Annotated in this window: 48 protein-coding genes, 1 tRNA gene and 1 riboswitch (1 of these 50 running past the window's edge); of the genes, 26 read left to right on the top strand and 23 right to left on the bottom strand. The window is 34.6% G+C overall.

From position 1 onward, the window contains the following. The 10 genes from AC3Y25_RS00245 to AC3Y25_RS00200 form a co-directional block, all read right to left on the bottom strand. A protein-coding gene (locus tag AC3Y25_RS00245) for a thiazole synthase (protein ID WP_489901343.1) crosses the window boundary here: on the bottom strand, positions 1-225 show its 5' portion. 552 nt of this gene lie to the left of the window's left edge; 225 of the gene's 777 nt are visible here — the first part of the coding sequence; its start codon is at positions 223-225; the stop codon falls past the left edge of the window. After that, complete coding sequence (locus AC3Y25_RS00240) at positions 206-844, bottom strand: thiamine phosphate synthase (RefSeq protein ID WP_489901342.1); 639 nt, start codon at positions 842-844, stop codon at positions 206-208. The genes AC3Y25_RS00245 and AC3Y25_RS00240 overlap by 20 nt, the downstream gene beginning before the upstream one ends. Further along, the gene (locus AC3Y25_RS00235; protein WP_489901341.1) at positions 837-1,577 is read right to left on the bottom strand and encodes a hydroxymethylpyrimidine/phosphomethylpyrimidine kinase; all 741 of its coding nucleotides are present in this window, start codon (positions 1,575-1,577) and stop codon (positions 837-839) included. The genes AC3Y25_RS00240 and AC3Y25_RS00235 overlap by 8 nt, the downstream gene beginning before the upstream one ends. Further along, entirely contained in the window at positions 1,544-2,149 is a 606-nt protein-coding gene (locus tag AC3Y25_RS00230) for a thiamine phosphate synthase (RefSeq protein ID WP_489901340.1), read from the bottom strand. The genes AC3Y25_RS00235 and AC3Y25_RS00230 overlap by 34 nt, the downstream gene beginning before the upstream one ends. A 118-nt stretch (positions 2,150-2,267) precedes the next feature. Next, on the bottom strand, positions 2,268-4,091 hold the full coding sequence (thiC, locus tag AC3Y25_RS00225) for a phosphomethylpyrimidine synthase ThiC (protein ID WP_489901339.1): 1,824 nt from the start codon (positions 4,089-4,091) through the stop codon (positions 2,268-2,270). Between the two features lie 115 nt (positions 4,092-4,206). Next, positions 4,207-4,413 (bottom strand): sulfur carrier protein ThiS, encoded by a 207-nt coding sequence (thiS, locus tag AC3Y25_RS00220; RefSeq protein ID WP_489901338.1) that lies wholly within the window; start codon positions 4,411-4,413, stop codon positions 4,207-4,209. Between the two features lie 66 nt (positions 4,414-4,479). Further along, a riboswitch (TPP riboswitch) is annotated at positions 4,480-4,577 on the bottom strand. 85 nt (positions 4,578-4,662) lie between these two features. Beyond that, positions 4,663-5,226: a DNA-3-methyladenine glycosylase I gene (locus tag AC3Y25_RS00215; RefSeq protein WP_489901337.1), complete on the bottom strand. Its 564-nt coding sequence runs from the start codon at positions 5,224-5,226 to the stop codon at positions 4,663-4,665. A gap of 75 nt (positions 5,227-5,301) precedes the next feature. Beyond that, the gene (locus AC3Y25_RS00210; protein ID WP_489901336.1) at positions 5,302-5,733 is read right to left on the bottom strand and encodes a lipocalin-like domain-containing protein; all 432 of its coding nucleotides are present in this window, start codon (positions 5,731-5,733) and stop codon (positions 5,302-5,304) included. Between the two features lie 142 nt (positions 5,734-5,875). Then, complete coding sequence (locus AC3Y25_RS00205; protein ID WP_489901335.1) at positions 5,876-6,556, bottom strand: hypothetical protein; 681 nt, start codon at positions 6,554-6,556, stop codon at positions 5,876-5,878. 16 nt (positions 6,557-6,572) lie between these two features. Then, on the bottom strand, positions 6,573-7,235 hold the full coding sequence (locus AC3Y25_RS00200) for a queuosine precursor transporter (protein ID WP_095927957.1): 663 nt from the start codon (positions 7,233-7,235) through the stop codon (positions 6,573-6,575). A 170-nt stretch (positions 7,236-7,405) separates the two neighbouring features. On the opposite strand from AC3Y25_RS00200, the gene AC3Y25_RS00195 reads away from it, so the two are divergent. After that, complete coding sequence (locus AC3Y25_RS00195) at positions 7,406-9,469, top strand: M3 family metallopeptidase (protein WP_489901334.1); 2,064 nt, start codon at positions 7,406-7,408, stop codon at positions 9,467-9,469. A gap of 71 nt (positions 9,470-9,540) precedes the next feature. On the opposite strand, the gene tsf is transcribed toward AC3Y25_RS00195, so the two are convergent. The 6 genes from tsf to AC3Y25_RS00165 form a co-directional block, all read right to left on the bottom strand. Beyond that, positions 9,541-10,503 (bottom strand): translation elongation factor Ts, encoded by a 963-nt coding sequence (gene tsf / locus AC3Y25_RS00190; protein ID WP_250834157.1) that lies wholly within the window; start codon positions 10,501-10,503, stop codon positions 9,541-9,543. A 140-nt stretch (positions 10,504-10,643) separates the two neighbouring features. Further along, positions 10,644-11,408, bottom strand: coding sequence for a 30S ribosomal protein S2 (gene rpsB / locus AC3Y25_RS00185; protein ID WP_095927954.1), 765 nt, complete (start codon positions 11,406-11,408; stop codon positions 10,644-10,646). 176 nt (positions 11,409-11,584) lie between these two features. Further along, complete coding sequence (gene rpsI / locus AC3Y25_RS00180; protein ID WP_035645327.1) at positions 11,585-11,971, bottom strand: 30S ribosomal protein S9; 387 nt, start codon at positions 11,969-11,971, stop codon at positions 11,585-11,587. Next, positions 11,971-12,426 (bottom strand): 50S ribosomal protein L13, encoded by a 456-nt coding sequence (rplM, locus tag AC3Y25_RS00175; protein WP_095927953.1) that lies wholly within the window; start codon positions 12,424-12,426, stop codon positions 11,971-11,973. Before rplM ends, rpsI begins: the two co-directional genes overlap by 1 nt. 194 nt (positions 12,427-12,620) lie before the next feature. Next, on the bottom strand, positions 12,621-13,433 hold the full coding sequence (locus AC3Y25_RS00170; protein ID WP_489901333.1) for a ferritin-like domain-containing protein: 813 nt from the start codon (positions 13,431-13,433) through the stop codon (positions 12,621-12,623). 26 nt (positions 13,434-13,459) lie between these two features. Further along, the gene (locus AC3Y25_RS00165) at positions 13,460-14,206 is read right to left on the bottom strand and encodes a ferritin-like domain-containing protein (RefSeq protein WP_248729344.1); all 747 of its coding nucleotides are present in this window, start codon (positions 14,204-14,206) and stop codon (positions 13,460-13,462) included. 208 nt (positions 14,207-14,414) lie between these two features. On the opposite strand from AC3Y25_RS00165, the gene AC3Y25_RS00160 reads away from it, so the two are divergent. Beyond that, positions 14,415-15,440 carry a LacI family DNA-binding transcriptional regulator gene (locus tag AC3Y25_RS00160; RefSeq protein ID WP_250834154.1) on the top strand — a complete coding sequence of 342 codons (1,026 nt, stop codon included), beginning with the start codon at positions 14,415-14,417 and terminating at the stop codon, positions 15,438-15,440. Positions 15,441-15,592: 152 nt separating this feature from the next. Here AC3Y25_RS00160 and polA read toward each other — a convergent pair whose 3' ends face one another. Beyond that, the gene (gene polA, locus AC3Y25_RS00155; protein ID WP_489901332.1) at positions 15,593-18,433 is read right to left on the bottom strand and encodes a DNA polymerase I; all 2,841 of its coding nucleotides are present in this window, start codon (positions 18,431-18,433) and stop codon (positions 15,593-15,595) included. Between the two features lie 326 nt (positions 18,434-18,759). Between polA and AC3Y25_RS00150 the strand changes: the two genes are divergently transcribed. The 6 genes from AC3Y25_RS00150 (at position 18,760) to AC3Y25_RS00125 (ending at position 23,263) form a co-directional block, all read left to right on the top strand. Continuing rightward, a complete protein-coding gene (locus AC3Y25_RS00150) occupies positions 18,760-18,987 on the top strand; it encodes a hypothetical protein (RefSeq protein ID WP_248729347.1) in 228 nt (75 codons plus the stop codon). Positions 18,988-19,172: 185 nt separating this feature from the next. Next, the gene (locus AC3Y25_RS00145) at positions 19,173-19,847 is read left to right on the top strand and encodes a response regulator transcription factor (protein ID WP_320493329.1); all 675 of its coding nucleotides are present in this window, start codon (positions 19,173-19,175) and stop codon (positions 19,845-19,847) included. Positions 19,848-19,857: 10 nt separating this feature from the next. Further along, positions 19,858-21,186 carry a sensor histidine kinase gene (locus tag AC3Y25_RS00140; RefSeq protein WP_489901331.1) on the top strand — a complete coding sequence of 443 codons (1,329 nt, stop codon included), beginning with the start codon at positions 19,858-19,860 and terminating at the stop codon, positions 21,184-21,186. Positions 21,187-21,290: 104 nt separating this feature from the next. After that, complete coding sequence (locus tag AC3Y25_RS00135; protein WP_489901330.1) at positions 21,291-21,491, top strand: hypothetical protein; 201 nt, start codon at positions 21,291-21,293, stop codon at positions 21,489-21,491. Between the two features lie 160 nt (positions 21,492-21,651). Continuing rightward, entirely contained in the window at positions 21,652-22,887 is a 1,236-nt protein-coding gene (locus AC3Y25_RS00130; protein ID WP_489901329.1) for a metallophosphoesterase, read from the top strand. 73 nt (positions 22,888-22,960) lie between these two features. Beyond that, complete coding sequence (locus AC3Y25_RS00125; protein WP_008466807.1) at positions 22,961-23,263, top strand: thioredoxin family protein; 303 nt, start codon at positions 22,961-22,963, stop codon at positions 23,261-23,263. Positions 23,264-23,286: 23 nt separating this feature from the next. On the opposite strand, the gene AC3Y25_RS00120 is transcribed toward AC3Y25_RS00125, so the two are convergent. Continuing rightward, on the bottom strand, positions 23,287-23,928 hold the full coding sequence (locus tag AC3Y25_RS00120; protein ID WP_489901328.1) for a polysaccharide deacetylase family protein: 642 nt from the start codon (positions 23,926-23,928) through the stop codon (positions 23,287-23,289). A 101-nt stretch (positions 23,929-24,029) separates the two neighbouring features. Next, entirely contained in the window at positions 24,030-27,311 is a 3,282-nt protein-coding gene (locus AC3Y25_RS00115; RefSeq protein ID WP_489901327.1) for a glycosyltransferase family 117 protein, read from the bottom strand. Between the two features lie 245 nt (positions 27,312-27,556). Between AC3Y25_RS00115 and AC3Y25_RS00110 the strand changes: the two genes are divergently transcribed. Continuing rightward, a tRNA-Gln gene (locus tag AC3Y25_RS00110) sits at positions 27,557-27,627 on the top strand. 99 nt (positions 27,628-27,726) lie between these two features. Here AC3Y25_RS00110 and AC3Y25_RS00105 read toward each other — a convergent pair. Together AC3Y25_RS00105 and AC3Y25_RS00100 are read right to left on the bottom strand one after the other, a co-directional pair. Then, positions 27,727-28,533, bottom strand: a complete 807-nt coding sequence (locus tag AC3Y25_RS00105; protein ID WP_489901326.1) for a helix-turn-helix domain-containing protein — start codon at positions 28,531-28,533, stop codon at positions 27,727-27,729. A 63-nt stretch (positions 28,534-28,596) separates the two neighbouring features. Further along, positions 28,597-30,018 (bottom strand): aldehyde dehydrogenase family protein, encoded by a 1,422-nt coding sequence (locus tag AC3Y25_RS00100; protein WP_489901325.1) that lies wholly within the window; start codon positions 30,016-30,018, stop codon positions 28,597-28,599. A 367-nt stretch (positions 30,019-30,385) separates the two neighbouring features. Here AC3Y25_RS00100 and AC3Y25_RS00095 point away from each other — a divergent pair, with 367 nt between their 5' ends. After that, entirely contained in the window at positions 30,386-30,562 is a 177-nt protein-coding gene (locus tag AC3Y25_RS00095; RefSeq protein ID WP_489901324.1) for a hypothetical protein, read from the top strand. Positions 30,563-30,657: 95 nt separating this feature from the next. On the opposite strand, the gene AC3Y25_RS00090 is transcribed toward AC3Y25_RS00095, so the two are convergent. Then, on the bottom strand, positions 30,658-31,482 hold the full coding sequence (locus tag AC3Y25_RS00090) for a universal stress protein (protein ID WP_489901323.1): 825 nt from the start codon (positions 31,480-31,482) through the stop codon (positions 30,658-30,660). Positions 31,483-31,655: 173 nt separating this feature from the next. On the opposite strand from AC3Y25_RS00090, the gene rimP reads away from it, so the two are divergent. The 4 genes from rimP (at position 31,656) to AC3Y25_RS00070 (ending at position 36,987) form a co-directional block, all read left to right on the top strand. After that, positions 31,656-32,120, top strand: a complete 465-nt coding sequence (gene rimP / locus AC3Y25_RS00085) for a ribosome assembly cofactor RimP (RefSeq protein WP_172426838.1) — start codon at positions 31,656-31,658, stop codon at positions 32,118-32,120. A gap of 19 nt (positions 32,121-32,139) precedes the next feature. Beyond that, positions 32,140-33,393 (top strand): transcription termination factor NusA, encoded by a 1,254-nt coding sequence (gene nusA / locus AC3Y25_RS00080; protein WP_095927936.1) that lies wholly within the window; start codon positions 32,140-32,142, stop codon positions 33,391-33,393. A 58-nt stretch (positions 33,394-33,451) separates the two neighbouring features. Beyond that, on the top strand, positions 33,452-36,328 hold the full coding sequence (gene infB, locus AC3Y25_RS00075; RefSeq protein ID WP_489901322.1) for a translation initiation factor IF-2: 2,877 nt from the start codon (positions 33,452-33,454) through the stop codon (positions 36,326-36,328). A 149-nt stretch (positions 36,329-36,477) separates the two neighbouring features. Continuing rightward, the gene (locus AC3Y25_RS00070) at positions 36,478-36,987 is read left to right on the top strand and encodes a DUF4920 domain-containing protein (protein WP_489901321.1); all 510 of its coding nucleotides are present in this window, start codon (positions 36,478-36,480) and stop codon (positions 36,985-36,987) included. Positions 36,988-37,116: 129 nt separating this feature from the next. Here the strand turns inward: AC3Y25_RS00070 and AC3Y25_RS00065 are convergent, their stop codons facing one another. Continuing rightward, entirely contained in the window at positions 37,117-37,506 is a 390-nt protein-coding gene (locus tag AC3Y25_RS00065) for an SPOR domain-containing protein (protein ID WP_095927933.1), read from the bottom strand. A gap of 220 nt (positions 37,507-37,726) precedes the next feature. Between AC3Y25_RS00065 and AC3Y25_RS00060 the strand changes: the two genes are divergently transcribed. The 12 genes from AC3Y25_RS00060 to AC3Y25_RS00005 form a co-directional block, all read left to right on the top strand. Further along, on the top strand, positions 37,727-39,061 hold the full coding sequence (locus AC3Y25_RS00060) for a c-type cytochrome (RefSeq protein ID WP_489901320.1): 1,335 nt from the start codon (positions 37,727-37,729) through the stop codon (positions 39,059-39,061). 32 nt (positions 39,062-39,093) lie between these two features. Continuing rightward, positions 39,094-42,144, top strand: a complete 3,051-nt coding sequence (locus AC3Y25_RS00055; protein WP_489901319.1) for a TAT-variant-translocated molybdopterin oxidoreductase — start codon at positions 39,094-39,096, stop codon at positions 42,142-42,144. Between the two features lie 34 nt (positions 42,145-42,178). Next, positions 42,179-43,582: an NrfD/PsrC family molybdoenzyme membrane anchor subunit gene (gene nrfD / locus AC3Y25_RS00050; RefSeq protein ID WP_008466839.1), complete on the top strand. Its 1,404-nt coding sequence runs from the start codon at positions 42,179-42,181 to the stop codon at positions 43,580-43,582. Next, positions 43,575-44,099, top strand: a complete 525-nt coding sequence (locus tag AC3Y25_RS00045; protein WP_008466841.1) for a DUF3341 domain-containing protein — start codon at positions 43,575-43,577, stop codon at positions 44,097-44,099. The genes nrfD and AC3Y25_RS00045 overlap by 8 nt, the downstream gene beginning before the upstream one ends. Before the next feature lie 8 nt (positions 44,100-44,107). Beyond that, on the top strand, positions 44,108-44,653 hold the full coding sequence (locus AC3Y25_RS00040) for a c-type cytochrome (protein ID WP_248729362.1): 546 nt from the start codon (positions 44,108-44,110) through the stop codon (positions 44,651-44,653). 27 nt (positions 44,654-44,680) lie between these two features. Beyond that, the gene (locus tag AC3Y25_RS00035; protein WP_250834139.1) at positions 44,681-46,075 is read left to right on the top strand and encodes a quinol:cytochrome C oxidoreductase; all 1,395 of its coding nucleotides are present in this window, start codon (positions 44,681-44,683) and stop codon (positions 46,073-46,075) included. Positions 46,076-46,094: 19 nt separating this feature from the next. Then, positions 46,095-47,285 carry a cytochrome c oxidase subunit II gene (locus AC3Y25_RS00030; protein WP_427872168.1) on the top strand — a complete coding sequence of 397 codons (1,191 nt, stop codon included), beginning with the start codon at positions 46,095-46,097 and terminating at the stop codon, positions 47,283-47,285. A gap of 30 nt (positions 47,286-47,315) precedes the next feature. Then, positions 47,316-49,118 (top strand): cytochrome c oxidase subunit I, encoded by a 1,803-nt coding sequence (locus AC3Y25_RS00025; protein WP_095927927.1) that lies wholly within the window; start codon positions 47,316-47,318, stop codon positions 49,116-49,118. 106 nt (positions 49,119-49,224) lie between these two features. Beyond that, positions 49,225-50,247 (top strand): Holliday junction branch migration DNA helicase RuvB, encoded by a 1,023-nt coding sequence (gene ruvB / locus AC3Y25_RS00020; RefSeq protein ID WP_095927926.1) that lies wholly within the window; start codon positions 49,225-49,227, stop codon positions 50,245-50,247. A 4-nt stretch (positions 50,248-50,251) separates the two neighbouring features. Then, positions 50,252-51,598, top strand: a complete 1,347-nt coding sequence (locus tag AC3Y25_RS00015; RefSeq protein ID WP_489901318.1) for a cytochrome P450 — start codon at positions 50,252-50,254, stop codon at positions 51,596-51,598. Further along, on the top strand, positions 51,595-52,521 hold the full coding sequence (queG, locus tag AC3Y25_RS00010; protein ID WP_489901317.1) for a tRNA epoxyqueuosine(34) reductase QueG: 927 nt from the start codon (positions 51,595-51,597) through the stop codon (positions 52,519-52,521). The genes AC3Y25_RS00015 and queG overlap by 4 nt, the downstream gene beginning before the upstream one ends. Before the next feature lie 656 nt (positions 52,522-53,177). Further along, the coding region (locus AC3Y25_RS00005) for a beta strand repeat-containing protein (RefSeq protein WP_489901316.1) at positions 53,178-57,671 on the top strand (4,494 nt) is incomplete at its 3' end.

Here is a 57,671-nt window from a genome sequence, read left to right as displayed (position 1 = left end):
TCCCGAAGTGTTGGGCAATAAATTGATTTTTGGATGATTTAAATGCGATAAAATAGCATCTGTATCCGTTTCCAGATCGATACGTTTTAAGGCAACCGTAACCAATTCACTTTCTGAAGCTAAAATAGCGCTTTCCATTTCTTCATTAGAACCAAATTTTCCCGTTCCAAGAAACAAGCGGGAGTGAAGGGTTTTGTCTCCTATATTAAACAATGATGTTTGCATGTAATTTTTCGTTTAGTTGATGAATTAATTTTTCTTTCTCATCACTTTCGGTAATGATTCCAGAAACGGCAATTCCATGAATTCCAGTCTCCATTAACGGACTCACGTCTCTTAATGTGATTCCTCCAATGGCATACACAGGAAGATCGATTTTATTTTTTTTCAGTTTTTGAAGAATATCGAAATAGCCTGATAATCCTAAAATTGGACTTAGTTTTTCTTTTGTGGCAGTAAAGCGAAAAGGTCCTAATCCAATATAATCACAGCCATTTTTAACATGATTTTCAATATCTTCGAAAGTATTTGCAGTTCCTCCGATAATTTTTGCAGCGCCTAAAATCGCCCTTGCTTCGTCGATTTTGGTATCGGTTAATCCTAAGTGAACTCCACAAGCGTCTATTTCTTTGGTAAGATGCAAATCGTCATTTACAATAAAATTGGCGGTGTACTTTTCGCATAAACATTTTACCGCTTCCGCTAAAGTGAAAGCATCTTTTTGTGTTTGGTTTTTAAAACGCATTTGTATCCAATTGCAACCAGCGTCGAGCGCCTTGTGAATATTATACAATTGATTTTCGATAGTTTCGCCCTGCGAGATATATTGAAGTTTGCTATACATAGTGATATCCTATTAAAGTTGTAGTTGAGCTCAAGTAATTTTCGATATAGATTTTAGCGTTTTTACAGGCTTCTTTTACAGGCTGATTTAAAGCTAAATTCGAAGCAATGGCAGAAGAAAGTACACAACCTGAGCCATGTTTTTCAAAGCAGTTTTTTTCTGATGGAAGTAATTCTAACACTTCATCTTTTAGAAATAGACGATCCGTTCCTAGTGCCTTTTCGTTATGTCCGCCTTTTAATAAAATGTTCGTTGAAAATTTATTTTCTTTAGAAATATAATCAGGAAATAAAATTTCAGCTTCATGATAATTCGGTGTAATCAAATCGATTTTTGACAGTATTTTATTTAAATCAAATTGATCTTCAGTATTCATAAATTCAAATTTTGTAGTCGATTTTAAAACAGGATCCCAAACAATTTTTGCTGAAGGAGAAAGCTGTTTTATAATTGAAAGAATCTGGTTTAAATCATGTAAAGAAGACACAATTCCAATTTTCACAACGCTAATTTTATAATTTGAAAACAAAGTTTTGATCGAACGAATTACAAAACTCAAATCAGTCCACTGAATTTCATAAAACTGATTTTCAGTTTGAATAGTATTTGCTGTAGAAATAGCAAGACCAGCCACTTTATGCTGTTCAAATGTTTTGATGTCAGCCAAAATTCCAGCGCCACCAGACGGATCTAAACCTGCTATTGTAAGTACGAATGGACGATTTTCTGACATAATTTAAATTGTTTTAACGGATTTTCATTTTTCCAAATAGTTCCCAAAAGAGCGACATCATCAAAACCATTTTCAAATGCTTTTTGAATGTTTTCTGAATCAATTCCGCCCAAAGCAACCATTTTTGTTTTATGATTTTTTCTTGATTTTATTTCTTGAAAAAGATCTTTTTGAGGAGAATAATTTTCTTTAGAAATACTTTTAAAAACAGGACTTAAGAATGCATAATTAAATTTCGTTTCTAACGAATTGAAATCTTCGATGGAATGCGTTGATGTTGAAATTGATTCGCATTTAAACCTACAAGGTTTTGGAAACCTTGCAGGAAATTCTTTTCTCTCTTTCTCAGAAAAATGAAATCGATCAATACCAAGATCTTCGGCTAACTGATGATGACTGTGCAAAACTAGATTAGTCCGAAATTCTAATTTGATCTGATGAATAAATTGTGTCATTTCTACTTCTGAAAAATCAGGTTTTCTAATATGAAGCAAAGACAATCCTTCTTCCAATAAAGAATGAAGAATTTGAATTTCATCTTCAATAAAAAAAGGATTTGTAATTACAATCATTATTTGAAAGTATTAAGATTTGAGTATTAAGTACTAAGACGAGAGTATCAAGATGGAAGGATTGAAAGTTTATCGATTTAAAATCTTAATACTTAATTCTTTCATCTTGATACTTTGATTATATGTAAATCTCTTTTCCTTGTTCAATAAATTCTTCTGATTTCTCCTGCATTCCTTTTTCAGCCGCAGCGACATCTCTAATTTCCTGAGATATTTTCATAGAACAGAATTTAGGGCCGCACATCGAGCAAAAGTGTGCTACTTTTGCGCCATCAGCAGGAAGTGTTTCATCATGGAATTCTCTTGCTGTGTCTGGATCTAAAGCCAAATTAAACTGATCTTCCCAACGGAATTCAAATCTTGCTTTGCTTAACGCGTTATCGCGATACTGCGCACCCGGATGGCCTTTCGCTAAGTCGGCAGCATGGGCAGAAATTTTATAAGTGATTACCCCATCTTTAACATCTTTTTTATTCGGTAGACCTAAATGTTCTTTCGGTGTAACATAGCACAACATCGCGCATCCGTACCAGCCAATCATAGCGGCCCCAATTGCCGAAGTGATATGGTCGTAACCCGGCGCAATATCCGTAGTTAAAGGGCCTAAAGTATAAAATGGAGCTTCATGACAATGTTCCAGCTGTTTGTCCATGTTTTCTTTAATCATGTGCATTGGTACGTGCCCTGGACCTTCAATAAAAACCTGAACATCGTGTTTCCAAGCAATTTTTGTCAATTCACCCAAAGTTTCTAATTCGGCAAATTGTGCAGCGTCATTCGCATCTGCAATCGAACCCGGACGCAAACCGTCTCCAAGAGAAAAAGCCACATCGTATTGTTTCATGATTTCGCAGATTTCTTCAAAATGCGTGTAAAGAAAGTTTTCTTTATGATGAAATAAACACCATTTTGCCATAATAGAACCGCCTCGAGAAACGATTCCAGTAACGCGATTTGCGGTTAAATGAATGTAGCGAAGCAAAACCCCAGCGTGAATGGTAAAATACGAAACACCTTGTTCTGCTTGTTCAATCAACGTATCACGGAAAATTTCCCAAGTTAAATCTTCGGCAATTCCTTTTACTTTTTCAAGAGCTTGATAAATTGGAACAGTCCCAATTGGAACAGGAGAATTTCGAATAATCCATTCTCTAGTTTCGTGAATATTTTTTCCTGTTGATAAATCCATAATCGTATCAGCTCCCCAACGGCAAGCCCAAACGGCTTTTTCAACCTCTTCTTCAATGCTTGAAGTCACGGCGCTATTTCCGATATTGGCATTTATTTTCACCAAAAAATTACGTCCCACAATCATAGGTTCGCTTTCTGGATGGTTGATGTTGTTTGGAATAATCGCCCTTCCGCAGGCAACTTCAGAGCGTACAAATTCTGGAGTGATTTTGTTTTTTGGAGTATTTGCACCAAAACTATTTCCGCTGTGCTGGCATTGCATGGCTTTGGTTTGTTCATTTAAAAGTTCAATACGTTGGTTTTCACGAATCGCAATATATTCCATTTCTGGAGTAATGATTCCTTGTTTGGCGTAATACAATTGTGTTACGTTCGCGCCTTTCTTAGCACGTTTTGGCTGATGTAAATACTCAAAACGAAGATGATTTAGGTTTTCATCTTTTAATCGGCTTAAGCCATAATCTGAAGTAATTTCGTCTAGAATTTCAACATCATTTCGATCTAGAATCCATTGTTCTCTTAATCGCGGCAATCCTTTTCTAATATCAATTTCAATATTCGGATCTGTGTAAGCGCCCGAAGTGTCATAAACTGTTACGGGTGGATTTTTCTCAATTCCGCCATTTGAAAGTTTGGTATCGCTCAAAGTAATTTCGCGCATTGCTACTTTTATGGGATGAATTTCTCCATCGATATATACTTTCTTAGAATTTGGAAACGGGGTTCTGGATATTTGTTCTTCTGTAGTCATAGTAAAAGAAGTTATAAGTTATGAGTCATGAGCTGTTGTAGAGACGTACTGCAGTGCGTCTTCGTAAAGGATGAAAATTTGGAATTTGGAATTTTCTGTTTTGGAATTTTAAAAATTAACCGCCTTGTGTGGCAGAAATAATCAGAATTTCGTCAGTTTCTTGTACGAAGAATTCGCGCCATTTGTTTTTTGGAACAACAGTATTGTTGACGGCAATAGCGATTCCGTTTTGTTTTTGCGGAATTTCGAGATCGAGCAATGATTGAACGCTTAGCGTTTCAGCATTGAATTGTTTGGTTTGTTGATTGATTTTAAGTTCCATTCCTTATTGAGTTTAGTGTATAGATACACCTTAGGAATGGCTACAAGAACGCATAAAAATGCGTGCAGAAGTCATCTTACTTTTCCCTACGCTAGTATGAACTAGATCAGGTTCAGAGGGTAAAATCTCAGCCTACAAGTTTGTAGACACCCCTAAAGTGTGAAGCAAATATATGTAATTTTTGTTTAAAAGTTTCAGGTTTCAGGTTTCAGGTTCAAAAAAACTGAAAACTGTGACTGAAAACCGAGACTATTTTCCTTTTCGGGTAAAGCAATCTTCCACGTGATCATTGACCATTCCAGTTGCCTGCATGTGTGCATAAATAACCGTCGAACCGACAAATTTAAAACCGCGTTTTTTTAAATCTTTGCTTATTTCATCTGAAAGTGGAGTAGTAGCTGGGGCATCTTTTGAATTTTTTAGATGGTTTACAATCGGTTTTCCATCAGTATATTTCCAAATATAATTAGAGAAAGAACCAAATTCCTCCTGGACTTTCATAAAAGCCAGAGCATTAGAAACCGCTGCCTTAATTTTTAGTTTGTTCCTAATAATTCCTGTATTTTGCATTAACTCTTCAATTTTATCTTCAGAGTAAAGGGCTATTTTTTTATAATCAAAATAATCAAAAGCAGCTCTGAAGTTTTCTCTTTTGTTTAAAATTGTAATCCAACTTAAACCAGCCTGAAAAGTTTCTAAAATTAAAAATTCAAATAAAGTAGGATCGTCATAAACAGGAACACCCCATTCTTCATCATGATATTTTTTATACAAATCGCTGGCAGAGCACCAGCTGCATCTTATTGGTTCCATCTTTTTATTTTAAATGTATAAAAAATGCCTCAAACTATAAAGCTTGAGGCATTTGGAAATTCTTAATTTTAAGAATTATTTTTTCTTATATACAGAAATTGCGCTTATTGATATTCCGCCTTCAGAATAAGTGAATTTTATTTTTAAAGTGCTGCCACTTAATTCTAAAATTTCGTATTTAACTTCCTCGTCACTATATTTTAGAGTTACAGTATTACCGTCTTTTTTCCAAGTACCATCTTCAGTATAAGTACTACACTTTGAATCCCAATATTCTGATGTAGTATCTACAAATTTACCATCATTAGAAAATGTCATTGTTGGAATTTCACAGCCTTCACTGTCATAAGGTTGTAATATTTCTTTGCCACTAATAACTGCTCCTTGGTGGGTTACTTCCCATTTTCCTTCAATTGATCCGCCGTTCTTATCATCATCACTGCTGCAAGATACTGCTGTTAAACCTAATGTCAAGATTGACACGAAAAGAATACTTAGTTTTTTCATTTTGGTAGATTTGTTTTGTTAAATTTTTTAACAAAAGTAAAATCTTTTTTAAGAAAACCTAGGCTTTTAAATCAGTTTTTTCGCATTTATTTAACATTTTTTTATAATTTACTGATTTTCAGATAAATCTGATGAATTTTTTTTATCTTCCTATTTGCCAACTATATCCCTTTACACTTGGGATATATGCAGAATGTCCAACAATGACTAGATTGGTATAGATTTTTCGGTTGTATTTAATGCCAATTGCATTTCCGGAAGTGTACATTTTATTGGCTTTAAAAACTACTTTCATTTTACCGTCTTCAAGTTCTGCGTCAGATACTTTTTCAACAAGCCAAGTAGATTGCCACTTTAAGGCCAATTCATTTTCTGCTGTTTTGGTTACGCTTTTTATTAGTTTAACAGCTTCTTCTGGAATTTCAAATTGTTCTGTTAGTTGCTTTTGAGTCATAGTCTCACCTATTTTGCATTTTGCTAATATTTTACGAACATTAACAAAATTCAATAATTCCTCGCTGACTTCTTTTTTTACAGATATTGGAGCACTTGCAGCGGTATTTTCCGCTTGAGAGTTTAAAGTGTTTACTTCTATCAGGTTTTTAAGTGAAAAAGGATTTTTTTGAGCAGTAGTTTTCTTTGAGCCAAACTCTTTTGGAGCAGTTATGTTTTTTGAAGAAATTTTACGAGGTATCTTCATAGCTGCTGGTGTCAACTTATTGACAGATTGAATGACTTTTTTAGGCTGTTTTTTTTCGTCATTGCCACAGCTGAAAAAGAAATAGGTAACAGAGAATAAAATAAGTAAGTAATTATTTTTCATGACCTAAATATGTTTTTTATCCCTTGTGTGCAGGATCTTGGTCTAAATATTTTTTAATCAGATGATGGCCTAAATAAATTGCTGGAGTTAATAAAATAGCAATTGCTAATTTAAAAGTATATCCTATTAACCCTGAAGATATAAAAGTGTCAAAATCAATTTTTCCTGGAAGCCAAAAAGCAATTCCTAGAACAATAAACGAATCAAACAATTGCGAAATAACAGTAGAGCCAGTCGCTCTTAGCCATATTTTCTTTTCGCCAGTTCTGTTTTTGAAAAACCAAAATATCCAGACGTCAATCAGCTGAGAGGCCATAAAGGCAATTAAACTTCCCACGATAATCCACATACTTTGCCCAAAAACAGCTTCAAACTGCTGATCGTTAACAGGGCTGATTCCTTTTGCGGCGGGAATAACAATTGCCATAAAAAGTATCAGAAAAGCATAAGCAATCAGACATGCTGTAATGAAAGAAAGTTTTTTTACTCCTTTTTCGCCAAAATATTCATTAATCAAATCGGTTGTAAGAAATACAATTGGCCAAGGCAAAATTCCTATACTCATCACAAAAGGACCAATTTGAATTAGCTTTCCTCCAATTAACTCAGCTACAACGGCATTGGTTATAAATATTCCTGCTAAAATTACAAAAACAATTTCTTTTCTGGTTTTAAACATGTCATTTTTAAATTGATATTTCAAAAATAAACTATTTCTTTTAAATCTTTGAAACGGATTAATTTTTATAATCCTTTTCGATATGAAGTTTGCTTTTGATTGGTTAATTTTGAGATTCTGTTGCTTTTTTTTAATTGAAATTTTGCACAGAATTAATTAATGTATTTGTTATGAAAACACCAATAGAATTAAATAATCCATTGTTAAAAAGTTGGTCTGGTCCTTATGGAGGCGTTCCAGATTTTAAAGCTTATAAAGTTTCTGATTTTCAGCCTGCAATAGAATTTGCAATTCAGGAAAAACTACAAGAAATTGATGCAATCGTCAATAATCCAGAAAAACCTACATTTAAAAATACTATTGAAGCTTTAGAACTTTCGGGCGGAAAATTAGATCAAATTCATGCGGTCTACGGTATTTACAGGTCCAATCTGAGTACTCCAGAATTTAATGTGGTTGATACCGAAATGTCGCCAAAGTTGGCGGAGATTAATGATAAATTGTATCAAAATGGAAAGCTGTTTTCTAGAATTGAGACCTTATACAAATCAGATGAAAAGGAGAATTTAACTAAAGAACAGCAACGCTTGCTTTGGCTGTATTATACCGATTTTGTTAGGGAAGGAGCAGAGCTAAACGAAGCGAATAAAGATAAAGTGGCTAAGATCAATCAGGAATTAGCGGGGCTTTTTACAGCTTTCAGTCAAAAGTTGCTAGCAGAAGAGAATAATCAATATATCGAGCTAAATACCAAAGCTGATTTTGACGGTTTGCCTGAAGAATTTAAGAATGCGGCAATTGCCGAAGCGAAAGAAAGAAATCTAAATGTTTTAGGATGTATTGGAAATACAAGATCTTCGATCGAGCCCTTTTTGACTTTCTCAAACAGAAGGAATTTAAGAGAAAAAGCTTTTGATATTTTCGTAAAAAGAGGTGATAATAAGAATGAAAATGATACAAATGAAATATTGGTGTCTATTTTAAAATTGAGAACTGAAAAAGCGAAAATTTTAGGTTTTAAAAACTTTGCTGAATGGAGTTTGTCTAATAAAATGGCCAAAGACCCACAGAAAACGCTGGATTTAATGAACTCGGTATGGAAACCTGCCGTAGAAAAGGTGAAAAATGATGTTTTTGCTATGCAGGAAATGGTAAATAATGAAGGTGGAGATTTTAAAATACAGCCTTGGGATTATCGTTTTTATGCGGAAAAAGTTAGAAAAGCGCAATATGATTTGGATCAAAATGAAATAAAGCAATATCTGCAATTAGAGAATTTGCGAGAAGGAATGTTCTGGGTAGCTGGAGAATTGTTTGATTTAGGATTTAAACAGTTATTTGATGTTCCGGTATATCATGCCGATGTTCGTGTTTGGGAAGTGAATAATAAAAATACAGGAGAACCAATCGGTTTGTGGTATTTTGATCCATATGCGCGCGTTGGTAAACGTTCAGGTGCATGGATGAATTCACATAGAGACCAACAAAAAATAAAAGGTAACGTGCTTCCTATTGTGTCGAACAATTGCAATTTTATTAAAGGAAACAGTGATGAACCCGTTTTAATCTCATGGGACGATGCTACAACTTTATTTCATGAATTTGGACATGCTTTACACGGATTATGCTCGAATGTAACTTATCCGAGTCTTTCTGGGACTTCTGTTGCGAGAGATTATGTAGAGTTTCCTTCGCAATTGCTAGAACATTGGTTAGGGACTCCAGAAGTGTTGAATAAATTTGCACTTCATTATAAAACGAATGAACCTTTATCACAATCATTGGTAGAAAGAATAGGAAAAGCGGCCAATTTTAACGAAGGTTTTGCAACAGTAGAAACGATTTCAAGTTCTTTTGTTGATATGAAACTGCATTTAACAACTGAAACGGTCGATCCGAATGCATTTGAAGAGAAAGTCCTAAGTGAAATTAATATGCCTGCTGAAATTGTGATGCGACATAGGATTCCGCAATTTGCTCATATTTTTTCAAGTGACGGATATGCGGCTGGGTATTATAGTTATTTATGGGCAGATGTGATTAATGCAGATGCTTACGAAGCATTTTTGGAAGGAGAGGGACCTTTTGATAAGAATGTTTCTGAACGCCTTTATAAAACGGTTTTAAGCGTTGGAAATACGATTGATAATGAAGAGATGTATGAAAATTTCAGAGGACATTCGCCACAATCTAACGCATTGATGAGAGCAAGAAATTTTCCAATTGAAAGTTAGTCTTGTATTGAAATAAAAAAAAGCTCGAATAAATAAATATTCGGGCTTTTTAATATTGAAAAAATAATATATTAACCTAAAGTAACTCTTTTGAAACCTGTGATTTCAACATTGAATCCTTTTACGTAATCACTAACTTTTTTACTGTCATCTTTGATGAAGTTTTGATCTAAAAGAGCTTTCTCTTGATCTAAAGTAGTGTTGTCAGAGATAAAACGTTGAACTTTACCTGGAAGAATTTTATCCCAGATTTGCTCTGGTTTTCCTTCAGCTTTTAATTCAGCTTTAGCATCTTCTTCAGCTTGTTTGATAACTTCAGGAGTTAATTGAGAGAAAGAGATGTATTTAGGAACATTTTTTAATGTTTTTCCTAAACGTTTTGCTTCTTCATTGTCTTTTTCGATTACAGCAATACGAGCAGCAAGTTCAGATTCAACGAAAGCAGGATCAAAATCTTTGTAAGATAATGTGTCAGCTCCCATAGAAGCAACTTGCATAGAGATGTCTTTTGTTAAAGCTTCAGCGTTTGCAACTGGAGCAGAAATTGCAGTTAAAGCAGCAATTTTGTTAACGTGAACATAAGATCCAACGTAAGCACCTTCTAAAATTTCGAAACCACCGATTTCGATTTTTTCCCCGATAACACCAGTTTGCTCGATTAATTTCTCAGCAACAGTGATTCCGTTGAAATCAGAAGCTAATAATTCTTCTTTAGTAGAGAAGTTGATCGCTTTTTCAACTAAATCTTTAGCTAAAGTTACGAAAGCTTCATTTTTACCTACGAAGTCAGTTTCACAGTTTAAAGTAAGAATAGCTCCTTTAGTGTTGTCAGCATTGATAAAAGAAACAGCAGCTCCTTCAGAAGACTCACGGTCAGAACGGTTAGCAGCAACTTTTTGTCCTTTTTCTCTAAGGATTTGGATTGCTTTATCGAAATCTCCTTCAGCTTCAACTAAAGCTTTTTTACAGTCCATCATTCCGGCACCTGTAGATTGTCTTAATTTATTTACGTCTGCAGCAGTAATTGTTGACATAATATTTTGAATTTTTAATGTTAAAAGTAAAAAATTCCAGCTTTTAAATCCCAAACTCCAATTTTAATAAATTATCAACATAACGTTTTTAATTTTGTATTTGGACTTTGGAATTTAAAATTTGGAATTTAAAATTTGATTTATTCTTCAGTTGCAGGAGCAGCTTCAGCCTCAACAGCAGGAGCTTCTTCAGCAGCTTCAACTTCTTTTTCAGCACCTCTGTCAGAAAGACCTTCGATTACTGCAGTAGTTACTAAAGATAAAATTTTGTCAATTGATTTAGAAGCGTCATCATTTGCAGGAATCACGTAATCAACCTCTCTTGGGTCAGAATTCGTATCAACCATTGCGAAAACTGGAATGTTTAATTTTTGAGCTTCTTTTATTGCGATGTGTTCAGCTTTGATATCTACTACGAACAATGCTGCAGGTAGTCTAGACATATCAGCAATTGAACCTAAGTTTTTCTCTAATTTAGCACGTAGACGATCAACTTGTAAACGCTCTTTTTTAGATAAAGTGTTGAAAGTACCATCTTTCTTCATTTTATCGATAGAAGACATTTTTTTAACTGCCTTTCTGATAGTTACGAAGTTAGTCAACATTCCACCTGGCCATCTTTCAGTGATGTAAGGCATGTTTGCAGCTTTTGCTTTATCAGCAACGATGTCTTTTGCTTGTTTTTTGGTAGCTACGAATAAGATTTTTCTACCTGATGCAGCGATTTTTTTCAAAGCTTCGTTAGCCTCTTCAATTTTAGCTGCAGTTTTATATAGATTGATAATGTGAATACCATTACGCTCCATATAAATGTAAGGAGCCATGTTTGGATCCCATTTTCTAGTCATGTGTCCGAAGTGAACACCTGCTTCTAGTAATTCTTTTACTTCTATTTTGTTTGCCATTTTTGTACTAGTTTACGTTCTGTTGATTAGCAATGTATAAATGGCGATTTCTCTGGCTTTATACATTTAGATGCTAAACTATATCCTACCTCGGTAGGAGAGCAACAATAACTGTGTTTTTTAATTTCAATAAATAATTGATAATGTCTTGTCCCATTTGAACAAGACAGGTAATATTAACGTTTAGAGAACTGGAATCTCTTACGAGCTTTCTTCTGACCGAATTTCTTACGTTCAACCATTCTTGGGTCTCTTGTTAATAAACCTTCTGGTTTAAGGATTCCTCTGTTTTCAGCATTAACTTCACACATTACACGTGCTAATGCCATTCTTACAGCTTCTGCCTGACCAGTTGTACCACCTCCGTAAACGTTTACTTTTACATCAAAGTTACCAGCGTTTTCTGTCATAGAAAGCGGTTGTAAAACTTTGTATTGTAAAGTTGCAGTTGGAAAGTAAGTTGCGAATTCTTTTTTGTTTACAGTGATGTTTCCAGTTCCTTCAGAAACGTATACACGTGCAACAGCGGTTTTTCTTCTACCGATTTTGTGAATAACTCCCATTACTTAAGATCATTTAGGTTAACAGTTCTAGGTTTTTGAGCTCCGTGAGTGTGCTCAGATCCTACAACAACATTTAGATTTCTAAAAAGTTCAGCTCCTAATTTGTTTTTAGGTAACATACCTTTTACAGCTTTTTCTACTAATAATGCAGGGTTTTTAGCTTGCAATACTTTAGCAGTTAAAGTTCTTTGTCCTCCTGGGTAACCTGTATGACGCATGTAAATTTTGTCATTCAATTTTGTACCTGTAAGGTTAATTTTTTCTGAGTTGATAACAATTACGTTATCTCCACAGTCAACGTGCGGTGTGTAACTTGGCTTGTACTTACCTCTTAAAATCATTGCAACTTTAGAAGCAAGACGTCCTAAGTTATGACCCTCAGCGTCAACAACAATCCACTCTTTAGTTACAGTGGCTTTGCTTGCTGAAACTGTTTTGTAGCTTAATGCGTCCATAATATTATTTTAATTAAACATTCCATCCCCAATAAAGGGGATGCAAAAGTACAATTAATTATTTTAAAACCAAATACCTGAAAGAATATTTTATCTGCTGAAAATCAGGGCTTCAGTTTTTTAAATAATTAGCGAACAAAAAAACCGTCTCTACAATAAAGTAAAGACGGTTAAATATTTATGAAAAAAAGTGATTATACAATAAATATATTGGCAATATCAACCACTTGCTGTGTCGTAAGTGGCTCATCGTAAGCTTCTGAGCCCGCTGCAGCACCAAAAGCGGCTGCGGTATTAAATCCAGCTTGAACGGTTACGCCTTCACCATCGTAGACGGCTTGAGTTGCTGCCGGCATGCCAGCGCCTCTTTCGGCATTAGAGATCCAGCCTTTTAAACCTCTTAATCTTCGTACTTCAGAAGCATGGCGCGCTTCAACAGAATGTATTTGCAATGCGGCAGTCAATAAATCGGGTGTTGTTATCAAGTTTGCAGCTTGTCCTTTATATGCTCGAACTCCAGTATCTTCAAATGCTTGTGCCAAAGCTAAAAAGGTTGGGTAATCTCCAAACGGATTAAATGCTCCTCCAACCGTAAAGTCAAAAGTAGGTTTAGGAACGAAGTTGGCACTTGCGGTACCACCTAAGCCTGCAATTAAAAATTTAACATGATCAGATTCGTGCGCCGCAATTTGTTGGAATACTTTTAAGTCTCTTCCTCCGTTTTCTGAAGCTGGAATAACACCTGAATCTAATGCCATGGCGTAAAATTCATTTTCAAGGTATTCTAAAGTCAAAGCAAATTGCAAAGCTCCAATAGGTGTTGCTGGAGTTGCTGTTATGTCTTTTGCGAAAGCTTTATTGGTAAGAGCCGACAATCCGAATGGTATTGATGCCAAAGCTAAATTTTTTCCAATATTTCCAAACTGTGCAAAACTGTCTCTTCGAGAACCAGTACTGTTCATCAAATTATCATCAGTAAAAGATTCTATAAATTTTAAAATGTTCATAATTTCTAAGTTTTTGACGGTTAAGATTAAGGTAGGTATTTAGCTGTGAATTTTGTGGTAATAAAACCAGCAGCAATTGGCAGTATTTTAGATGGATCTTTTGCATCATCTAAGCCTGTTGACATATTTACAATATCATCTCCCGCAAAATCTTTCGAATTCGGATTAATTAAACTTCTAATTGCTGAAGCGTGTCTGGCTTCAACAGAAACAATTTTTCCGGCCAATAATAAGTAGTCCGCTGTTTTAATTAGTTTTCCTGCTCCGTTATAAGCAGCAACGCCAGTATCTTCTAATGCTTTTGCAGTTGCGAGAACTTCGGTGCGGCTGTTGAAATTTAATGAACCATAATTAAAAGCTAAAGAAGGCAGTAATTGCGAACTAGGATCAGGAAGTGCTCCATTCAAAGCGGCTTTGAAGAAATCTCTGTGAACCACTTCATGGTGATATAAATCGGTTAGAACTTCACGTTCAAGACTGCTAAATACAGTATTAAAACTACTTGCATTAACAACTTTAGTATAAAAGTCGGCTTCTAGTTGTTCGAGAGCGTACGCATAAGTCAAAACTCCAAAATCTCCAGAGCCTAAATCAAAAACACCATTTCTTATTCCAGGCAATGAGGTGTCTGGCATATCATTATCATTGTCATTGTCGCTGCAACCAGCTAGAACCAAACCTGTGGTGACTAATGTTAATCCGCTGAGCTTAAGAAAGCTCCTTCTACTATTCAGTGAAGGGTCAACTTCATGAATTTTAACTTCGTTTTTCATAATCAAGTTTTTTATTAGGTTAATAACATTGGTTTTTAGTTAACGGGTATTTAGTTATTAACGAAATTTTAGTAAGAGCGGTTTTAAAATCTCCGTTTAATTAATTATTATTTCGAAATGACTTATATTTTTAAATACTAATGGCTTGTTTTTGTTTTATTTTAGGTAATTCTACTATATTTGTATTAATTACATAAAATTCAATTGGATGAAAGCTAAAGCAACTCTAAAACAAATTGCGAAGGAACTGGGAGTTTCTGTTTCGACTGTGTCTAAAGCATTGAATGACAGTCCAGAAATTAGTGAACAAACCAAGGTGAAGATTAAAGAGTATGCCAAACTCAAAAATTATAAGCCGAATGTTATTGGTTTGAATCTTAAGAATCGTAAAACAAAAACGATTGGCGTAATTATTCCTAATATTTTAAATTCTTTCTTTGCGAAAGTTTTTAGCGGTATTGAGAAAGTTGCCGATAAAAAAGGATATAATGTAATTACCTGTATTTCTAATGAATCTCTAGAAAAAGAAGTTCATACGCTGGAAATGCTGAGCAATGGAACTATAGATGGATTTATTTTGTCGGTTTCACAAGAAGCTCAAAAGCTTCAAGATTACAATCATTTCTCTGAAATAATCAATGACGGAACGCCAATCGTTATGTTTGATCGTATTGCTGATGAAGTTGATTGTGATAAAGTAGTAGTAGATGATTATGATTCGGCTATCAATTCGACACAGCATTTAATTAATTTAGGTTGTAAAAATATTGCTCTGATATCTTCTGTAGATAATATTAGTGTTGGAAAGCTTAGAACTGAAGGATATTTAAAAGCCTTGAAAGACAATAATATTCCAGTTAATGAAAAAATCATTCTTCGTACCGATTCTGAAGAAGATATGAAAGCTAAAATCGAAGGGCTTTTTGATCATAAAATTGACGGAATTTTTGCTTTAGACGAAAATGATTCTGTTGCGGCTTTAAGAGTAAGTTTGAAAAAGGGTTACAGAGTCCCAGAAGATATTTCAATCATTGGTTTTGCTGACGGAATTTTGGCTTCAAGACGTTTGTCACCAAGTCTGACTACTGTAAGTCAGCATGGAGTTGAAATTGGAGAAGTCGCTGCAAAAAGATTAATTGAAAGATTGGAAGAGCCAGAAGGAACAATTTCTGAATACGAAACAATCGTCATCAAAACAAAATTGAAAGAAAGAGAGTCAACTCGAAAAAAATAATAAAAACAAAAAAATCCATTCGAAAGAATGGATTTTTTTATACATATGTATGTCAGAAATGACAAGATTGGGTTGATTTTTTATTTAGATATCTGAAATCAATAATCTAAAATCAATAATCTAAAATCAACAATCTGAAATCTAAAATAAAATTAATGTGCTTCTAGCCAGTCTTTTCCTAGTCCAAGTTCAACTTCTAAAGGAACCGACATTTTAAATGCATTTTCCATTTCATGTTTAATCATCGGCTGGATTTTTTCGAGTTCATCGTTGTGAACATCGAACACAAGCTCATCATGCACCTGAAGTAACATTTTAGATTTCCAGTTTTCGTCACGAAGTTTTTTATGAATGTTGATCATCGCAATTTTAATCACATCAGCAGCGCTTCCTTGAATTGGAGCATTTACGGCATTTCGTTCTGCAGCGCTTCTTACAACAGCATTAGCAGAATTGATATCTTTTAAGTATCTGCGACGTCCTAAAATGGTTTGTACGTATCCTTTTTCTCGTGCAAATTCGATTTGTTCTGAAATATAAGATTTAAGGCGAGGATATGTTTTATAATAAGCATCAATCAATGCAGCGCTTTCGCTTCTTGATAACGAAGTCTGATTACTCAAACCAAAAGCAGAAACACCGTATATGATTCCAAAGTTTACCGTTTTGGCATTGCTTCTTTGCTCGCGGGAAACTTCTTCCAGCGCCACATCAAAAACTTTTGCTGCAGTTGCTCTGTGAATGTCTTCTCCGTTTTGGAAAGCTGCAATCATATTTTCTTCACCACTCAAAGCAGCGATAATCCTTAATTCGATTTGCGAGTAATCGGCAGAGATTAAAGTGTAATTTTCATCACGTGCCACAAAAGCTTTACGAATCTGACGGCCTCTTTCAGTACGAATCGGAATATTTTGCAAGTTCGGATTATTAGAGCTCAAACGTCCCGTTGCGGCAACAGTTTGCATATAATCGGTATGAACGCGAAGCGTTTTTTTATCAACTTGTTCTGGTAAAGCCAAAATATAAGTGTTTTGCAGTTTTACCATCTGACGCCAATCTAAAATCTGTTTTACAATTGGGTTGTCATTGGCCAAATAAGTCAAAACTTCTTCGCCAGTTGCGTACTGACCCGTTTTGGTTTTCTTTTGCTTTGCGCCACCAATTTTTAGTTTGTCAAATAAAATATCTCCTAATTGTTTCGGAGAAGCCAGGTTGAATTTCTCGCCAGCAGTTTCATATATTTTTTCTTCTAACGATTTTATTTCGACTTCCATTTCAGAAGACATTGCTTTTAAGAAATCTACATCCAAACGAATTCCTTCCGTTTCCATGTCGGCCAATACGCTTACTAATGGAATTTCGATTTCGTCAAATAACTTTTTAGTTTCGGTTTTGTCTAATTCGGTTGTGAAGATTTCTTTTAATTGTAAAGTAACATCGGCATCTTCAGCTGCATATTCTTTAATGTCTTCCAAAGGAACATCGCGCATATTAAGCTGGTTTTTTCCTTTTTTACCAATTAAAGTTTCGATAGATTTTGGTGAATATTTCAAGTATGTTTCTGCCAAAATATCCATATTATGACGCATATCCGGATTAATCAGATAATGCGCAATCATCGTATCAAAAAGTTTTCCTTTTACTGTTACACCATAATTAGAAAGGATTTTTAGATCGTATTTTAAATTCTGTCCGATTTTCTCAATATTTTCATTTTCAAAAAACGGAACAAATTTATCTACTAAAGCTTTTGCTTCTTCCTGACTTTCTGGAAACGGAACATAAAATGCTTTTCCTTTTTCGTAAGAGAAAGACATTCCAACAAGTTCTGCGTGCAAAGCATCGATTCCTGTGGTTTCAGTATCAAAACAAACCGAAGTCTGTTTTTGTAAATTTTGTAAAAGCATTTTAATGCCTAAATCACCTTGAATGGTTTGGTAAAAATGCTCGGTGTTTTCTAAAGTGTTATAAAATGAAGTTCTTTCGATTTCAGCATTTTCTCCATTTGTATTTCCGCCTCCAAAAAGATCAAATTGGTCTTCGTTTTTAGGCTGTGCTTTTTTGTACAATTTGGCATCAGAAGCTGGAGCAGCAGTTTGAGTGCCATCCGTTTTAAATAAATTGTCAAACTGTTCTGCCATTCTTCTAAACTCTAGTTCTTGAAAAATAGCATCTGTTTTTTCGATATCAGGACGAGAAAGTTCGTAATCTTCTTCATTAAAAGTAACATTACAATCGGTAATAATTGCGGCTAGTTTTTTAGAAAGAATCCCTTTTTCTTTGTTGGCTTCGATGTTCTCTTTCATTTTTCCTTTTAGTAAATGTGTGTTTTCTAAAAGGTTTTCCATTGTTCCAAATTCTTTCAGGAACTTTTTGGCTGTAACTTCGCCAACTCCAGGCAATCCAGGAATATTATCCACGGCGTCGCCCATCATTCCAAGAAAATCAATTACTTGTTCTGGCCTTTCAATTTCAAATTTTGCCAAAACCTCAGGAACACCCCAGATTTCGATTCCGTTACCCATTCGGGCAGGTTTGTACATAAATATATTTTCAGAAACCAATTGTGCAAAATCCTTATCTGGAGTTACCATGTAGACTTTGTAGTTTTGTTTTTCTGCTTGTTTAGCGATTGTTCCAATTAAGTCATCGGCTTCGCAGCCCTCGATTTCAATAATAGGAATATGCATTGCTCGTAATAATTCCTGAATATACGGAATGGCAATTTTAATAGCCTCTGGCGTTGCATCACGATTGGCTTTATATTCTACAAACATTTCGCTTCTTACGTGGCTACCGCCTTTATCAAAAGCAACGGCTAAATGATCTGGTTTTTCTCTTTTAATAACATCCAAAAGTGAGTTCATAAAACCCATAATTGCAGATGTATCCATTCCTTTTGAGTTGATTCTCGGGTTTTTTATAAAAGCATAATAACCACGAAAAATTAGTGCATAAGCATCTAGAAGAAAAAGGCGTTTTTGAGTTGACATATTAAAAATATTAGTCTGTAAAAATAAACAATTGAGATTGCAAAAATTAATCAAAAAAGAAAATTTTTACCATATAAGTTATATAAGTTCATTTTAGCTGAGATGCGCCTTTAGAGACGCACCGCAGTGCGTCTCCTATTTTATCGTTAATGTTATTGAAGTGAATGTTTAAAGTGAGCTTATATAACTTATATGGTAAAAAACAGCAAAGCGTTAATATCAAGTTAAAAATTTTTATTCAGGCATTTCTTCATTTTCTCTTCATGTTGCGAAGGTAATTTTGATCTGTAAAATAAAAGGTTATTAATTCTTAAATCTTAGAAATCATGAGAAATTTATTAATGTTACTAGTAGCAGTTTTAGGAACAAGTGCAATGGTTCACGCATTTCCTGCAAAAGATGGAAAAGAAGCTCCAGCTAAAGAAGTAAAAGCAACCAAACACCCTAAACACAAATCTGATAAAAAAGCAAAATCAGCAAAAACTGAAGCGACAAAAACAGAAACTGCGAAACCAGAAGCTGTAAAACCAGAAACAGCAAAGGCTAAAAAATAAAAATTGCTCTCGTTTTGTTTTCGAAGCTTTGTAACGAAGGCAAAACAGGAATAATGATTATGAGAATGCGATTGAAGAAGCTGATGAAGAAATTTATCAGCTTTTTTCATTCGTTAATTTTTTAATAATACGATACTCAATTTTTTATAATTGATTAATTTTAATTGCGCTTAAATGTTGTGCTTATGAATGTTTTAATTGTTGAAGATAATAAGGAACTTGCCGTAGAGGTCTACGATTTTTTATGCAACGCAGGATATATTTGTAAAATTGCAAATAATTGTGCCGAAGCTCTTGAAGAATTTGGAAGCAATGATTACGATATTATGCTCTTAGATCTTGGTTTGCCCGATGGCGATGGTTTTGAGGTTTTGCAGGCAATTAGAAAAACAAAATCGAAAATTGCTGTAATTGTTCTTACTGCCCGTGGAGAGTTGGATGATAGAATAAATGGATTGCATTTAGGTGCTGATGATTATTTAACCAAACCTTTTGCTTTGACAGAATTGGCAGCAAGAATGTTTGCCGTAGTTCGCAGAATTCATGGTTTTACTTTAAACAATTTAAGCATTCATGGTTTTCTATTGCAGCTTCAGGATTATAAGGTGAGTTTTAGCGATCAGCCAATTAGTCTTACCAAAAAAGAATTTGATATTTTTCAGTATTTGGTTCTCAATAAAAATCGTGTTATTACCAGATTGCAATTAACAGAGCATATTTGGGGCGATATTCTAGAAGTTAATTCTGACTCTAATTTTATAGATGTGCATGTTCGTAACCTTCGAAAAAAACTGGATAAGCATACTGCTATAGATTGGTTTGAAACGGTTCGAAATGTTGGTTATCGTATAAACGAATAAATCGATTCTTGTGAAAATAAAACATCAATTAGCTATTTTTAACGCCTTGACCAGATTGCTGGTCATTTTGGTTTTATGGCTAATGCTTCCAATTTTGGTAGAAAATGTGGTGTACCATCACATTAATAATACACTGCTAGAGAAAAAGAAAAAATTTATTGAACATCTGAATAAGGAAGAAATAAATGATTTTATAGAAAATCCAGACGATTCAACCGATGCTTTTTCTGAGTTTTCGACACTTCACAGTGAATTTTTGGTTTTATCCAGAGTTTCTATAAAACCACATCAGAAAAAAACAACTTTCAGTAACGAATATAGAAAAATAGAAGGAGAAGAAAGCGAGTATCGAATCCTGCAGCATCATTTTACATATGAAGGCGAAGACTATCAGCTTGAAATAGGAAGTAGTTTGAGCGAGGTTAATGATCTGACTTTTGCAATTAAACTTTTCATTATCATTGTTTTTGTGGTAATTCTTCTGATTACTTTTTTGGCCGATACTTTTTATATCGAATATCTTTTAAAGCCATTTTACAAAATTATCGATACCAAAATCAGGCGTGTAAACGAGCCAGAAACATTTGATCATACTCCAATAAAAGCAACTTCAAGAGATTTTAGAGAATTGGATTTTGTTTTAAATCAAATGATGGATAGAATCACGGAGGTTTTTAAAAAGGAAAAACAGTTTATTTCGAATGTTTCACATGAACTTCTTACGCCAATTGCACTGCTTAAAAACAAACTTGAAAACTTGTTGCAGAATGAATCTTTGGATGATCATGCAATTGATAAGATTGCAGGTTCGTTGAAGACATTAGATATGCTGAAAAAAATCATTAATAATTTACTGTTGATTTCTAGAATAGATAATAATCAATATGAAGCAAATGAAGAAATCAATCTTAGAGAGATTGTTACTGATTTGCAGGAAGATCTTCAGGATCGAATTGAGGATAAAGATATTCAGTTTATGAACGAAATGGAAAATAATTTTGTTTTTATAGGAAATAAAACCTTAGTCCATATTCTTATCTATAATCTCGTAACCAATGCTATAAAATACAATAAGCCCGAAGGAAAAATAATTATAGAAGACGGTTTTGTAGAGGAGCATTATTTTATTTCGGTAAAAGATTCAGGAATAGGAATGGACGAATCGCAACTTGAGAAAATATTTAGTCGTTTTGCGAGAATTAATTCAGATCAAGAAGGGCAGGGGCTAGGACTTGCAATTGCACAAAGTATTGCTTCTTTTCATCATATTCAAATCAAAGTTAAATCGGCTTTAAGCCAAGGGACAACTTTTACGTTGTTGTTTGAAAAAGCCAATTAAAAGTTAAAATTTTCTGTAAGACTTTTTCTTCATTTTGTCTTCATTTTGCGATTATATCTTTGACTTGTAAAAATGAAAATAAACAATCATAAAAAATTAAAGTCATGAAAAAATTAGCAATTTTAGCAGTAGCAGTTTTAGGAACATTCTCAATGGTAAACGCACAAACAACTCCAGCGCCAACGCAAACGAAAGAAGTGAAAGCTGCTAAACACGATAAAAAAGCAGAAAAGAAAGCAGACAAAAAAGCTAAAGGGGAGAAAAAAGCAGAAGCTGCAAAAACAGAAGCTCCAAAAACAAAATAAAACAAGACTTTAGGTCTTAGAGTAAATAGTTTTAAAGGTTGGTAGGTTAAAGCTGAAAGAGCCATCTTTCAGCTTTTTTATTTTAACAGCGTTAAATTTTTTATAATAAAAAGAAATAGAATTTTCATTCTTTGTTACTTTGTTTAAAACTATAAATTAAATGATCTTTCGTTTTATAATTCTATGCGCTCTTTTATTATTTATTGAGTTCTATTCTTATCAGGCTTTTCGAACTTTAATCAAAGCACGTTGGGTTTTGATTGGCTATCAAGTTATAAGCTTGCTGGTTTTAATTTTTATTATCTATTCTTTTTCGCAGGTAGACCGATCAGTTGGTCAGACTAGGCAATTTATGTTTACTACAGGTTTGATGCTTGTCGTATATGTGCCAAAAATTGTACTGACATTAATAATGTTTGGCGAGGATATTATTAGAGTAGGGGCCAGTATACTGAATTATTTTGTTTACAATACTCCGCGAAAGGAGATGATGCCCGACAGAAGAAAATTTGTAAGTCAGATCGCTTTAGGTTTGGCTGCAATTCCGTTTCTTTCTATTATTTACGGAATTTTTGAAGGGAAATATAATTTCAAAGTAATCAAACAAACCATATTTTTTCCAGATCTTCCAGATGCTTTTGACGGGTTTAAAATCACGCAGATTTCTGATGTTCACAGCGGAAGTTTTGATAATCCAGAAAAAATTAATTATGCTATTGATTTGATCAATGCACAAGAAGCAGATTTGATTTTGTTTACTGGAGATATTGTAAATACTCATGCTAAAGAAATGCATCCTTGGCTGGAAACTTTTAATCGCATTAAAGATTATAAATACGGGAAGTTTGCTGTTTTAGGAAATCATGATTATGGCGAATACGTAACATGGCCTTCTGAAAAAGAAAAAGACGAAAATTTTAAGGCGATTAAAGACCTTTATGGTCAGATTGGTTTTAAATTAATGTTGAATGAGCATACTTATATTCAAAAAGGGGATGATAAAATTGCTCTGATTGGAGTAGAGAATTGGGGAGTGAATTTTAAGAAAGCAGGCGATTTAAACAAAGCTTCAGAAAATGTGCATCAAGACGATTTTAAAGTTTTAATGAGCCATGATCCGAGCCATTGGGATGCTGAAATTAAAGACCATCCAAAGAATTTTCATCTGACTTTTGCTGGCCATACGCATGGTATGCAGTTTGGAATTGAAATTCCAGGTTATTTTAAATGGAGTTTGGCACAATACATTTATAAACAGTGGGCAGGTTTGTACGAAAACGTCGGAAAATACGTTTATGTTAACCGCGGATTTGGTTTTCACGCTTATCCAGGACGAGTTGGAATTATGCCTGAAATAACAGTAATTGAACTAAAAAAAGGCCGTAATGTCGCTTAATTCGTTAAAAATGCTACATTTGTATAATATTTATTTCTTTTAAGAGATTTAAAAAACTTAAATTTTTGGTTTTATGTCAAAATTTGGAGAACTAATAAATGCCCAAGTTCCAGTGTTAATTGATTTTTACACAGATTGGAATGAATCTTCGGTTTCTATGCATCCTGTTATTAAGGACGTAGCGGCTGCGCTTGGCGATAAAGCCAAAGTAATCAAAATTGATGTAGATAAAAATCAGGAACTCGCAGAAGCACTTCGTATTAAAGGACTTCCAACCTTAATGATTTACAAAGAAGGACAAATGATCTGGAGACAATCTGGAGAGCTTGATGCTAATACTATAATCGGAATTGTTCAGGAACAATTTAATGTCTAAATAACTTCTTTAATTGATGTTATTTAGTGAATAATATCAAACTTATATCCGTTTTCTTTTAAAAAATGCAGTGTTCTAGGCAGGGCAAATCTTAAATTTGGAGAAGCCTTAATACTGTCATGAAAAACAATTACGCTACCTGATTTTACATTTTTTGTTACGTTTTCAAGACATTTTTCTGGCGTAATGCTTTGATCAAAATCGGCACTCAAAACATCCCACATTACTATTTTATATCCTAAACTTCTAAGGATTTTAGATTGCGCTTTTTTGATTTTTCCGTAAGGAGGACGGAATAATAAACGATTAGGAGCTTTCTCTTGTTCATCTAAAACGGCAGCACAGTTTTTTACATTTTCAATATAATCATTCGTATGGATTTTCCATCCATTCACGTGATTCATGGTGTGGTTGCCAATTGAATGTCCGTCAGTAATTAACTTTTCAAACAAAGCCAGATTAGCTTTAATGTTTTTTCCGATGCAGAAAAAAGTAGCTTTAGCATCAAATTTTTTTAATTCAGATAAAACCCAGTCTGTAATTTCTGGAGTAGGACCATCATCAAAAGTGAGGTATATTTTCTTTTCGTTGTTAGGAATATCCCAGCAATATTTAGAAAACACCTTTTTGATAAATGCGTTAGTTTTTACCCAATAGAAGCCCATTTTGAATTAAAATTGTATTAGTATGTATAAAATTAAAAAATGCAGCGCTATTTATCAAACAGCGCTGCATTTTTTTAATAAGTAAGATTTACGTATATTATTTATTCTTTTTCACGTCCAAAACGCTCGAAAACATTTACATAAGTGTTAAATGTAGTTTTGTGCTGGTTGTAAAAAGCAGTGTCTTTATTGTCGTCCATTACGTGTAGCAAGCTTCTGTAACGTTCAATGTCAGTAATAATGTCTACTGCTAAAGAAGTTTGGTCAGAAGGAGGCAATGTGCTGTAATAGTTTAGATTCTCTTTATATTTCTGAACTAATTTATTTAAAAGGTCTTGCGCCTTAGCTTTTTCACCAACTTTATAATAACCATCTCCAAAAGCTTCAACCAATGAATAATAACCATATTTGTCTAAAGGCATTTTGGTCATCGCTAAATTGATTATGTTTTTGGCTTTATCAATTTTGCCTTCAGCAATAAGCTGGTTCATTAATCTCGAAAGATTCGTACGGTATGTAATACTGTTTCTTCTAGTTTCAGGATCGTGATAGATTTTTTCACTTTCGCTATTGCCCCAATCCCATTTCATTACAATATCATACATTTTATCTGCATCGATTTGTCCCATATCTAATGGTCCGCCATCTTTCGAAGGAGTGTTTTTAACTGGAACCAATTTATAAACCATTCCGTCTAATTGCAGATAATCTTTTAACCATAAATAATCTTCATCATCAAAAGCACCACCACTAAAATAGATTGGTCTTTTCCAGTTGTTATTTGCTAAGATATCAAGCATCATTAAACGGTTTTTGTATAATGCGCTTCCTTTGATATCAATGTCTAAATAAGGGACAATAGAATCGTAATATTTAGGATTAACTACTTTATTTTGAATAATAGTGTTTTTGTCAACATTCACTCTAATCTTGTTTGTTGGGTAGAAATGAATAGTTTGTCCGTTTTGTAAACCAACAGTCGATTTAGGGTTTTTGATGAAATCGATAAAATCTTTAATGTTCCAGCGTGTATCAATTTTCTGGATGTAAGCTGTATAATCCAAATTATCTCCCACATATTGGCTATGTACAAAAGAAATTGGCAACGGATTTGACTCGTAAGACTTCGCTTTCATTTGATCAATGTACCAATCTGTCATAAATAAACTTGTATTTACAATCTTCACATCGGTTCTAAAATGCTCAATTTCCTGCGCGTACCAAAGAGGGAAGGTGTCGTTATCTCCAATGGTAAATAAAATAGCATCTTTATCGCAAGAACTTAAATAAGCTTTTGCCATAGCAACTGCTGTATATCTTCCAGATCTATCGTGATCATCCCAGTTTTGAGAAGCCATTAAAACAGGAGCAGCCAATAAACTTCCAGCAATAATTACTGGTCCAGCAATTTTTGGAGCCAAGTATTTCTGCAGACTTTCATAAAGCGAATAAACACCAAATCCGATCCAGATGGCAAAGACATAGAAGGAACCTACAAGAGCATAATCTCTTTCACGAGGTTCAAAAGGTCTTTCATTTAAATATATTTTTAGTGCAATTCCTGTAAATAAAAACAAAGCCAGAAGAACATAGAAACTCTTCAAATCTTTATTGGCATGGTACATAATACCAATTAATCCTAAAATAAACGGAAGGAAATAATAAACATTACGCCCTTTGTTATTTAATACATCAGAAGGCAAATTGTCTTGAGAACCTAAATGAACAGAATCTAAAGCTTTGATCCCGCTAATCCAGTTTCCGTCAAGATTATCGTATTTACCTTGAACATCGTTTTGGCGTCCAACAAAATTCCACATTAAATATCTCCAGTACATATATCCAAATTGGTATTCAAACATAAAACTGAAGTTGTCTGCTGTCGTTGGTTTTTCGATAAGTAAATACTCGCCGTAGCTTCTTAAGAATTTTACGTAACCTTCGTTGTCAATTTGTTTTTGAGCGTAAGCTTTTCTGAATTCAGAAACTGTTTTTTCAACCTCATTACGCAATTGAGCCGTAGCTTTATTGTATTCATCTTCGCTTAATTGGCTAGCATCGATTCCGTATTTTGCCAAATCTTCATCATAATTGTAATTAGGATTGATTCGGAACTTCGGAGGATTTGTAAAGTTGATATAGTTTTGAATGTGACCCGTTTCTGTACTCCACATTCTTGGCAGAATTGCTTTCTGGTTATCGTCAGAATTTTGTTCTGCATTCTTATAATTATTGGTAATAATGTATTTACCTGTTTTATAATCTCTTTCGTAGTTCGGTTTTTTGTCTAAATAAGGTGTTTTAGCATCAAGACCAGCAAAAAGTTCTGTGTATTGAGGCCCGTAAAACAAAGGATTTACACCATATTGCTCACGATTGTAATAAGCTAAAACCTCAGTAGCATCTGATGGTTTGTTTTCGTTAATAACGGTATTCGCATTTGCACGAACAGGAAGCATTAACCAAGTTGAGAAACCAATCAGGATAAATAAAACACATAATATAATAGTGTTGTAGAATATCAAACCTTTTTGTCTCGTGTATTTTAATCCAAAATAGAAAAACGCAATAAATACTAATGCAACAAAGATAGTCCCTGAATTGAATGGAAGTCCCATGCTATTCACCATGAAGATTTCGGTTTTTCCGAAAAATGCCATAGTCAATGGAAGAAGTAATTTAAAAATAAATAACAAGATTCCGATAACAACTACATTGGCAATAAGGAAGTTTTTTATGGTAACTTTTTCGTAATGTTTGAAATAATATAAGAATCCAATAGAAGGAATAGTCAAAAGAGCCATGAAGTGAACTCCAAACGAAAGACCAATAACCAAAGAAATAATTAAAAGCCATTTGTTTCCTTTTGGTTTGTCCATGTCTTGCTCCCAACGTAAACCAAGCCAGAAAAGCAATGCGATTAATAAAGATGCCATTGCATAAACTTCGGCTTCTACTGCATTAAACCAAAAACTATCAGAAAACGTATAGGCTAAAGCTCCAACAAAAGAGCTTCCTAAAATAACAATCGAATTATTTTGGTCAATTTCTGTAAAACGAGCCACAATCTTTTTTAAGATCATAGAAGAAGACCAGAACATAAATAATATGGTAAATGCGCTAGAGAAAACAGACATCATGTTAACCATTAGAGCCACATGTTGAGCATCTATTGCAAACATTGCAAAAAATGCACCCATCATCTGGAAAAGTGGAGCTCCCGGTGGGTGACCTACTTCAAGTTTAGCTGCGGTAGCAATATATTCTCCGCAATCCCAAAAGCTCATTGTAGGTTCTACTGTTAATGTATAAGTTATTAAAGCGATTGCAAATGCAAACCAACCAATAATTGTATTCCATTTATTGAAATTGAATTGTGCCATATTTAGGTGTTAAAAATTTGAGTGTTTTTCTATCCTACAAAGAAAATGTTTTTTTATGTAAAGAAACGAGCATTAACAAAAAATTCTACAAAACTATCAGGAAAGAGCAATATGTTGTTTATGAGTAACTTCTATTGCTGATGGAGATTTCAAACGAAGAAAAACCAAAAAAAATGATTTTTTTTGCCCAAAAAGTTTGCACAAACTAAATAAAGACTTAAATTTGCACTCGCTAATAGCGCTGCTGGTCTATGGTGTAATGGTAACACTACGGTTTTTGGTGCCGTCTTTCTAGGTTCGAGTCCTAGTAGACCAACAGAAAAGCCTCTCAGAAATGAGAGGCTTTTTTTATGCTGTAAATTTTAGATCTGTGTTTGCTTTTCTCGAATATTGATTTTTAATTACTTCGATGTTTTTATTTGTGATTTAAAGAAGAAGGAACAATTCCGAATTTCTTTTTAAATGAAAATGAAAAATGCGAAAGATCTTCAAAGCCAACACCAATATATACTTCAGATGGCGGATTTCCTTGGCTGATTAAATAATAAGCTTCTTGAAGTCTTTTGTTTAAAAGCCATTTTCCGGGTGTTTGCTGAAAAACTTTTTGAAAATCTCTCTTAAATGTAGCTAAGCTTCTTCCTGTTAGATAAGCAAATCGTTGCATTTGAACATTAAAGTGGAAGTTTTTATTCATAAAAGCTTCTAGATCAATTTTTCCAGGCTCATTAAAATCGAATAAAATATCTTTTAATTCTGGATTTACTTTTAATAAAAGATGAATAGCTTCCTTTATTTTTAAGTTGAATAAAGTTTCGTTGTTCTCTTCTTCGACTTCAAGATAAGACAACAGTGATTCCATGAACGATTTATAGAGTGGGTTAGGAGCTAATGAGAACATAGCTTCTGTATCGGCTTTTTTGTCAGATTTTAAATTGTATTCTTTGCTGACTTCTCTTAAAATTTCCTGATCAAGAAATAGGGAAATAGTTTTGAATTCTCCTCCTTCTGGCGGAATTTTAGTAAACTTTGCTAAATGATTTCTTCTGCTAAAGCGAAATTCTCCCGGTTTGGAGTGAAAGGTGTTTGTGCTGTCTGAAGCTATCATTTCGCCAGAAATCTGATAGCTGAAAACGTGCTCCGGGATAAAATGCTCGCCCTCGCGACTGCGTGAATAATAGCACGAGTAAAGGATTTTAGGCTTTGTATTTTGTTTGATGCTCATGATTGTAAAAATACTAAAAGATCTGGAAATCTTTAAGCAGAAAGACTTCCAGATTGATGAAGATTATTTTGGCTGAATTAGTGCTCTTGGTTCTAAGTAGGCTTCTAGGCCAAGTGTTCCAAATTCGCGTCCAATTCCAGATTGTTTAAATCCGCCAAAAGGAGCCATTGGATCGTGGCCAATTCCGTTTATTTGAACACGGCCTGCATTAATTTGCGAAGCGACGTTATAGGCTCTTTTTGAATCTGACGAACTTACATAGGCTTGTAATCCGTAAGTAGTGTCGTTGGCGATTTCAATAGCTTCTTCTTCTGTTTTATAGGTAATGACAGATAAAACAGGTCCGAATATTTCTTCTCTCGCAATACGCATCTGGTTGTTTGCATGAATAAAAACGGTTGGCTTAACGAAGTTTCCGTTTTCTAATCCTTCTGGTTTTCCTAATCCGCCTATCAGTATTTCTGCGCCTTCGTTAATTCCGGTTTGAATATAATCTTGAACGCGATTAAATTGTTTTTCGCTAACCATTGGTCCGACTGCTGTATTTGGGTTTTTAGGGTCGCCAACAATAAGTTGTGAAATGGTTTCTTTGATTAAAAGTTTTGTTTCTTCTAGTTTGTTTTCTGGAATTAGTAATCTAGTTCCGGCAATACATGCCTGTCCATTATTCATAAATGCTGCGCCAATGGCAAGCGGAATGGCTTTTGAGAAATCGGCATCGTCTAGGATAATGTTTGGGGATTTTCCGCCAAGTTCAAGTGTAACTCTTTTCATGGTGTTCACGGCTTCTTTTGCGATGATTTTTCCAACAGTTGTTGAGCCTGTAAAAGAGATTTTGGCAATATCTGGATTGCGGCTTATTTCTGCTCCAACAATTTCTCCTAATCCATTTACAATATTAAATACGCCTTTCGGAAGATTTGCTTCATGAAGACATTCGGCAATTAATTGTGTTTGCTGGGCACTCATTTCGCTTGGTTTAATTACGGTTGTGCAGCCTGCTGCAATTGCAGTCGAAAGTTTGCTGCAAATAAATCCGTTGCTTGAATTCCAGGGAATAATTATTCCGACAACGCCAAGTGGTGCCATTTGAACTTCAGATTCGCCCATTGTTTTGATAAAATTGTAATTATTAAGAAGGTTAATGGCTGAATCAAAACTCTTTAGCATATAATCAAAGCTTACGCTTGCAAATTGAAATGTTCCGCCGTATTCTTCCGTCATTACATTGATAAAATCGTCTTTTCTTTTTTCAATAGAAGATTTAATGTTTGTGAGGTACTGAATTCTTTCTGAGATTGTTGTTTTTGAAAAAGTTTTGAATGCATTTTTCGCAGCTTCGATTGCTTTTTTGGTGTCTTCGGTATTTCCTAAAAGAACTTTTCCTAGTTTCTCGTTTGTTGTAGGGCTAATAAGGTCAAAATATTCTGTTCCTTGCGGAGTAACAAATTCTCCATTGATGTAAATTTTGTCTATTGTTTTCATTTTGTTGTTTTTTTAATGAATTTTTATTTGACAAATTTCTGCATTAAATGTGCTTGCGGTTTTGTTGTAAGGCTCAATTGAACTTTGTTGAAAAGCTCATGCGTAAGAAGCTTTTCGAAAGAAGGATAGTTTGCATTATATAAAAAGTTTTTTAGGATTTTGTGAGAGGAGGATTTAAAGATTTATTGTTTGGTTTTATATGTTTTAAAGAATTTTAAAAGGTTTAGTATGTGTAATGTTTGCTTATAATATTTTTAAATAAAAAATAGTTAACAGTCTTTTTATCAGTATTTTGAATATATTTACCGTAGTTTAAATACTACATTTTTTTTGTTTTAACTGAAGTAATAATTTAATGATTAAGATTATGGATGATTTAAAGACTTTAGATTTTACAGAATTGAGTCCTTCTGAGATGAAACAGGTAAAAGGAGGAAATTGGATTGATGAGCTTGAAAAACTTGTTAATTCTATTGGTATTGATGCTGCTGCAGCATTTCTTGGTATGACTGTGCAGGAGTTGCGTAATTTACTAGGGTTGTAATGATGAGTTGAGTAGTGTTTTCAGCTTTGTTTTTAATTAAAAAAAAAACTCCTCAATTGAGGAGTTTTTTCATGCATAGTGTTTTGGTTTCTTTTTTAAATTTTTAATGTTATAACGGGCTTAACGGCATGATTCACTAATCCCTCGCTTATGCTGCCGTTGAAAAAATGTGCAAAACCAGTTCTTCCGTGCGTGCACATTCCAATTACATCTGCATCTATTCTGTTGGAGAAGTTGATAATTCCTTTTTCAATATTGGTGTCGTTGTAAATTTGAGTTGTGTAATTGGTAATATTGAATTCGGCAAGAAAGTCACTCATGGCTTTTTCGCTAACATGAGTTGGTTTAAAACTGTTAGGTGTGCAAATGGTTACTAAATGTAATTTTGAATCAAATAGCTTGCTGAAATTTAAAAGTTTTTCAAATGGTTTTTTTGCTTCTTCAGAAAAATCAGAAGCAAAAACAATGTTTGAGGCGTTAAAGTTTGGGGTGTTTTTCTTGATGACTAAAACAGGAATTTCTGAATTTCTAACTACTTTCTCAGTGTTAGAGCCAATTAATAGTTCTTCAACGCCAGATGAGCCGTGAGATCCCATTATTATTAAATCAACATCATAATCTTTGCTTATCTGTGTTATTCCATGGATAGGTTTGTCCATTTTTACAATTTCAGTAACCGGTATTCCTTCTAAATATTCTCTTGAGGCAACTTCATCTAGTGTTTCGTTTGCTTTTTTCATAAAAAGCATCGTTTCAGGAATGCTTGTTCCGCCTACTATTGCATCATTTGATTGCTGTGGCAATTCAAGCATATGAAGTAGAATGATTTCAGAATTGTTCTTTTTTGCGATTTGAGCGGCAACTCTTAAAGCGTCTTCTGCGTGTTCTGAGAAGTCGGTAGGTACTAAAATTCGTTTCATGATTTGAGGGTTAAAATATGAATAATTCTGTGTTTTTAATGTTATTATAAAGATACGGAATTATTTTAGAGCAATCAATTTATTTGATTTATAAAAAAAACACTATATTTGCACTGTTATTTATTAAAATCTAAATAATGAGGGGACTAAGTGTCCCCTCTTTTTATAAAATTATGACATTTAAAGAAAAAGTAAACGGATTAATTACAGAAGCTCTTCTGGAAAAACCATCAGTCTTTTTGGTTGATTTGGCAGTTTCGGATTCTTTTAAAATTAGTGTTGGTTTAGACGGTGATAATGGAGTGGCGTTGCAAGACTGTATCGACATTAGTCGTGCAATCGAGAATAATCTAGATCGTGAAGAGCAAGATTTTTCTCTTGAAGTAGCATCGGTTGGAGTAGGAACGCCATTAAAAATGGTAAGACAATACAAGAAAAATGTTGGTAGAACGTTGATTGTTACCACAAATACGGAAAAAATAGAAGCAGAATTAGTAGAAGCTAATGATGTTTTTATAATTTTGTCTTGGAAAGCAAGAGAACCGAAAAAAGTAGGAAAAGGAAAAGAAACAGTTCAAAAAGAGCAACAAATACCTTATACAGAAATTAAAGAGGCAGTTGTTACGGTAACATTTTAATTTTAATTAAAAAATTCGCATGGAAAATTTAGCATTAATCGATTCATTCTCAGAGTTTAAAGATAATAAACTTATTGATCGTGTAACGCTTATGGCAATTTTAGAGGACGTATTTAGAAATGCATTAAAGAAAAAATACGGTTCAGATGAAAATTTCGATATCATTATAAACCCTGACAAAGGTGATATGGAAATCTGGAGAAGAAGAGTAATTGTTGCTGATGAGGATCTTGATTTTGAAAATGAGGAAATTACATTGACTGAAGCAAGAAAAATTGAAGCGGATTTTGAAATTGGTGAAGAAGTTTCTGAAGAAGTAAAATTGATTGATTTAGGAAGAAGAGCTATCTTAGCGCTTCGTCAGAATTTAATATCTAAAATTCATGAACACGATAATACAAATCTTTACAAGCAATTTAAAGATATTATCGGTGATATTTATACAGCTGAAGTACACCACGTACGTCCAAGAGTAGTGATCTTAGTGGATGACGAAGGAAATGAAATTGTACTTCCAAAAGAAAAACAAATTCCGTCAGATTTCTTCCGTAAAGGGGATAATGTGCGTGGAATTATTGAAAGCGTTGAATTAAAAGGAAATAAACCTCAAATTATTATGTCTAGAACTTCAGAGAAGTTTTTAGAAAAATTATTTGAACAAGAAATTCCAGAAGTTTTCGACGGACTAATTACAGTTAAAAATGTAGTTCGTATTCCTGGTGAAAAAGCAAAAGTAGCTGTTGATTCTTATGATGATAGAATTGATCCAGTTGGAGCTTGTGTGGGAATGAAAGGTTCTCGTATTCACGGAATTGTTCGCGAATTAGGAAATGAAAATATTGATGTAATCAATTATACAAACAATATTCAATTATTTATAACAAGAGCTTTAAGCCCTGCTAAAGTTTCTTCTATCAAAATTGATGAAGATAACAAAAGAGCTGAAGTGTTCTTGAAATTAGAAGAGGTTTCTAAAGCAATTGGTAGAGGTGGTCACAATATCAAATTAGCAGGTCAATTGACAGGTTATGAGCTAGATGTTATTCGTGAAGGAGATGTTGCCGGTACTGTTGCAGATGAAGACGATGTTGAATTAACAGAGTTCTCAGATGAGATCGAAGAGTGGGTAATTGAAGAGTTTGCAAAGATCGGTTTGGATACAGCAAAAAGTATCTTGAAACACGACGTAGAAGATTTAGTAAGAAGAACAGACTTAGAAGAGGAAACAATTCTAGATGTTATGAAGATACTAAAAGAAGAGTTTGATAATTAAGCAATGGCTTAGATCTGCTCTAACAACACAACGAAAAAGGTAATAATAAAAAGGTTATATGTCTGAAGAGAGAGTAATAAGAATAAACAAGGTTTTAAGGGAATTAAATATTTCGTTAGAAAGAGCTGTAGATTATCTAAAAGATAAAGGAATTGCTATTGATGCAAATCCAAATGCAAAAATTTCTGATAGCGAATTTAATATCCTTCAAAGCCAATTTGCGGGCGATAAGGGGAACAAGGAGGCTTCTAAAGAGGTTGGAGAAGAAAAAAGAAAGGAAAAAGAAGCATTGCGTGTAGAGCGTGAGAAAGAAATTGAAGACAAACGCAGACAAGAAGAAGAGCGTCAAAAACAGCAAGAAATAATTAAAGCGAGAGCAGTTGTTTCGGGACCTGTACAAGTGGGTAAAATTGACTTGAATCCAAAAAAACCTGCGATTACTCCTTCTGAGGAAACGGTTAAGGCTGAAGAGCCAAAAGCTGTTGTTGCACCTGTGCAACCAGAAAAACCTGTTCAAAATGAAACAGTAAAATCTGAACCAGTTGTTTCAACTCCTGTTTCTGAAACAAAAAAAGAAGAACCTATTATTACTGAGAAAAAAGAAGTTAAGGCAGAATCTAAAGTTGCTCAGGAGCCAATCGTGTCTACTGATCCAACAACTTCAGAGGAAACTATTACTACTCAATACCAAAAACTTACAGGAACAACTCTTACAGGTCAGACAATTGATTTATCTCAATTTAATAAGCCTAAGAAGAAGAAAGAAGATCCTAAAGCGGCTCAGAATAAACCTGGAGCTCCTGGTGTTGGTAATAATAACAACGCAAATAATAAAAATAAGCGTAAAAGAATTGGTCCAAAACCGGGTACGCCTGGTGCGCCAAAGCCTGCTACAGGTAATGCAGGTGGAACGCCAAATCCGAATAATAAACCAGCTCAAAATAGTGGGGGAGGTTTTAATGCGAACAGAAGTCAGAGACCAGGTTTTGTAAAAGGAAATCGTCCTGCAATTGTAGCAAAAGTTGAGCCTACTGAAGAAGAAGTAAAAAACCAAATTAGAGAAACTCTTGAAAAACTTCAAGGTAAAGGAGGAAAATCTAAAGCGGCAAAATATAGAAGAGATAAAAGAGAAACGCACCGTCAGAAATCTGATGATGAGCAAAGAGCTCTTGACGAAGGAAGTAAAACGATTAAAGTTACAGAGTTCGTTACTGTAGGTGAAATTGCAATCATGATGGATGTGCCGATTACTAAAGTAATTGGAACTTGTATGTCTCTTGGTATCATGGTTACCATGAACCAGCGTCTAGATGCTGAAACATTAACTATTGTAGCAGATGAATTTGGTTATGATGTTGAATTCATTACGGTAGATATTGAAGAAGCAATCGAGGTTGTAGAAGATAGAGAAGAAGATTTAGTAACGCGAGCGCCAATTGTGACAGTAATGGGTCACGTTGACCACGGTAAAACATCTTTACTGGATTATATTCGTAAAGAAAATGTAATTGCTGGTGAGTCAGGAGGTATTACTCAGCACATTGGAGCATATGGGGTTACTTTAGATAACGGACAAAAAATTGCATTCTTAGATACTCCAGGTCACGAGGCTTTTACCGCGATGCGTGCGCGTGGAGCTCAGGTTACCGATATTGCTATTATCGTAGTAGCGGCAGATGATGATATCATGCCACAAACTAAAGAAGCAATTTCTCACGCACAAGCTGCGGGAGTGCCAATTATATTTGCAATCAATAAAATTGATAAACCAAACGCGAATGTTGATAAAATTAAAGAGCGTTTGGCTGGTATGAATTTACTTGTTGAAGATTGGGGTGGAAAAATTCAGTCACATGATATTTCTGCAAAAGTTGGAACAGGTGTTAAAGAATTATTAGAGAAGGTTTTATTGGAAGCTGAGATTTTAGATCTAAAAGCAAATCCAAATAAAGGAGCTCAAGGAACTGTTGTTGAGGCTTACTTAGATAAAGGAAAAGGATATGTGTCTACGATTTTAGTACAACAAGGTACTTTGAAAATTGGAGATTATATGTTGGCTGGTAAACACCACGGTAAAGTTAAAGCAATGCATGATGAAAGAGGGCATACTATTTTAAGTGCAGGTCCTTCGACTCCGGTATCTGTTTTAGGTTTAGATGGAGCTCCAACGGCGGGTGATAAGTTTAATGTATTTGAAGACGAAAAAGAAGCAAAACAAATTGCATCTAAACGTTCTCAATTAATGCGTGAACAATCTGTACGTACACAAAGACATATTACACTTGATGAAATTGGACGTCGTATCGCTCTTGGTCAGTTTAAAGAATTGAACGTGATTCTTAAAGGAGACGTGGATGGTTCTGTTGAGGCATTATCAGATTCGTTCTCTAAACTTTCTACAGAAGAAGTTCAGATCAATATTATTCATAAAGGAGTTGGGGCGATTACAGAAACCGATGTTAACTTGGCTTCCGCATCAGATGCGATCATCATCGGATTTAACGTTCGTCCAGCAGGAAATGCGAGACAGCTTGCTGATAAAGAAGAAATCGATATCCGTTACTATTCTATTATCTATGCTGCTATCGATGACTTGAAAGATGCGATGGAAGGAATGCTTGCTCCAGAGATGAAAGAAGAAATTTTAGGAAATGCTGAAATTCGTGAGATTTTCAAAATTTCTAAAGTTGGTTCGATTGCTGGATGTATGGTGACAGATGGTAAAATCTTAAGAACTTCTAAAATTAGAGTTATTAGAGATGGGGTTGTGGTTCATACAGGTGAGTTAGTTGCTTTAAAACGTTTCAAAGACGATGTGAAAGAAGTAACTAAAGGTTACGATTGTGGTATCCAGATAAAAGGATTTAATGATATCGAAATTAATGATGTTATTGAGGCTTACCATGAAGTAGCAATCAAAAAGAAATTGAAATAATATTCAATTATATAATTTAAAAGTCCCAATTTGAATTGGGACTTTTTTTATTTGTGAAATTTTGAGATGAAATTGATTTGTAATAATTTGAAATAAATGTGTATTTTAGTTTGTTCAAGTTTGATGTATTGAATTAAAAATAATGAAATATGAAAAAAGTATTTTACTCGATGATTTTGTTTATGTGTTTCTTCACTTCGTCTTTTGCTCAAGAAGCTGTAGAAAAACCAGCTCCACCAGCAGGTAATGCTTTAGTTGGAGATTATTACGGCGAAAATGTTTCAGATGCTTTGATGAGTAAAGCAATTTCTGTAGGGGAATTGCAGAAAGATTTAAAAGCTACAAATAAAATAGAAAGCGTTGCGGTTAGGGGAGAAGTGACAGATGTTTGTCCGAAAAGAGGTTGTTGGATAAGTGTTAAAACGGATGACGGGGCGTCTTTCTTCGTTAAAATGAAAGATTATGCTTTTTTTGTACCAACGGCAGTAAAAGGTAAGAATGTTGTTTTAGAAGGAAGTGTAGAGAGAGAAGTAACATCAGTTGAAGAGTTGAAGCATTATGCAAAAGATGCTAAAAAAACAAAAGCAGAAATAGATGCTATTAACGCGCCTAAAGAGGAAATTCGTTTCTTGGCTAGTGGAATAAAAGTGGTAAATTAAAAATTAAAAATGCGACGGTTTCTAATAAGTGAAATGGTTTTATTTTTTAGAGGATAAGTGTTTAAGATATGTTAATGAAACAAAAAAAGGCGAGATTTTTATCTCGCCTTTTTTTTGTTTTTGACTGAATTATTTTCCAGGTTTAAGTAAGAAAACGCTTTTGTATCTTTTTTTGATTTCTGCCAGGTTTCTTTCTGCTTCTATTCTGGTTTTAAAATTTCCAACAATTACTTTGTAGTTTGGAGTGCTGAAAATAATGGTTCCGTCGATATTCGAATTTTCTCTTTTAAAATCTGATAACGTTTTTTTTGCCTCGTCGCTTTTACCGCTAAAGATTTGAATTCTATAAGTGTCGTTTGTATTTATTGACGTGTTAATTTTGCGCTTTTCGTTAAGTAGCTGCTCAAATTTAGGGTCTTGGTTCAGTGTTAAATTTTGATCTTGAGCATTAATATTGTGTGCGAAAGCAATCGTTGTAATTGTTAAGAAAAGGTTTTTTGAAGGACTTAAAATTCTCATAATGTGATGGTTTTTATGCAAAAATACTATTTAAAGTTTGAGTGTGAAATTTTAATATTATTTAGAATTGATATAAATTGATAATTAAGACTATTTTAAGGTTTTGAGAATAGTTCATAAGTCGTATTTTTGTGCAAGTTTTAAAAGAGGGTATAGGTTTTTACTGGATTTAGTACAGAAAAAATCATACCAAAAATTAGTAGACAATTATTTATACTATATGAAAAAGGTGGGTAACCATAATTCGATCTCAAGAAAATTGCTGTTTGGCTTATCGCTAACGTTAATTTTCTCCCTAACTTCATTTGCTCAAGATGCTGCTGCTCCGGCGGCGCCTGAGGCTGCTGCGGCTGCTCCAGCTGCAGGAGGCGGTGATCCAGTAAAAGGGAAAGAACTTTTTAATGCAAATTGCGCTGCATGTCACAAATTAGATGCTAAATCAACAGGTCCTGCTTTACGAGGAGTTGCTGATAAACATGATAAAGCTTGGCTTTATAAGTGGGTGCATAACAGTTCTGACATGATTAAGTCAGGTGATCCTGTTGCTGTTAAACTTTTCGAGGAAAATAATAAAGCAGTAATGACTTCTTTTCCTCAGTTATCTGAAGGTGATATTGATAATATTATAGCTTATACTTCTGAGCCGAAAGCTGAACCAGCTGCAGCTCCAGGAGGTGCTGCAACTCCTCCTGGGACAAGTGTTCAGGATGGTGCTATTTCAAATAACATTATTTTAGGAGCTCTTGCTCTTGTGATGGCTATTTTAGTTGTGATGTTGTTTATGGTAAACAAGGTTTTAACTAAAGTTGCAAACAAAAACGGTATTGAAATTGCTTCAAAAGAAGCTAGAACTCCAATTTGGAAAGCTTTCGTTAAAAACCAATTCTTGGTTTTAGTAACTTCAATCTTCTTGCTTTTGGCTAGTGGTTATTTTGTTTACGGATACTTAATGCAAGTAGGTGTAGATCAGAATTATGAGCCGATTCAGCCAATTCACTACTCTCACAAGATTCACGCTGGTGATAACGAAATCAATTGTAAGTATTGCCACTCTGCTGCTCGTGTAAGTAAAACTGCTGGTATACCTTCGTTAAATGTTTGTATGAACTGTCATAAAAATATTTCTGAGGTTGCTGAAACAACTGCGACTCCTGAGTACAGTAAAGCATTCTACGATGCTCAAATTCAAAAATTATATGATGCTGTTGGATGGGATAAGACTAAACAAGCTTATACTGGAAAAACACAGCCTGTAAAATGGGTTCGTATTCATAACTTGCCTGACTTTGTTTACTTCAACCACTCTCAACACGTTTCTGTTGCAGGTATTGAATGTCAAACTTGTCACGGTCCAGTACAGGAATTTGAAATCATGAAGCAGTACTCTAAATTAACAATGGGATGGTGTGTTGATTGCCATAGAAAAACTGATGTTAAGATGGAAGGTAACGCTTACTATGACAAAATTCATGCTGAACTTTCTAAAAAATACGGTGTAGAGAAATTAACTGCAGCGCAAATGGGAGGTTTAGAGTGTGGTAAATGCCACTATTAATCGATTTATTAAGATTTTAATATATATATACAATGTCATCAAACAAAAAATACTGGAAAAGTGTTGAAGAGCTAGAAAATAGCTCTATTGTTGAGGCGCTTAGAAATAACGAATTTGTTGAAGAGATTCCTACTGATGAGTTTTTGGGTAACGCTGAGGCTTTATCTACATCTGGGACTTCACGTCGTGACTTTTTAAAGTACGTAGGGTTTAGTACAGCGGCTGTAACATTAGCTGCTTGCGAAGGTCCTGTTCACAAGTCTATCCCTTATGTATTACAACCAGAACAAATCATTCCTGGTGTTGCAGATTATTATGCAACTACAGTTTTTGACGGATTTGATTTTGCTAATCTTTTGGTGAAAACTCGTGAGGGTCGTCCAATTAAAATTGAAAACAATACAATTGCAGGAGCTAAATTTTCTGCGAATGCTAGAATTCATGCATCTATTTTAGGATTGTATGATAGTGCTCGTTTGAAAGAGCCAAAAGTAGATGGTAAAAATTCTTCTTGGTCGGCTGTTGATTTAAAAATTAAATCAAGTTTGGCAGATGCAAAAGCTAAAGGTGGTCAAGTAGTATTATTAACTAACACTTTAGCGAGTCCATCTACAGAAAAATTAATTGCTGAGTTTATTGCAAAAAATCCAAACGCTAAGCACGTTGTGTATGATGCGGTTTCTTCATCTGAGGCTTTAGATGCTTTTGAATCTGCTTATGGTCAAAGAGCTTTAGTTGATTATGATTTTTCAAAAGCTTCTTTAATCGTTTCTGTTGGTGCTGATTTCTTAGGGGACTGGCAAGGTGGAGGATATGATGCAGGATATGCACAAGGACGTATTCCTCAAAACGGAAAAATGTCTCGTCATTTTCAGTTTGAATCAAACATGACATTATCTGGAGCTGCTGCTGATAAGCGTGTTCCAATGACTGTAGCTGCTCAAAAGCAAGCTTTAGTTCAAATTTATAATATTGTTGTAGGTGCTTCTATTCCTGTGGCTTTAGAAGGAAACTTTAAAACTGAAGTAGTAAAAGCTGCACAACAGCTTAAAGCTGCTGGGGCAAAAGGAGTTTTAGTATCTGGAATCGAAGATAAAAATGCTCAATTATTAGTTTTAGCTATCAATCAAGTATTGGCTAGTGAAGCTTTTAGTACTGCTGGAGCTAGACAAATTAGAAAAGGTTCTAATGTTGCAGTTGCACAGTTGATTAAAGATTTGAATGCTGGAAGTGTTCATACTTTAATTATGAGTGGAGTTAATCCTGTTTACACTTTAGCTGATTCAGCTTCTTTTGTATCTGGATTGAAAAAAGTTAAAACGTCTGTTGCTTTTTCATTAAAAGAAGACGAAACTGCATCAATTGTTTCAATTGCTGCGCCAGCTCCTCACTACTTAGAATCTTGGGGAGATCTTGAACTTACAAGCGGAACATATAGCTTAACTCAGCCTACAATTCGCCCAATCTTTAATACAAAACAATTTCAAGATGTTTTATTGTCAGTAAATGGTACTGCTGGTACTTTTTATGACTACTTAAAAACAAATTCTGGAGCTTACACTGCAGGAGCTTCTTGGAATAAAGTATTGCATGATGGTGTAGCTGTTCTTGGAGCTTCAGCTTTGTCTGGAGGTGCTATTGATGCTGCTACTGCTGCAAATGCTGTTGCAAGATCTAAAGCTGCGGGTGATTTTGAATTAGTATTATATACTAAAACAGGATTAGGAGATGGACAACACGCTAATAACCCATGGTTACAAGAGTTTCCAGATCCAATTACAAGAGTTTCTTGGGATAACTATGTTACAGTTTCTAATGCAGATGCTAAAAAACTTGGTTTATCAAATGAAATTGTTGCAAATGGAGGTTTAAATGGTAGTTATGCTACTATTACTGTTGATGGTGTTAAATTGGAAAATGTTCCAGTTATCGTTCAGCCAGGTCAAGCAGTTGGTACTTTAGGCCTAGCTCTTGGATACGGACGTAAAGCAGCTCTAAAAGAAGAAATGCAGGTAGGTTTAAATGCTTACGCTTTATATAAAGGTTTCAATAATGTTCAATCAGTATCTATTACTAAAGCTGGTGGTGTACATGAGTTTGCTTGTGTTCAAGGTCAGAAAACTTTAATGGGTAGAGGAGATATTATTAAAGAAACTACTTTAGAAATATTTAATACTAAAGATGCTGAACATTGGAATGAAAAACCAATGGTATCTTTAGATCACCAAGAAGTTGAGGCTACTACTGTAGATCTTTGGGAATCATTCGATCGTACAACTGGGCACCACTTCAACCTTTCAATTGACTTAAATGCTTGTACTGGATGTGGAGCTTGTGTTATCGCTTGTCACGCAGAAAACAATGTTCCAGTTGTAGGTAAAGCAGAGGTAAGAAGAAGCCGTGATATGCACTGGTTACGTATCGATAGATATTATTCTTCTGAAAGCACTTTTGAAGGTGATAATGAAAGAAAAGAAGGAATTGCTGGTTTATCTAGTTCATTATCTACATTTAATGAAATGGAAAAAGCAGGAGATAATCCTCAAGTTGCATTCCAGCCTGTAATGTGTCAACACTGTAACCACGCACCTTGTGAAACAGTTTGTCCAGTTGCTGCAACTTCTCACGGTCGTGAAGGTCAAAACCATATGGCTTACAACAGATGTGTTGGTACTCGTTACTGTGCTAACAACTGTCCATATAAAGTACGTCGTTTTAACTGGTTCTTATACAACAAAAACAGCGAGTTCGATTATCATATGAACGATGATTTAGGCCGTATGGTATTAAATCCTGACGTTAACGTACGTTCTCGTGGTGTTATGGAGAAATGTTCTATGTGTATCCAAATGACACAAGCTACTAAATTAAAAGCTAAAAACGAAGGCCGTCCAGTTAGAGATGGTGAATTCCAAACAGCTTGTTCTAGTGCTTGTTCTTCAGGAGCGATGATATTTGGTGATGTAAATGATAAAGAAAGTAAAGTTGCTAAATTAGCTGCTGACGAAAGATCATACCACTTATTAGAGCATGTAGGTACAAAACCTAATGTGGTTTACCATGTTAAAGTTAGAAATACTTAGTAAAATTATTAATTAAGAAACAATATAAAGGATTATGTCGTCTCACTACGAAGCACCCATTAGAAAACCTTTAGTTATTGGTGATAAATCTTATCACGATGTAACTGTAGATGTAGCTGCACCTGTTGAGGGGCCTGCAAACAAGCAATGGTGGATTGTATTTTCAATCGCATTAATAGCCTTCCTTTGGGGGTTAGGTTGTATAATTTACACCGTATCTACCGGTATCGGAACATGGGGATTAAATAAAACAGTTGGCTGGGCTTGGGATATTACTAACTTCGTTTGGTGGGTTGGTATTGGTCACGCTGGAACATTAATTTCTGCGGTATTATTACTTTTCCGTCAACGTTGGAGAATGGCCATCAACCGTTCTGCTGAAGCTATGACTATTTTCTCTGTAGTTCAAGCAGGTTTATTTCCAATTATTCACATGGGACGTCCATGGTTAGCATACTGGGTATTACCTATTCCAAATCAATTTGGATCTTTATGGGTAAACTTTAACTCACCTTTACTTTGGGACGTATTCGCGATTTCAACGTATCTTTCAGTATCATTAGTGTTCTGGTGGACTGGTTTATTACCTGACTTTGCAATGCTTCGTGATAGAGCTATTACTCCTTTTAACAAAAGAGTTTATTCTATCTTAAGTTTTGGATGGAGCGGTAGAGCTAAAGACTGGCAGCGTTTTGAAGAAGTATCTTTAGTATTAGCTGGTTTAGCTACTCCACTTGTACTTTCTGTACACACGATTGTATCTATGGACTTTGCTACTTCTGTAATCCCTGGATGGCATACAACAATTTTCCCTCCATACTTCGTTGCTGGAGCGGTTTTCTCTGGATTCGCGATGGTAAATACATTGTTGATCGTTATGAGAAAAGTATCTAATCTTGAAGCTTACATCACATTACAACATATTGAGTTAATGAACATTATTATCATGATTACTGGATCTATTGTAGGTGTAGCTTACATCACTGAGTTATTCGTAGCTTGGTATTCAGGTGTAGAATATGAGCAATATGCATTCTTAAACAGAGCTACTGGACCTTACTGGTGGGCATATTGGTCAATGATGACATGTAACGTGTTCTCTCCTCAGTTTATGTGGTTCAAAAAACTAAGAACTAGTATCATGTTCTCATTCATCATTTCGATTGTAGTAAATATCGGTATGTGGTTTGAAAGATTCGTAATTATTGTTACTTCTTTACATAGAGATTACCTTCCATCTTCTTGGACAATGTTCTCACCAACATTTGTTGATATTGGAATTTTCATTGGAACAATTGGTTTCTTCTTTGTATTGTTTTTATTATACTCTAGAACATTCCCTGTAATTGCTCAGGCAGAGGTTAAAACAATTTTGAAAGGAACAGGAGATAATTATATTAGAGAAAGAGCAAACAGTAAAGATTCACATCATGAGTAATAAAGTTATATACGCCATTTATAATGACGATGACGTTTTGATGAATGCAGTAAAGAAAACTAGAGCTGCTCATCATCATATTGAAGAGGTTTTTACTCCATTCCCGGTTCACGGATTGGATAAAGCCATGGGATTAGCACCAACAAGATTAGCAATATGTGCTTTTTTATATGGATGTGTTGGTATTTCTGTTGCAACAACTATGATGGGTTACATCATGATTCATGACTGGCCACAGGATATTGGAGGTAAACCAAGTTTTAGTTTTATCCAAAATATGCCATCTTTTGTGCCAATTATGTTTGAGATGACTGTATTCTTTGCAGCTCACTTAATGGTTATCACTTTTTACATGAGAAGTAGATTATGGCCTTTTAAAGAAGCTGAAAACCCAGATGTAAGAACAACTGATGACCACTTTTTAATGGAGGTTGCTGTAAATGATAACGAAGCTGAATTAGTTTCTTTCTTTGAAGGAACTGGAGCTGTTGAAGTTAAAGTAATAGAAAAGAATTAATTGTAGCTATGAAAAGGATATATAAAATAACACTTTTAGTTGGTATAACTATTTTAGTTTCATCTTGCCACAATAATTCGGCACCGAACTATCAGTATTTCCCTAATATGTATGAATCTGTTGCTTACGAGCCATATTCAGAAGCAAAAATATTTAAGGGAGGAAAAGAAGGACAGCTTCCTGTTGAAGGAACTATCAATAGAGGTTTTGAACCTTATGAATATGAAAACTCAACTGCTGGTTATGAATTAGCAAAAGCTAATTTAAAATCACCTTTGACAGAAGAAGAGAAAAACTCTGGAAAAGGTAAAGAGCTTTTTGATATTTATTGTATCAGCTGCCATGGTGCAACTGGTAACGGTAAAGGTAAATTGGTTGAAAGAGAGAAATTTCTTGGAGTACCTAGCTATAAAGACAGAGAGATCACTGAAGGAAGTATCTTTCATGTTGAGACTTATGGTTTAAATGCAATGGGTTCACATGCAAATCAATTAAGTGCTCACGAACGTTGGTTAGTTGCTGACTATGTTCTGAAACTAAAAAGCCAATTATAATTGTTGAACAAACTGATCGTAATAGATATGTATACATTTTCAAGTAAATTAAAAACTTTTTCTATCATCTTAATGGCCGTTGGTCTATTAGGAATTGGGTATGGTTTTTTAAGTGCACCAAAAGATATTCAAGAAGTTGAAAAAATACTTGCTGCAGATGAACATGGTTCTCATGGCGCTGCGCATGAAGAAAAAGCGGAGGCATCTCACAAAGAAGCAGGTCATCATGAGGCTGCTGAAGTTGCACATGACTCTCATAAAGGAGCTGAGCATGCAGAAGTTTCTGGTGCAAATGAGCACGAAAAACATTTAGAGCACGTATTGCACCAATTGCAAAATAAGCCTTGGTCTGCTGTATATGTAGCTTGTATTTTCTTTTTACTTCTTTCAATGGGGGTTTTAGCTTTCTATGCAATTCAACAAGTTGCTCAAGCGGGTTGGTCTCCAGTTTTGTTTAGAGTTATGCAAGGTATAACAGCTTACTTGCCAGCTGGTTCTATAATCTTCTTTATACTTTTAGTATTATGTGGATTACATTTTAATCATATTTTTGTATGGTTAGGAGAAGGAGTTACAGATCCGAAAAGTCCAAATTATGATGCTATCATCGCAGGAAAATCTGGATATTTAAATTTTCCTTTCTGGATTGCAAGAGCTTTTATCTTTTTATTAGGATGGAATATCTACCGTCATTTTTCTAGAAAAAACTGTTTAGCACAAGATGAAGCAAATGATGATCTTTACTACAAAAAGAATTTCAAAGCATCTGCAGGATTCTTAGTATTCTTTATCGTTTCTGAGTCTATTATGTCTTGGGATTGGATTATGTCTTTTGATCCACACTGGTTTAGTACTTTATTTGGATGGTATGTATTTGCTTCTTTCTTTGTAAGTGGTATTACAGCTATTGCATTAGTAACTATCTATTTAAAATCTAAAGGATATTTGGAGTATGTAAATACAAGTCATATTCATGATTTAGCTAAGTTCATGTTTGGTATTAGTGTATTCTGGACTTATTTATGGTTCTCTCAATTTATGTTGATTTGGTACGCTAATATTCCAGAAGAGGTAACTTATTTTGTAACAAGAATTCAGTTATATAACCTTCCTTTCTTTGGAGCGGTGGTTATGAACTTTGTTTTCCCATTATTAATATTGATCAATACTGACTTCAAACGTCTTAATTGGGTTGTTGTTATGGCTGGTATTGTGATATTATTAGGTCATTATGTTGATTTCTTTAATATGATTATGCCTGGTACTGTAGGAGACAAATGGTTTATTGGAGTTCCTGAAATTGCATCGATTCTTTTCTTCTTAGGTTTATTTATATTTGTTGTATTTACTGCATTAACTAAATCTCCTTTGCTTGCAAAAAGAAATCCTTTCATCGAAGAAAGTAAACATTTTCATTATTAATATTTAAAGAAGTAAACAGATGACAAGTTTGTTGGTAATTATAGTTTTAGTTTTATTAGCAGTTGCATTATGGCAATTGACGAAGATATTTGATCTTACTCAGGTAGGAGCTTCTTCGGACGATTCTCAAGTTGCATCAGATAATGACAATAACGTTCAGGGATATATCATGTTTGGCTTTTTAGCTTTCATTTATATATTTACTATTTATGGTTTACTAAAATGGGGTAATTTGGCACTTCATACCCCTGCTTCTGAGCATGGTACTTTAGTAGATAATTTAATGAACATTACTTGGGTTTTGATTTTTACTGTTCAAGTAATTACACAAGGTCTATTGTATTGGTTTTCTTTTAAATATAAAGGTAACAAAGATAAAAAAGCGTTATTCTTTGCTGATAGTAATAAATTAGAGGCAATTTGGAGTATCATTCCTTCTGTTGTTTTAGCTTGTTTAATTCTTTATGGATTATATGCTTGGAATAACATTATGTTTGTTGATAAAGATGAAGATGTAATCGAAATCGAATTATATGCTCAGCAATTTAAATGGACTGCAAGATATGCTGGACAGGATAATGTTTTAGGAAAAGCTAACGTACGTTTAATCGAAGGAATAAATACATTAGGGGTTGATATGTCAGATCCAAATGCTCAAGATGATATCGTAGTTTCAGAATTGCACATTCCTAAAGGTAAAAAAGTTCACTTTAAAATGCGTTCTCAGGATGTATTGCACTCTGCTTACTTTCCTCACTTTAGAGCACAAATGAACTGTGTTCCAGGTATGGTTACTGAATTTGCTTTCGTTCCAACTTATACTACTGCGGAATATAGAGAGTTACCATTTATGGTTGAAAAAGTTGCACACATCAACAAATTAAGAGCTGAAAAAAGCGCTGAATTAACTGCAAAAGGTGGTACAGCTTTAGATCCTTATACATTTGATTATTTATTATTATGTAATAAAATTTGTGGAGCTTCTCACTACAATATGCAAATGAAAGTTGTTGTAGATTCTCCAGAAGACTATAAAAAATGGTTAAGTGAGAAAACTACTTTGGCTCAGGATATTGCTGCTGCGAAAGCAGCTGAAAAACCAGCTGAAGGAACTGCTCCAACTGCAGATTCTACTGCAAAAGTAATTGACACTGTTAAAGCTGTTGTCGATACTGTTAAAGCAGCTGTAGCTAAAGTTGCATTGAAATAATATTATTTAGAAAATTTAAAGTACACATATATGTCAGCAGAAGCGCACGATCACGATCACGGACACGATCACGAGCACGAACATCATCATAAAGACACGTTCATTACTAAATATATTTTTAGTATTGATCACAAAATGATTGCTAAACAATACTTGATTACTGGTATTATTATGGGAATCATTGGTATTGCAATGTCCTTGCTTTTTAGAATGCAATTGGCGTGGCCAGAAGAGTCTTTTAAGATATTTAATGTTTTATTAGGAGATAAATTTGCACCTGATGGTGTAATGGCAAATGATATTTATTTAGCTTTAGTAACAATTCACGGTACCATCATGGTATTCTTTGTACTGACGGCAGGTTTAAGTGGAACTTTTAGTAATTTACTTATTCCGCTTCAAATTGGAGCAAGAGATATGGCGTCTGGGTTTATGAATATGATTTCATACTGGTTGTTTTTCTTATCAGCTGTTGTAATGTTATGTTCTTTATTCGTTGAAGCTGGTCCAGCATCTGCAGGATGGACAATTTATCCTCCTTTGAGTGCATTGCCACAAGCAATTCCAGGATCAGGAACAGGTATGACATTATGGTTAGTATCTATGGCTATTTTCATCGCATCTTCTTTGATGGGATCTTTAAATTACATTGTTACTGTACTTAATTTAAGAACTAAAGGAATGTCTATGACTAGACTTCCTCTTACAATCTGGACATTTTTCGTAACAGCTATTATTGGTGTTATTTCATTCCCAGTTTTATTATCAGCAGCTTTATTATTGATTTTTGATAGAAGTTTTGGTACTTCATTCTTCTTATCTGATATCTATATTGCAGGAGAGGTTTTACATTACCAAGGAGGTTCTCCAGTATTGTTTGAGCACTTATTTTGGTTCTTAGGTCACCCTGAGGTTTACATCGTAATCTTACCAGCAATGGGTCTTGTTTCTGAAATTATGGCTACGAACTCTCGTAAACCAATCTTCGGATACAGAGCGATGATTATGTCAGTTCTTGCAATTGCATTCTTATCTACTATTGTTTGGGGGCACCACATGTTTATTTCAGGTATGAATCCTTTCTTAGGATCTGTATTTACTTTTACTACTTTATTGATTGCAATTCCTTCTGCTGTAAAAGCATTTAACTGGATTACAACTTTATGGAAAGGTAACTTACAATTTAACCCTGCAATGTTGTTCTCTATCGGAATGGTTTCTACTTTCATCACTGGAGGTTTAACAGGAATCATTTTAGGAGATAGTACTTTAGATATTAACGTTCACGATACTTACTTCGTAATTGCTCACTTTCACTTAGTAATGGGTATCTCTGCACTTTACGGAATGTTTGCTGGTATTTACCACTGGTTCCCTAAAATGTACGGAAGAATGTTAAACAAAAACTTAGGTTATATTCACTTCTGGATTACTGCTGTTTGTGCTTATGGAGTTTTCTTCCCAATGCACTTTATCGGATTAGCTGGTTTGCCAAGACGTTACTATACAAATACTAACTTCCCATTATTTGATGATTTACAAAATGTGAATGTTTTAATTACAACATTTGCTCTTGTAGGAGGTGCATTCCAGTTAGTATTCTTATACAACTTCTTTAGCAGTATTTTCTACGGTAAGAAAGCAGTTCAAAACCCTTGGAAATCTACAACTTTAGAGTGGACTACTCCAGTTGAGCATATTCACGGAAACTGGCCAGGAGAAATTCCTCACGTATATCGTTGGCCGTATGACTACAGTAACCCAAATCATGATGTAGATTTTGTTCCTCAAAATGTACCGATGAAAGAAGGTGAAGAAGTTTTACACCACTAAAAATAATCAAAGGCTATCAGAAATGATAGCCTTTTTTGTTTAGTTAAAGTTTTAATCGTTCAGTCTTGCTATTTTACAAACTGATTAGTTTATATATCTTTGTAGGATGAATGAAAATCTAGATCCTACTACTAAAGGATATAACTCAGAAGAGTTAGATCTCGAAAAAAGATTGCGTCCGCTATCATTTGATGATTTTGCTGGACAAGATCAAGTTTTGGAAAATTTAAAAGTGTTTGTTGCCGCCGCTAATCAGCGTGGTGAAGCACTCGATCATGCACTTTTTCATGGACCTCCTGGTTTAGGGAAAACGACTTTGGCTAATATATTGGCTAACGAACTGCAAGTAGGAATCAAAATTACTTCTGGTCCCGTATTGGATAAGCCTGGTGATTTGGCTGGTTTGCTGACAAACTTAGACGAAAGAGACGTTTTGTTCATTGATGAAATTCATCGATTAAGTCCTGTAGTGGAAGAATATTTGTATTCTGCGATGGAGGACTTCAAGATTGATATTATGATTGAATCGGGACCAAATGCGAGAACAGTGCAAATCAATTTGAATCCCTTTACTTTGATTGGAGCAACAACTCGATCAGGATTATTAACGGCTCCAATGCGTGCTCGTTTTGGAATATCTTCGCGTTTACAATATTATACTACAGAACTTTTGACAACAATTGTTGAAAGAAGTGCCTCTATTCTAAAAATGCCTATTGATCTAGAAGCTGCAATTGAAATTGCTGGAAGAAGTCGTGGAACTCCTCGTATTGCAAATGCATTATTAAGGCGTGTTCGTGATTTTGCTCAAATTAAAGGAAATGGAAGAATTGATATTGAAATTTCAAGATATGCTTTAAAAGCCTTAAATGTAGACGCTCATGGTCTAGATGAAATGGATAATAAAATACTATTAACTATTATTAATAAATTTAAAGGCGGTCCGGTAGGACTTTCAACTTTAGCGACAGCTGTAAGTGAAAGCAGTGAAACTATAGAAGAAGTTTATGAGCCTTTCTTGATTCAAGAAGGATTTATCATGCGAACGCCTCGAGGTAGAGAAGTTACGGATAAAGCGTATAAGCATCTTGGAAAAATAAACACAAATATACAGGGAGGTTTATTTTAATTATATGTCAGACAAGTTTAAATATACTTATCCTCAGAATTTATCTTTACTTAGATTTTTCAAGGATGCTGAAGGTGTTCGTAGAAATCCGATTCCTTTTCATAAAAGATATTTTGAGAAATTCGGAGATTCTTTTTCTATACGAATTGGTTTTTCCAAGTATATAATCTTGTCACGAGATAATGAAATTGCACAGTATATTTTAGTTAAGAACCAAAAGAATTATAACAAATCTAAATTTCAATCGGTTTATCTTTCCAAATATTTAGGAAAGGGACTTTTAACCAGTGATGGTGATTTTTGGTTAAAACAGAGACGACTTATTCAGCCAGCATTTCATAAACAAAAAATGAATCAGCTAGTTGATAATATGAATGGGACTATTGCTTCAGAAGTAAAAAATTTAGTTGAAGAGAGGCCAATAGATCTTTTTCCGGTTATGAGTAATCTTGCGTTTAATGTTGTCGCAAAATCTTTATTCCAGCTTTCAAATGCTGAGGATAAATTTCATCGCATTAAATTTATTATAGAAGAAGTGCAAAACTTCTTGATTAAGGAAATCAGACTTCCGCATAAAGCTTGGTGGTTTGCAATGAGTGGCCAGGTCAAGAAACATCTTAAGTTAGCAGAGGAAAATAATGCTATTATTAAGGAAATCATCGAGGAAAGAAAAGCTTCCAATGAAGAAATTAATGATTTATTGAACATGCTTCTGGAAACCAGATATGAAGATACGGGCGAAAGCATGTCTATTGAACAATTGATTGATGAAATTAAAGTTCTCTTTATTGCAGGACATGAAACTACGGCAAACGCATTAACTTTTACACTTTATCTTTTAGGAAGAAATTCCGAAGTTCAGCAGAAGGTTTTTGAGGAAATCATTGAGGTGGAATCGCAAACAAGTAATAGTATCGAACAGCTTCAAAAAATGATCTATACAAATGCGGTTTTGAACGAGTCTATGCGTTTATATCCGCCAGCTTGGATTACTGACAGACAAAATCTTGAGGATGATTCTTTGGCTGAATTTAAAATTAAAAAAGACACTTTGATTGGAGTTTCTTTTTACGAATTGCATCGTAATCCAAAATATTGGAATAATCCTGATGAATTCATTCCAGAACGATTTCTTGGAGAGCAAAAAAAGGAATCAATGCAATATTTTTATCCTTTTGGGGCTGGTCCTAGAATGTGTATCGGAACTGGATTTGCCATTTATGAAATGTGTTTAACGATATCTCAGATTGTTAAAAAGTATAATATTAAAGCTGATAATGATACCGTTCAGTTTAATCCATTAATTACTTTAAAACCTATTAACGTTGAAGTTTCATTTTCTAAACGATGAGTATCAATTCAAAAGAAACATATTCAAAATTTATAAAAGAAGAAGCCAAAAGACTTGGGTTTATTTCTTGCGGAATATCGAAAGCTGGTTTTTTAGAACAAGAAGCTCCTCGACTTGAAAATTGGTTAAAGAACAATCGAAACGGTCAAATGACCTATATGGAAAACCATTTTGATAAGCGTCTCGACCCAACTTTGTTGGTTGATGATGGTAAAAGTGTCGTATCGCTTTTGCTTAATTATTTCCCAGATTCTAAGCAAAACGATGAGAGTTTTAAGATTTCTAAATATGCTTACGGTCAAGATTATCATTTTGTAATTAAGGATAAATTAAAGGAGTTTTTGCACTCAATCCAAGAAAATATTGGAGAGGTATCAGGACGTGCTTTTGTCGATTCGGCACCTGTTTTAGATAAAGCTTGGGCGGCAAAGAGCGGTTTGGGTTGGATTGGAAAAAACAGTAACCTGATTACTCAAAAGGTAGGCTCTTTTTATTTCATTGCCGAACTTATTATTGATTTAGAATTAGAATACGATTATGCAGTTACAGACCATTGTGGGTCTTGTACCGCCTGTATTGATGCCTGTCCTACACAGGCAATTGTAGCACCATATATTGTTGATGGTAGCAAATGCATTTCTTATTATACCATCGAATTAAAAGAAAATCTTCCTGAAGAAATGAAAGGGAAATTCGATGAATGGATGTTTGGCTGTGATACCTGCCAAGATGTTTGTCCATGGAACCGATTTTCTAAACCCCACTCAGAACCTTTATTTAATCCTAATCCAGAGCTGCTTTCTTTTGCTAAAAAAGACTGGATAGAGATTACAGAAGAAACCTTTAAGCTAGTTTTTAAAAACTCTCCTATTAAAAGAACCAAATTTGATGGTTTAAAACGTAATATTAAATTTTTACAGTAACAACCAAATGTGTGTTGTTATTTTATCTTTTTGATTATCAGTTTTTTATTTTAAAGGCTCTTTCTCCTTTGTGCTATTTTTTTTCCTACGTTTTTTTACCTATATATCAATAAATTCTATAGGAATTGAACATCTTTTCAATTATTTAAGAAAATTCAGCTGTTTTATTGTCAAATATTTACAGAAATTAGATTTTCAATAGGTAAACAATTGTTAAAAAATGTTGTTTAACGACTTTATGTGCACTTTGTCGAAATAATGAGGATTGATTTCATTCCTAGATATACTTTCGCACTTTCCAAATCTACTTAATTTAAAACCTGTGAGACTTTTGTAGTCTTTAAATTACTATATGACAATGGTCTGCATAATGTCTTTTTTATATGTATGTCTTGAAAAAGCTGTTCTAAGTTTTTTTAAATCCATTTTATATTTTTTCACGTATCTCATCAATATGCTAAAAACAATCATCTGTTTTTTAGCATCCGAAATTTCTGTTCCACAAACTCAAGTTGTCTATGCGTAACTCTACTTTTTGTAAGTCTGGATTTTACAGGCTAATTTTTCTTATTTTATTTATTACATTACCAATATTCTCATACTCACAAGTATGTGGTACCCCTGGAGTTGACGGACCTGTTGCGGTGTCAAGTTCAGTGAATACATATTATCCGATCACAGGAAATGTTACACTGAATGCAGGAGCACAATCTATATATCTAGCAGGTGTGCCAGCAACGGATCAATACTCGAATAATTTTGGCACAACTCCAATCTCTGCTGGAGATTTGATTTTAATTATTCAAATGCAAGATGCCTCAATAAATTATACAAAAACAACTAGTTATGGTTCTGGTACGACGAACAGCGGTCCAGATAATCTAGGAGGAACAGGATTTACAGCTCTCGGTAATACCGGGGTTTTTGAGTATGTAATTGCAACAAATAATGTACCCTTGACAGGAGGAAATTTAACGTTTAAAGGTACAGGTGCTAATAATGGTGTCTTGAATAGTTTTTATAATGCAGATCCAACTACTTCAAGAGGAAAGAAAACATTTCAAGTCGTTAGAGTACCTCAATATTCTAATTTAACTCTTACAGCCAATATTACTACTCCTCCTTTTAATGGAGTTGCGGGTGGTATTATTGCATTTAATGTTTCTGGAACCTTCAACTTTAATGGTTTTAGTATTGATGGAAGTGCAAGAGGTTTTAGAGGAGGATATAGCCCAAAAGCAGGTTCGGATGCTAATGACTCAAAAACTTATGTTGGTGATTCATCAAATAGCAAAATTTCAGGAAAAGGAGAAGGAATAGCTGGTACGCCTAAGTATATGTGGGATGGTTTTAATCAGGTAGCAAATACAGTGGAAGGAATGCCAGGAGGTTCTTCAGGAAGAGGAGCTCCAGCGAATGCAGGAGGTGGTGGTAATGACCATAATACCGGCGGTGGAGGCGGTGGAAATGGTGGATTTGGTGGACTTGGTGGCGCTGGATGGCAAGGTGGAGGAGGAGATTTATTCTCCAATAACCTTACAGGAGCAGGAAGACCAGGATCAAAATCGTATACTGTGATTGAAAAATTTCCAAGGCTTATTATGGGCGGTGGAGGAGGCGCAGGTGATGCAAATGATGCTTCTTCTGGTGTAAAAGGTGGTGTTGGAGGAGCAATTATTCTTATAAATGCTGGGAATGTTTTAGGGAATGGTACTATTTATGCAAATGGAGGAAAAGGAGCACCTGGAACCTACGCTAACTCACCTGATGGTGCTGGAGGTGGAGGAGCAGGTGGAACAGTTTTGCTGAATGTTTCTAACAATAGTACTGCTACCATTCAAATTCAAGCTAAGGGAGGAGTAGGTGGAAACACTGAAAACGATAATAATAATGAGCACGGACCAGGTGGTGGTGGTGGTGGTGGAATAATCTGTCATAATGTTTCAAGTTCAGTAACCATTACAACAAATGTAACTGGTGGAGCAGCTGGTAAATCTAATGCAGGAAACGGAATTAATCATGGAGCTATTGCTGGAACAGATGGTTATGTATCAACTTTTACAGTTGCAGACGTACCTGCAAATCTACAAGTTAATGCGAATTGTTTCCCAGTTCTTGAGACAAAAGCCAAAACATTATCTACTACTGCAATTTGTAATGCAATTGATGAAAAAGTTTCTTATGAAATCGAAATAAAAAATACGGGAGCAGGAAATGCTGCTGGTGTAATGTTGGATTTTAGTTTTCCAACAGGTATCGAATTTGATTCCGCTACAGCAACTTACTCTACCGGAGCTTCAGGACCAGCAGGAACTCTAGCCAATTCGGCTACAGCTACGGCTAATAATCCTGTTTTTGGAGGATTTAACATTGCACAAAATGGAGTTGTTAACATCACTTTAGTTGGAAAAGTAGCAGCTTCGATAGCAGCAGGAACTTATAGTGCAAATGCGCAAGCATTATATCTTGACCCAACACGTACAACAGCCAATTCTACTAGAAGAATAACGGCATTTACAAATGCTTATGGTAGTGCGAATAAAACATACGAAGGCACAGGCCAATCAAATGTTCCAGGTGTAAATTTTAATGGAACAAGTACTGCCGTTGATGATATATCAATTTTAGCTTTGCCTGCAGCTCCAACAGTGAGTGTAACGCAAACAACTTGTACTGCTCCAACAGGTACAATAACGGTTAATACACCTGCAAACGGTTCTGGAATAAGCTATACATTAACGGGAACAAATCCTGTTTCTGCTTCAGTAAATAGTACAAATGGTATTTTTTCTGGATTGGTACCAGGTACCTATTCTGTAACTACAACAAATGCACAAGGATGTACTTCTGCTGCAAACACTGGTATTGTTATTAATGCAGTTGCTGGAGCGCCAACGACGACAGGTGTGACTATTTGTCAAGATGGAACTGGTTCATTGACGGCTACTTCTCCATGTGGAACATCTAATAGCTCAGGAGCAAAAATTGCAAGAGCAGGTAATAGTGTAGGCACAGCATCACTTTCTTGGTCTAATCCTTCAAGAGTGAATTCTAATGATTCAAGCTATGCATCTGCAACTGTTAGCAGTGGAGGGAATATCACTGTTGTGACAAGGTCTCTTCAAGGAACAGATTTTGATTTTAATATTCCTTCTAATGCTACAATTACTGGAATTCAAGTTACAATTGGTCGTTATAGTAGTACTGCCAGCTCTACAGTGAATGTTAAAGATAATGTTGTTAGTCTAATTAAGGCAGGAACTGTTATTGGTGAAAATAAAAGTATAACAGGATCTAATTGGCCAATAAGTTCGACTTCTGTGGCAAATTATGGTGGATCATCAGATTTATGGAATACAACTTGGACGCCCGCAGATATTAATAATGCAAATTTTGGAATTGCTTTATCTGCAAGTATCACTAGAACATCAAATAATGACATTACTGCCTATGTAGATTATATGCAGATTACTGTAAATTATACTATAGGGGGAATTGAATGGTACACTACATCTACAGGAGGTTCATCAATTTATACAGGTACTTCTTTTAATCCAGTGGGAGTTACAGGATCTGGATTGACAAGTACCGCTACAGCAACAACAAAAACGTATTATGCGGCTTGTTCAGGTAATTCAAATTGTAGAGCGGCTGTTAATTTTGTTGTTAATGCAAAACCAACAATTGCAACAATTACTTCTAACTCACGATGTGGTGCAGGAGAAGTAACTTTGGAGGCTACAGCATCAGCAGGAACTATTAATTGGTACGCAGCAGCAACAGGAGGAACATCATTAGGAACAGGAGAGAGTTTTACGACGCCAAGTTTATCAGCATCAACTTCTTATTATGTTGATGCAACAGAAAATGGTTGTACTACACCAACAAGAACTGAAGTTAAAGCAACAATAAATACAGTACCAACAATAAATTCGACAACAGAAGGTTCAATATGTGGTTCTGGATCAGTGAAATTAACTGCAACTGCATCAACAGGAGCGACTATTAATTGGTATGCTGATCCTACAAGTTCGACAGTATTAGGAACAGGAACAACTTTCAATACTCCAACTTTAACAGCTACTACAACTTACTATGTAGGAGCAGTAACATCGTCAGGTTGTACTTCAACGTCTAGAATTGCTGTCGCGGCAGTTATAAATAAATCTTCAAGCATTGTATTTACAAGTGGTACTCAAAATCCAACAGTTTGTTCTGGAGCATCAGTTCCGAATGCAGTGTATACTTTTGGAGGAAGTGCTACAAATGCTACAGTGTCTAACTTGCCTACAGGATTATCTGCTGCAGTTGATACTAATGCAAAAACAGTAACAATTTCTGGAAATCCAACATCAGCTGGTACTTATATCATTACTACAGTTGGTCATACAGCTCCTTGCGCAGAAGTAACAATTCAAGGAACAGTTACCTTATCACCAAATGTAACAATTGCATCATTTTCACCAGCAACGTCTTCTCGTTGCCAAGGAGTTGAAACAATAACAAGAACTACAACAGCAACAAATTCAACAGGAGGTATTACATATAGCCTAGATTCTGCAAGTAGTACAGGCGGAAATACGATAAATTCAACAACTGGAGCAGTAACTTATGCTGCTGGATGGTTGGGAACAACTACAATCACAGCAAGTGCTGCAGGATGTAATGGACCAGTAACGACTACTCATACAGTAACGACAAATGCTTTACCTACAGCAACTATATCTGGAAATTTAACAGCATGCTTGACTACGACTTTGACAGCCAATTCAAATGCAAGTTCAGCAACTTATGTTTGGTACAAAAATAATGTTGCGATTCCTAGTCAAATTTCTTCTACGTTAGTTGTAAATTCTGATGGAGATTATAAAGTAAAAATTAAAAATTCTTCAACTGGATGTGAAGCAACTTCTGCTGCTTCAACAGTAAAAGTTAGTGATACAGAAAAACCTGTAAAACCTGTTTTAGCAGATATTACAGCAGAATGTTCAGTGACAGTAACAGCTCCGACTACGACAGATAATTGTAAAGGAACGGTGACTGGAACAACAACAGATCCATTGACATATAGTACTCAGGGAACTTATACCATTAACTGGAGTTTTAGCGACGGGAACGGAAACGTAGAAACTGCAGCTCAAAAAGTAATT

This window comes from Flavobacterium sp. LK-23 (assembly GCF_058135255.1).
This window is presented reverse-complemented; position numbering and strand designations above follow the sequence as displayed.

What these genes read in the sequence shown, in the direction of transcription:
- rpsI (WP_035645327.1), bottom strand. Translation starts at nt 11,971, where the DNA reads ATGGGAGTTATTCACAAAATCGGTAGAAGAAAAACCGCTGTTGCACGT.
- AC3Y25_RS00240 (WP_489901342.1), bottom strand. Translation starts at nt 844, where the DNA reads ATGTATAGCAAACTTCAATATATCTCGCAGGGCGAAACTATCGAAAAT.
- AC3Y25_RS00030 (WP_427872168.1), top strand. Translation starts at nt 46,095, where the DNA reads ATGACAAGTTTGTTGGTAATTATAGTTTTAGTTTTATTAGCAGTTGCA.
- AC3Y25_RS00115 (WP_489901327.1), bottom strand. Translation starts at nt 27,311, where the DNA reads ATGGCACAATTCAATTTCAATAAATGGAATACAATTATTGGTTGGTTT.
- AC3Y25_RS00215 (WP_489901337.1), bottom strand. Translation starts at nt 5,226, where the DNA reads ATGGAACCAATAAGATGCAGCTGGTGCTCTGCCAGCGATTTGTATAAA.
- AC3Y25_RS00125 (WP_008466807.1), top strand. Translation starts at nt 22,961, where the DNA reads ATGTCAAAATTTGGAGAACTAATAAATGCCCAAGTTCCAGTGTTAATT.
- tsf (WP_250834157.1), bottom strand. Translation starts at nt 10,503, where the DNA reads ATGTCAACAATTACTGCTGCAGACGTAAATAAATTAAGACAATCTACA.
- AC3Y25_RS00065 (WP_095927933.1), bottom strand. Translation starts at nt 37,506, where the DNA reads ATGAGAATTTTAAGTCCTTCAAAAAACCTTTTCTTAACAATTACAACG.
- AC3Y25_RS00060 (WP_489901320.1), top strand. Translation starts at nt 37,727, where the DNA reads ATGAAAAAGGTGGGTAACCATAATTCGATCTCAAGAAAATTGCTGTTT.
- AC3Y25_RS00165 (WP_248729344.1), bottom strand. Translation starts at nt 14,206, where the DNA reads ATGAAAAACGAAGTTAAAATTCATGAAGTTGACCCTTCACTGAATAGT.
- AC3Y25_RS00150 (WP_248729347.1), top strand. Translation starts at nt 18,760, where the DNA reads ATGAGAAATTTATTAATGTTACTAGTAGCAGTTTTAGGAACAAGTGCA.
- AC3Y25_RS00160 (WP_250834154.1), top strand. Translation starts at nt 14,415, where the DNA reads ATGAAAGCTAAAGCAACTCTAAAACAAATTGCGAAGGAACTGGGAGTT.
- AC3Y25_RS00055 (WP_489901319.1), top strand. Translation starts at nt 39,094, where the DNA reads ATGTCATCAAACAAAAAATACTGGAAAAGTGTTGAAGAGCTAGAAAAT.
- AC3Y25_RS00205 (WP_489901335.1), bottom strand. Translation starts at nt 6,556, where the DNA reads ATGAAAAATAATTACTTACTTATTTTATTCTCTGTTACCTATTTCTTT.
- infB (WP_489901322.1), top strand. Translation starts at nt 33,452, where the DNA reads ATGTCTGAAGAGAGAGTAATAAGAATAAACAAGGTTTTAAGGGAATTA.
- AC3Y25_RS00070 (WP_489901321.1), top strand. Translation starts at nt 36,478, where the DNA reads ATGAAAAAAGTATTTTACTCGATGATTTTGTTTATGTGTTTCTTCACT.
- rimP (WP_172426838.1), top strand. Translation starts at nt 31,656, where the DNA reads ATGACATTTAAAGAAAAAGTAAACGGATTAATTACAGAAGCTCTTCTG.
- AC3Y25_RS00200 (WP_095927957.1), bottom strand. Translation starts at nt 7,235, where the DNA reads ATGTTTAAAACCAGAAAAGAAATTGTTTTTGTAATTTTAGCAGGAATA.
- AC3Y25_RS00105 (WP_489901326.1), bottom strand. Translation starts at nt 28,533, where the DNA reads ATGAGCATCAAACAAAATACAAAGCCTAAAATCCTTTACTCGTGCTAT.
- rpsB (WP_095927954.1), bottom strand. Translation starts at nt 11,408, where the DNA reads ATGGCAAACAAAATAGAAGTAAAAGAATTACTAGAAGCAGGTGTTCAC.
- AC3Y25_RS00135 (WP_489901330.1), top strand. Translation starts at nt 21,291, where the DNA reads ATGAAAAAATTAGCAATTTTAGCAGTAGCAGTTTTAGGAACATTCTCA.
- AC3Y25_RS00145 (WP_320493329.1), top strand. Translation starts at nt 19,173, where the DNA reads ATGAATGTTTTAATTGTTGAAGATAATAAGGAACTTGCCGTAGAGGTC.
- AC3Y25_RS00100 (WP_489901325.1), bottom strand. Translation starts at nt 30,018, where the DNA reads ATGAAAACAATAGACAAAATTTACATCAATGGAGAATTTGTTACTCCG.
- AC3Y25_RS00090 (WP_489901323.1), bottom strand. Translation starts at nt 31,482, where the DNA reads ATGAAACGAATTTTAGTACCTACCGACTTCTCAGAACACGCAGAAGAC.
- ruvB (WP_095927926.1), top strand. Translation starts at nt 49,225, where the DNA reads ATGAATGAAAATCTAGATCCTACTACTAAAGGATATAACTCAGAAGAG.
- AC3Y25_RS00035 (WP_250834139.1), top strand. Translation starts at nt 44,681, where the DNA reads ATGTATACATTTTCAAGTAAATTAAAAACTTTTTCTATCATCTTAATG.
- polA (WP_489901332.1), bottom strand. Translation starts at nt 18,433, where the DNA reads ATGTCAACTCAAAAACGCCTTTTTCTTCTAGATGCTTATGCACTAATT.
- AC3Y25_RS00095 (WP_489901324.1), top strand. Translation starts at nt 30,386, where the DNA reads ATGGATGATTTAAAGACTTTAGATTTTACAGAATTGAGTCCTTCTGAG.
- queG (WP_489901317.1), top strand. Translation starts at nt 51,595, where the DNA reads ATGAGTATCAATTCAAAAGAAACATATTCAAAATTTATAAAAGAAGAA.
- AC3Y25_RS00045 (WP_008466841.1), top strand. Translation starts at nt 43,575, where the DNA reads ATGAGTAATAAAGTTATATACGCCATTTATAATGACGATGACGTTTTG.
- rplM (WP_095927953.1), bottom strand. Translation starts at nt 12,426, where the DNA reads ATGGACGCATTAAGCTACAAAACAGTTTCAGCAAGCAAAGCCACTGTA.
- thiC (WP_489901339.1), bottom strand. Translation starts at nt 4,091, where the DNA reads ATGACTACAGAAGAACAAATATCCAGAACCCCGTTTCCAAATTCTAAG.
- nrfD (WP_008466839.1), top strand. Translation starts at nt 42,179, where the DNA reads ATGTCGTCTCACTACGAAGCACCCATTAGAAAACCTTTAGTTATTGGT.
- AC3Y25_RS00230 (WP_489901340.1), bottom strand. Translation starts at nt 2,149, where the DNA reads ATGATTGTAATTACAAATCCTTTTTTTATTGAAGATGAAATTCAAATT.
- AC3Y25_RS00120 (WP_489901328.1), bottom strand. Translation starts at nt 23,928, where the DNA reads ATGGGCTTCTATTGGGTAAAAACTAACGCATTTATCAAAAAGGTGTTT.
- AC3Y25_RS00130 (WP_489901329.1), top strand. Translation starts at nt 21,652, where the DNA reads ATGATCTTTCGTTTTATAATTCTATGCGCTCTTTTATTATTTATTGAG.
- thiS (WP_489901338.1), bottom strand. Translation starts at nt 4,413, where the DNA reads ATGGAACTTAAAATCAATCAACAAACCAAACAATTCAATGCTGAAACG.
- AC3Y25_RS00040 (WP_248729362.1), top strand. Translation starts at nt 44,108, where the DNA reads ATGAAAAGGATATATAAAATAACACTTTTAGTTGGTATAACTATTTTA.
- AC3Y25_RS00025 (WP_095927927.1), top strand. Translation starts at nt 47,316, where the DNA reads ATGTCAGCAGAAGCGCACGATCACGATCACGGACACGATCACGAGCAC.
- nusA (WP_095927936.1), top strand. Translation starts at nt 32,140, where the DNA reads ATGGAAAATTTAGCATTAATCGATTCATTCTCAGAGTTTAAAGATAAT.
- AC3Y25_RS00015 (WP_489901318.1), top strand. Translation starts at nt 50,252, where the DNA reads ATGTCAGACAAGTTTAAATATACTTATCCTCAGAATTTATCTTTACTT.
- AC3Y25_RS00235 (WP_489901341.1), bottom strand. Translation starts at nt 1,577, where the DNA reads ATGTCAGAAAATCGTCCATTCGTACTTACAATAGCAGGTTTAGATCCG.
- AC3Y25_RS00170 (WP_489901333.1), bottom strand. Translation starts at nt 13,433, where the DNA reads ATGAACATTTTAAAATTTATAGAATCTTTTACTGATGATAATTTGATG.
- AC3Y25_RS00195 (WP_489901334.1), top strand. Translation starts at nt 7,406, where the DNA reads ATGAAAACACCAATAGAATTAAATAATCCATTGTTAAAAAGTTGGTCT.
- AC3Y25_RS00210 (WP_489901336.1), bottom strand. Translation starts at nt 5,733, where the DNA reads ATGAAAAAACTAAGTATTCTTTTCGTGTCAATCTTGACATTAGGTTTA.